The organism is Gordonia shandongensis DSM 45094, from assembly GCF_000423025.1.
Lineage (GTDB): Bacteria > Actinomycetota > Actinomycetes > Mycobacteriales > Mycobacteriaceae > Gordonia > Gordonia shandongensis.
Genome location: NZ_AUHE01000001.1, coordinates 510,259 through 553,378, shown reverse-complemented (window position 1 = coordinate 553,378; position 43,120 = coordinate 510,259). Strand labels below are relative to the sequence as shown.

35 protein-coding genes are annotated in these 43,120 nt (G+C 69.8%); 16 read left to right on the top strand and 19 right to left on the bottom strand.

The genetic code is table 11. The features are described from left to right. Positions 1 to 152: 152 nt before the first annotated feature. Positions 153 to 317, bottom strand: coding sequence for a hypothetical protein (locus tag G528_RS18370; protein ID WP_156890328.1), 165 nt, complete (start codon positions 315 to 317; stop codon positions 153 to 155). A gap of 332 nt (positions 318 to 649) precedes the next feature. Next, positions 650 to 2,017 (bottom strand): MFS transporter, encoded by a 1,368-nt coding sequence (locus tag G528_RS0102755; protein ID WP_026917633.1) that lies wholly within the window; start codon positions 2,015 to 2,017, stop codon positions 650 to 652. A gap of 66 nt (positions 2,018 to 2,083) precedes the next feature. Between G528_RS0102755 and G528_RS0102750 the strand changes: the two genes are divergently transcribed. Next, on the top strand, positions 2,084 to 2,665 hold the full coding sequence (locus G528_RS0102750; RefSeq protein WP_026917632.1) for a TetR/AcrR family transcriptional regulator: 582 nt from the start codon (positions 2,084 to 2,086) through the stop codon (positions 2,663 to 2,665). 25 nt (positions 2,666 to 2,690) lie between these two features. Here the strand turns inward: G528_RS0102750 and G528_RS16205 are convergent, their stop codons facing one another. Further along, a complete protein-coding gene (locus G528_RS16205; RefSeq protein WP_051198200.1) occupies positions 2,691 to 3,863 on the bottom strand; it encodes a porin PorA family protein in 1,173 nt (390 codons plus the stop codon). Positions 3,864 to 4,127: 264 nt separating this feature from the next. On the opposite strand from G528_RS16205, the gene G528_RS0102740 reads away from it, so the two are divergent. After that, positions 4,128 to 5,399 (top strand): acyltransferase family protein, encoded by a 1,272-nt coding sequence (locus tag G528_RS0102740; RefSeq protein WP_026917631.1) that lies wholly within the window; start codon positions 4,128 to 4,130, stop codon positions 5,397 to 5,399. On the opposite strand, the gene G528_RS0102735 is transcribed toward G528_RS0102740, so the two are convergent. Together G528_RS0102735 and G528_RS0102730 are read right to left on the bottom strand one after the other, a co-directional pair. After that, positions 5,315 to 9,547: an alpha-(1->3)-arabinofuranosyltransferase domain-containing protein gene (locus tag G528_RS0102735; protein WP_026917630.1), complete on the bottom strand. Its 4,233-nt coding sequence runs from the start codon at positions 9,545 to 9,547 to the stop codon at positions 5,315 to 5,317. The two genes, G528_RS0102740 and G528_RS0102735, sit on opposite strands and share 85 nt — an antisense overlap. Continuing rightward, on the bottom strand, positions 9,544 to 9,741 hold the full coding sequence (locus tag G528_RS0102730) for a DUF2613 family protein (RefSeq protein WP_026917635.1): 198 nt from the start codon (positions 9,739 to 9,741) through the stop codon (positions 9,544 to 9,546). The genes G528_RS0102735 and G528_RS0102730 overlap by 4 nt, the downstream gene beginning before the upstream one ends. A gap of 113 nt (positions 9,742 to 9,854) precedes the next feature. Between G528_RS0102730 and G528_RS0102720 the strand changes: the two genes are divergently transcribed. After that, on the top strand, positions 9,855 to 11,051 hold the full coding sequence (locus tag G528_RS0102720; protein WP_084637986.1) for a glycoside hydrolase family 3 N-terminal domain-containing protein: 1,197 nt from the start codon (positions 9,855 to 9,857) through the stop codon (positions 11,049 to 11,051). 30 nt (positions 11,052 to 11,081) lie between these two features. Beyond that, a complete protein-coding gene (locus tag G528_RS0102715; protein WP_026917628.1) occupies positions 11,082 to 11,702 on the top strand; it encodes a TetR/AcrR family transcriptional regulator in 621 nt (206 codons plus the stop codon). 27 nt (positions 11,703 to 11,729) lie between these two features. Here the strand turns inward: G528_RS0102715 and G528_RS0102710 are convergent, their stop codons facing one another. The 3 genes from G528_RS0102710 to G528_RS0102700 all read right to left on the bottom strand — a co-directional run bounded on the left by G528_RS0102710 (position 11,730) and on the right by G528_RS0102700 (position 15,576). Further along, the gene (locus G528_RS0102710) at positions 11,730 to 13,160 is read right to left on the bottom strand and encodes a lipase family protein (RefSeq protein WP_245569648.1); all 1,431 of its coding nucleotides are present in this window, start codon (positions 13,158 to 13,160) and stop codon (positions 11,730 to 11,732) included. Between the two features lie 149 nt (positions 13,161 to 13,309). Continuing rightward, positions 13,310 to 14,194, bottom strand: a complete 885-nt coding sequence (locus G528_RS0102705; protein WP_026917626.1) for a MaoC/PaaZ C-terminal domain-containing protein — start codon at positions 14,192 to 14,194, stop codon at positions 13,310 to 13,312. Between the two features lie 14 nt (positions 14,195 to 14,208). Next, entirely contained in the window at positions 14,209 to 15,576 is a 1,368-nt protein-coding gene (locus G528_RS0102700; RefSeq protein WP_211220592.1) for a 3-oxoacyl-ACP reductase, read from the bottom strand. A 160-nt stretch (positions 15,577 to 15,736) separates the two neighbouring features. On the opposite strand from G528_RS0102700, the gene G528_RS0102695 reads away from it, so the two are divergent. The 4 genes from G528_RS0102695 (at position 15,737) to G528_RS0102680 (ending at position 20,502) form a co-directional block, all read left to right on the top strand. Continuing rightward, the gene (locus G528_RS0102695; RefSeq protein ID WP_035718546.1) at positions 15,737 to 17,068 is read left to right on the top strand and encodes an acetyl-CoA C-acetyltransferase; all 1,332 of its coding nucleotides are present in this window, start codon (positions 15,737 to 15,739) and stop codon (positions 17,066 to 17,068) included. A gap of 262 nt (positions 17,069 to 17,330) precedes the next feature. Beyond that, a complete protein-coding gene (locus G528_RS0102690; protein WP_035718545.1) occupies positions 17,331 to 19,013 on the top strand; it encodes a VanW family protein in 1,683 nt (560 codons plus the stop codon). 90 nt (positions 19,014 to 19,103) lie between these two features. Next, entirely contained in the window at positions 19,104 to 19,880 is a 777-nt protein-coding gene (locus G528_RS0102685; RefSeq protein WP_026917622.1) for an SDR family NAD(P)-dependent oxidoreductase, read from the top strand. 106 nt (positions 19,881 to 19,986) lie between these two features. Beyond that, a complete protein-coding gene (locus G528_RS0102680) occupies positions 19,987 to 20,502 on the top strand; it encodes a glycine cleavage system transcriptional repressor (protein ID WP_026917621.1) in 516 nt (171 codons plus the stop codon). Positions 20,503 to 20,541: 39 nt separating this feature from the next. Here the strand turns inward: G528_RS0102680 and G528_RS0102675 are convergent, their stop codons facing one another. Beyond that, positions 20,542 to 23,610 carry an MMPL family transporter gene (locus G528_RS0102675; protein ID WP_026917620.1) on the bottom strand — a complete coding sequence of 1,023 codons (3,069 nt, stop codon included), beginning with the start codon at positions 23,608 to 23,610 and terminating at the stop codon, positions 20,542 to 20,544. A 454-nt stretch (positions 23,611 to 24,064) separates the two neighbouring features. Here G528_RS0102675 and G528_RS0102670 point away from each other — a divergent pair, with 454 nt between their 5' ends. Continuing rightward, positions 24,065 to 24,376, top strand: coding sequence for an ArsR/SmtB family transcription factor (locus G528_RS0102670; protein WP_245569647.1), 312 nt, complete (start codon positions 24,065 to 24,067; stop codon positions 24,374 to 24,376). A gap of 102 nt (positions 24,377 to 24,478) precedes the next feature. Here G528_RS0102670 and G528_RS0102665 read toward each other — a convergent pair whose 3' ends face one another. From G528_RS0102665 to G528_RS0102650, 4 genes are all read right to left on the bottom strand, one after another. Then, complete coding sequence (locus G528_RS0102665; RefSeq protein WP_026917618.1) at positions 24,479 to 26,305, bottom strand: acyl-CoA dehydrogenase; 1,827 nt, start codon at positions 26,303 to 26,305, stop codon at positions 24,479 to 24,481. 186 nt (positions 26,306 to 26,491) lie between these two features. Next, entirely contained in the window at positions 26,492 to 27,259 is a 768-nt protein-coding gene (locus tag G528_RS0102660; RefSeq protein ID WP_026917617.1) for a deoxyribonuclease IV, read from the bottom strand. Positions 27,260 to 27,285: 26 nt separating this feature from the next. Continuing rightward, on the bottom strand, positions 27,286 to 27,504 hold the full coding sequence (locus G528_RS0102655; RefSeq protein ID WP_026917616.1) for a hypothetical protein: 219 nt from the start codon (positions 27,502 to 27,504) through the stop codon (positions 27,286 to 27,288). 121 nt (positions 27,505 to 27,625) lie between these two features. Next, a complete protein-coding gene (locus tag G528_RS0102650; RefSeq protein ID WP_026917615.1) occupies positions 27,626 to 28,474 on the bottom strand; it encodes an acyl-CoA thioesterase domain-containing protein in 849 nt (282 codons plus the stop codon). Positions 28,475 to 28,497: 23 nt separating this feature from the next. Here G528_RS0102650 and G528_RS0102645 point away from each other — a divergent pair, with 23 nt between their 5' ends. Then, positions 28,498 to 29,058, top strand: coding sequence for a DUF308 domain-containing protein (locus G528_RS0102645; protein WP_026917614.1), 561 nt, complete (start codon positions 28,498 to 28,500; stop codon positions 29,056 to 29,058). Positions 29,059 to 29,116: 58 nt separating this feature from the next. On the opposite strand, the gene G528_RS0102640 is transcribed toward G528_RS0102645, so the two are convergent. Together G528_RS0102640 and G528_RS0102635 are read right to left on the bottom strand one after the other, a co-directional pair. Next, positions 29,117 to 29,692, bottom strand: a complete 576-nt coding sequence (locus tag G528_RS0102640; protein WP_026917613.1) for a hypothetical protein — start codon at positions 29,690 to 29,692, stop codon at positions 29,117 to 29,119. 84 nt (positions 29,693 to 29,776) lie between these two features. Next, on the bottom strand, positions 29,777 to 30,235 hold the full coding sequence (locus G528_RS0102635) for a hypothetical protein (protein WP_026917612.1): 459 nt from the start codon (positions 30,233 to 30,235) through the stop codon (positions 29,777 to 29,779). A gap of 158 nt (positions 30,236 to 30,393) precedes the next feature. Between G528_RS0102635 and G528_RS0102630 the strand changes: the two genes are divergently transcribed. From G528_RS0102630 to G528_RS0102610, 5 genes are all read left to right on the top strand, one after another. After that, positions 30,394 to 31,323 carry a cation diffusion facilitator family transporter gene (locus tag G528_RS0102630; RefSeq protein ID WP_026917611.1) on the top strand — a complete coding sequence of 310 codons (930 nt, stop codon included), beginning with the start codon at positions 30,394 to 30,396 and terminating at the stop codon, positions 31,321 to 31,323. Positions 31,324 to 31,350: 27 nt separating this feature from the next. After that, positions 31,351 to 31,899, top strand: coding sequence for a TetR/AcrR family transcriptional regulator (locus tag G528_RS0102625; RefSeq protein ID WP_026917610.1), 549 nt, complete (start codon positions 31,351 to 31,353; stop codon positions 31,897 to 31,899). Between the two features lie 27 nt (positions 31,900 to 31,926). Next, the gene (gene pta, locus G528_RS16200; protein ID WP_051198198.1) at positions 31,927 to 34,089 is read left to right on the top strand and encodes a phosphate acetyltransferase; all 2,163 of its coding nucleotides are present in this window, start codon (positions 31,927 to 31,929) and stop codon (positions 34,087 to 34,089) included. Beyond that, on the top strand, positions 34,086 to 35,300 hold the full coding sequence (locus G528_RS0102615; RefSeq protein WP_026917609.1) for an acetate kinase: 1,215 nt from the start codon (positions 34,086 to 34,088) through the stop codon (positions 35,298 to 35,300). The genes pta and G528_RS0102615 overlap by 4 nt, the downstream gene beginning before the upstream one ends. A gap of 62 nt (positions 35,301 to 35,362) precedes the next feature. Continuing rightward, positions 35,363 to 37,045 carry an AMP-binding protein gene (locus G528_RS0102610; RefSeq protein WP_026917608.1) on the top strand — a complete coding sequence of 561 codons (1,683 nt, stop codon included), beginning with the start codon at positions 35,363 to 35,365 and terminating at the stop codon, positions 37,043 to 37,045. Positions 37,046 to 37,113: 68 nt separating this feature from the next. Here the strand turns inward: G528_RS0102610 and G528_RS16195 are convergent, their stop codons facing one another. The 3 genes from G528_RS16195 to G528_RS0102595 are packed head-to-tail and all read right to left on the bottom strand — an operon-like array spanning position 37,114 to position 42,098. Further along, positions 37,114 to 39,609 carry a serine/threonine-protein kinase gene (locus tag G528_RS16195; protein ID WP_051198197.1) on the bottom strand — a complete coding sequence of 832 codons (2,496 nt, stop codon included), beginning with the start codon at positions 39,607 to 39,609 and terminating at the stop codon, positions 37,114 to 37,116. A gap of 3 nt (positions 39,610 to 39,612) precedes the next feature. Then, positions 39,613 to 40,653 carry a glutamate ABC transporter substrate-binding protein gene (locus tag G528_RS0102600; protein ID WP_051198196.1) on the bottom strand — a complete coding sequence of 347 codons (1,041 nt, stop codon included), beginning with the start codon at positions 40,651 to 40,653 and terminating at the stop codon, positions 39,613 to 39,615. Beyond that, complete coding sequence (locus G528_RS0102595; protein WP_026917606.1) at positions 40,650 to 42,098, bottom strand: hypothetical protein; 1,449 nt, start codon at positions 42,096 to 42,098, stop codon at positions 40,650 to 40,652. Before G528_RS0102595 ends, G528_RS0102600 begins: the two co-directional genes overlap by 4 nt. Positions 42,099 to 42,225: 127 nt before the next feature. Between G528_RS0102595 and G528_RS0102590 the strand changes: the two genes are divergently transcribed. Then, positions 42,226 to 42,687, top strand: a complete 462-nt coding sequence (locus G528_RS0102590; protein ID WP_026917605.1) for an NUDIX hydrolase — start codon at positions 42,226 to 42,228, stop codon at positions 42,685 to 42,687. 25 nt (positions 42,688 to 42,712) lie between these two features. Here the strand turns inward: G528_RS0102590 and G528_RS0102585 are convergent, their stop codons facing one another. Then, positions 42,713 to 43,087: a hypothetical protein gene (locus G528_RS0102585; RefSeq protein ID WP_026917604.1), complete on the bottom strand. Its 375-nt coding sequence runs from the start codon at positions 43,085 to 43,087 to the stop codon at positions 42,713 to 42,715. Positions 43,088 to 43,120 lie beyond the last annotated feature (33 nt).

Sequence of the window (43,120 nt, the reverse complement as noted above, 5' to 3'; positions counted from 1 at the left end):
CGGCGATGATCGTCGTCACGACCCTCACCCCCTAGCGTGTTCCTGCAGCTCATCGCTGCTATTGAAGCTGTGACACGACACTAACAAGACCCTCCGACAAAACGACGTCCCCGCGGTCTCGGTGCCACGTCCGGCGCCGAATCGCGGCGTCGTCATGGGGACGGGACCAGATCGAGCAGCTTGTCGCGGATTCGCGTGACGACGACGGGGGCGCCCTCACCCGGCATGCGCTTCTCAGCGATGATCCTCCGCGCGATGGACACGCGGTTGGCGTGGTTGTGATCTCCGAACGGGGCTCCGTCGAGGTTCCCGCTCACACCAGAGTCGACCTCGGTCAGCCGTGCGCGCTGCGCCGGGGCGAGGCGCCCAATAGGTGGCCGTCGAGCAATAGGTGGCGGCCGAGATCTGGCCGACCTGATCGGGATCGATCTCGAACTCCAGGACCCGCCGCACGTAGCGGCGTGCCCGAACGGGGCCACTCGTTGTCCGCAGGTGGAGTCGTAAGGAACGCTGCAGCGGCGCGTCCCTTCGCGATGGCCCCGGAAGGGCGTCGCGTTCGGACCCCGGTGTGGGGTGGTCTTGCAGTCCGGTGTCGCTGTGGCGACACGACCCGTTGATCCACTTCGTCTCACGGCGCGTGTTTGTGTAGTCACGGCGCTCTCCCCGTGTGCTCGGCGGGTCGCTGGTCGGGGATCGCGCCCGCGGCGGCAATCACGGCGAGGAGCGCCATTGACATGAAGACGAAGGCGGCTCTGTCGGTGCCTGCGAGAGCAGCGGCGGCGTTCGCGGCGGCGAGGCCGACCGCGCCGCCGAACTGTTTCGCGGTGTTCATGAGGCCCGAGGCTGCGCCGGCATTCTCGGGACGAACACCTGTGGTGACGAGTGTGGCGAGGGGTGTGTTCATCAGACCGCCTCCGATCCCGATCGTGACGGTGGGAACGAGGACGGCGACGGTGAAGCCTCCGCTGTCGACGATTGTCAGCCAGAGCAATCCAGGGACGGTGACAGCGGCTCCGGCCACGACGAGTGCCCGGGGAGTATGTCGCTTCATCACGCGCGGCGTGAACCAGAGGTTCACGATTATCATTCCGGCGGTGAGCGGGAGGAATGCCAGACCGGCCTGAATCGCCGAATAGCCGAACTGAGTCTGCATCCGGTACGTCAGGAAGTACCACAGGCTGATTTGGAAGCATGCCCCTGCCAACGCGGTCGCGATATTGCCGAGGATTATCAGTCGGTCTCGTGCGAGATCGCTCGGGACGAACTTCCGGGATGTGCGACGCTGCTGCAGGACGAGCAGGGCGAACAATGCGACCGTGCCCGAACCGACCGCCACTGAGACGCCGCTCCAGGAACCGTCGCCCGCGACGGAGACCGTGTAGATGGCACACGTGAACGCGGCTGTTGCCAGGAGTGCGCCTGTGGGGTCGATGCGCCCCGCGCCACGCCGGTAGGTGGTCCGTCGGTCGAGCAGGACTGCCGCGATGACGACACCGATGCCAATCGGAAGATTGATCAACAATGTGGCTCGCCAAGAGATCAGATCGGTAAGCAAGCCGCTGGCGATGTTGCCCAATCCGCCCCCAGCCAGGCTCACCGCAGTCCAGACCGCGATTGCTCTCGTCCGGCTCGGGCCTTCGGGATGGGTGGTCGTGAGCAAGGTGAAAGTCGCGGGCGATGCAGCAGCGGCAGCGACGCCCTGTGCGGCTCGGGCGGCGATGAGCACCCAACCGTCCGACGCGAGACCCCCGACGAGGCTTGCCAGGGTGAATCCCGCCAAGCTCCAGGCGAGCAACCTGGCGGTGCCCACGACGTCAGCCAGCCGTGCGCCGACGAGGAGCAACCCGGCGAAGCCCAGGCTGTAGGACAGCGCGATCCACGACGCGGCAGTCGTCGTGAGTCCGAGGTCGGACTGGATCGACGGTAGCGCGACGTTCACCACCGAGACATCCAGCACCACGATCAGCTGAGCCAGACAAGACGTCCACAGCCCGAGCCGTTGCAATCCAGTCGACATGTTCCACCCTTGATACGTTCGTATCAGTTGGTACGAACGTACCATTGGGTGGGGAGGGAGTCTTCGATGACAGAGTCAACGCGCAGAACCGAGATCATGGAGGCCGTCGAGCGCCTCCTGGCCCGCGGTGGGATCAACGCCGTCACCATGAGGGCTGTGGCCGCCGAAGCGGACGTGTCCCTCCGACTCGTCCAGTACTACGGCAGCACCAAAGACGAATTGATAGGTTCCACGCTCGACCGCCTTGCGGACCAGAGCGTCGAACGATGGCGGGATCGTAGTCGGCAGCCGGGATGCGAATCACAACTCGAGATCATCAAAGCCTTCTTCGACGAAGCACTGCCGACCGATTCGGCGAGCCGAGAACTTCACCGCGTCGGCGTCTGCATGGCGGGGCTGGCGATCACCGACCCCGGCCTGGCAGGACGCGCCTATCAGAGACACCTGAACGGGCTTGCGGACCACCTCTCCGGCGTCCTGCGATCCAGTGGGCTCAGTGCGACGACCGTACGGTGCTTGGCTCTGGAAGTGATGGCACTGGCACACGGGGTCGGAACGCTGATCATGGTGGGACAACTCGCCGAGGACGACGCCCGGACGCTCATCAGGAACTACCTGGAACGGCTCGGGCCGCAGCTGTCCCCGTGATCGCGGGGACGTCCTCGGGGACGTCTCACGAACGCTCGGCAACGGTCGGATCGTCCGGCGCAGCGGGCGCACCGGTGTCGGTGCGGCGTCGCGTCGTCACGACGGCGGCAGCGACGCCGCCGACGACGGCCACGCCGCCGATCGTCCCCAGCGTGATCGGCAGGATCGTAGAGGTGAGCCGGACCGGCCGCGCCCGTGACCGGGCGGCGTCGGCGCCGTCGATCCGCGACGCGCGGTCGCCGATGAGGGTGGTCGACAGGTTGGTGAGTCGGAAGTCTTCGAGATCGGAACTCCCGCCTGCCGACTCGGCGGTGAAACGGTACTCCTCGACGATGCGGGTGCGTTCGTCGACGAGCACGCCGGTCTCGGTGTCGACGAACAGATCGTGGACCGCCCGGTGATGCAGGGTCGCCGTGAGCGGCCGACGCGGGTCGACGCCGGGCAGGTCGCCGAACCACGACGCCGGTCGGGTGAGCACGGTCCGCGAGTCGTCCTGCACCGTCGAGAGGTCGGTGTCGGCGACGGTCGCCCGCAGCTGCGCCACGGTTCTACCGTCGATCCGCGTGCGACCGCGGTCGACGAGGGGAACGCTCGAGCGCGTGGTGACGTCGAAATAGGAGCCCGGCGACTCGAACCCGAACGGCAGGGCGTAGGTGCGGCCCGACCGGCGGGCGACGTCGACGGCGGCCCCGTCGTCCCGATACTGGATGCTCGACGCGCCGGTCGGTGCGGCGTCGGTGCGCGTGAGGGTGACGCGGTCGATCGTCGCGGCCAGGGTTTGGCGCGCACACACGTCGCGGGCGGGCCGCGACGATCCGTCGACGAGGTAGTGGTCGACGCCGAGAGCGGTGCCCGCCTGCACGGTCACGACGTCGGCGTCGGCCGGGTGGACGGCGACGAGACGCCGTCGCTGCTGCACGTCCGCTGCGAGAACGCGGGCCCGCGGGGTGTCGATGGAACAGCGGTCGAGGACGCGCGTCCCGGCCGTGCCGTCGGCGACCTGTGTCCGGGCCGTGCCGTCGGCGACCTGTGTCCGGTCGATGCTCAGCGGCAGCTTCTCGAGCCGCGAGGCGACGAGCGGACCCATCGCCACCGACGCACCGATCAGCAGGGCGCCGAGGAAGATCACTGTGGGCGGCACCAGATCGGTCCCGCTCCAACGCGGTCGGCGGCTGCCGGGTGAGACGGGCTGGGGCATGGCCCCGACTGTATGCGTCCGTCGGTGTGTCCGGCCCGTGTGCCCGCCGCGATGCTTCCGCACCGGCGACCGCCGCGAACGCGTCTACCCTGATCGGTGACACGGCGGCCGAAGCACGGCCGGGGAGATTGAGAGCCGGGGAGATCGAGGAGCGGACACATGAGAGGCGGGGAGGTGAGAGACAGGGAGGTGAGAGACAGGGAGACGAGCGCGGGCGTCACCGCCCGGCCGGGCCGACGCCGCTTCCACCCGCAGTTGGAGGGCATGCGGGCGGTGGCGTCCCTCGGCGTGCTCACCACGCACGTCGCGTTCCAGACCGGCTCGACGGCCGCGGAGTCGGGACCGTGGCCGGTCCTCGGCCCGGTCCTCGGGAGGCTCGATCTGGCAGTCGCCCTGTTCTTCGCCCTCAGCGGGTTCCTGCTGTGGCGGCCATACGTCGCCGCCGCCCGCGTCTCTGACGCTCCGAATAGCGCAGTCTCTGACGCCCCGAATGGCGCGGTCTCTGACGCCCCGAGCCCCGATGTGGTGCGGTACGCCCGCCACCGCGTGGTGCGGATCTGGCCGGCGTACGCGCTGGTGGTGGTCGTGGTCCTCGCCCTGCTCCCGCAGGCGCGGGGCGCCTCGCTGGAGGTGTGGATCGCCAATCTGACGCTCACCCAGGTGTACGCGCCGTTGACGCTGGCGCAGGGACTCACGCAGATGTGGAGTCTGTCGGTGGAGGTGGCGTTCTACGCGTTGCTGCCGGTGATCGGCGCGGCGCTGCTGTGGGCGCGCGGCCGCCGGGCGGTGTTGCGCATTCCGATTCTGCTGGCCGCCGCGGTGCTGAGTCTCGGATGGACGGGGGTCGTCGGGCTCCTCGATCGGCCGGAGGCCCACAGCTGGGTGTTCGGGTACCTGTCGTGGTTCGTCGTGGGCCTGGTGCTCGCCGAGGTCGCCCACCTGCGCGCCGCCGGAGGGCTCACCGAGTCGTCGACGGTGATCCGTCTGGGCACCCACCGTCCGCTGATGGCGGCGGTGTTCGTCGTGGCCTACGGCGCCGCGTGCACCCCGATCGCGGGCCCCGTCGGGCTCGGTGAGATGACGCACGGCACGTACATCGTGAAGATGACGCTCGGTGCCGTGGCCGCCGCCGCGCTGCTGGCTCCGCTCGTCCTGTCCGACGGCCGGTTCGGCTTCCTTGAGTCGTCGGTGATGACCGCGCTCGGCCGCTGGTCGTATGGGATCTTCATCTGGCACGTGGCAGTGCTCGCGACGGTGTTCGGGCTGTTCGGGATCCCGATGTTCAGCGGCTCGTTCGTCGTGGTGTGGATGCTGACGGTCGCGGCGACGGTCGCGGTGTCGGCCGCGAGTTATGCGTTCGTCGAGGAACCGTTGCGCGCGGCCCTGTCCCGGTGGGAGCAGCGTCGCCGAGCTCGTCGGGGCTCCCGAGAGTCTCCGGGATCCCGGGGTTCTCAGGGGTCGCGCGAGTCTCGGGGGTCGCGGCCGCCGAACGCCGACGCCACCGCTGCGGCGACGGCGATCAGCGCGAACGACTGACCCCACGCGCTGTAACCGGCGTATGCGGTCCCCGAGTGCCAGGGGCCGGACGCCAGCACGAGCGTCGCCCCGAGCATCGCCGAGAAGGCGGTCCACACCCGTGCCGGGGGCGGCAGCCGGTGCACCAGCAGACCGGTCGCCCCGGCGATCGCCGCACCCCACGGGCCGGTGAGGAGGAACGCGGCCGACAGTCCCGCGGCGGCAGCGGCGACCGTGCCGGCCGCGGCCCGTCCCCGCCGCGATGCCCGCGGCCCGGTCTCGGGTGCGCTTCCGGCGCGCCGGCGCAGCGGGAACCACGCGGCCGCGAACAGCAGCGCCACCAGGGCCAGGCCGACGCCGAGCACCCAGCGGTACGGGGTGTCGAGATCGAAGGTCAGGGCGATGGTCCCGGCGACCCCGGCCGGGATGATCCACCCCTGCTGCCAGCCGTCGACCACGATCGGCGACAGCTCGGCGTCGCCGATCCGGGCGTGCCATCCCGGATTGGTGCTCTCGGGCACCGACAGCACGCGGCTCCGGTCGGCGGCGTCGACCCTCACGGCGCGGTCGACGGCATCCCAGCGGTCGACGTGCACGGGCGCGGTCGGCGCGCTCGCCGGCGGCCCGTCGGGTCCGGTCAGCGTGACCGCTTCGACGGTGAAGGCCCCACCGGGGTTCACCGAGACCTCCTGCTCCCCCGCCGCGAGGTGCAGCGGCGGCCCCGGGCAGGCCGTCGCGGTGATCGGCTCACCGCGCCGCAGGGCGCCGACCGTGGTGTCCACGCGCAGCCGGTGCACGGTCCCGGACGCGGTGACGCCGAGGCCGTACGGGCCGAGGGGGTCGGCGTCGCAGCGGATCGTCACGGGCCGGTCTCCAGATTCGGTGTCTCCGGATTCGGTTTCGCTGCGCGGCAGGAGCGTGACTTCGCTGATCCCGACCGGAGCCTCGGAGGCGAAGCCGAGATCGTTCACGTCGATGAGGTCCGACGAGCGTTCGACCGTCAACACCACCGAGTCCCCCGTCCGCGGAGGCAGGCGCACGGTGCCGTCGGCGCCGACGCGCGCGGTGGTCGAGCCCACCCGGCGATCCCCGTCGCGAACCTCCACCGTGACGCGCGTGGGGCGCGCCGGATAGTCGGTGGGGACGCGCAGCCGAACGCCGTCGACACGCCGCGGCGCGGGCAGCGTCAGGGTGAGCGACGGCTTGGTCTGCTTCGCCTTCTTGCCGCGGGTCCGTGTCGGTTCCGGCGCGGTCCACGTGGTGCCCGCGTCGCCGTCGACGGCGGCGGAGGCGTTGCCGCGCGGATCGGTGACCCACGACGGCCCGGTCGCCGCGACGGTGCCGTGCCGCGCCAGCAGGGCGGCGAGTTCGCCGCCGGGCCGGGGACGGAGGGTGACGACGGGTGTCACGTCGGTGGCGTCGGGAACCGACAGGGTCCGCCCGTACACGCCCGCCTCCTCGGGAGCCGCCCCGAGCGTCGGCGCGCAGCGGACCCGGCCGGACTCGTCGGCCACGCAGTCCGGCCGACCGCCGAGGCCGTCGGTGAGCACCCAGTCGGAGACCCGATCGGCGGCGTCGAGGGTCGGCAGGACGGTCCGCTGCCGGATGGACAGCGGGGTGCCGGTGGCGGCGTCGGTCAGCGAGAGCTCAGCGATGGCGAACTGGTTGCCGCCGGAACCGTCGGCGGTGTCGATGGCGCGGACCTGCACCGAACGGGTGGGGCCGGGAGGGGCGAGGACCCGGACGGGGACGCCCGGCTTCACTCCCTGCGCCACGGTGCTGCCGCTGTCGGTGGTGATGAGCAAACTGCTGACGTCGGGGCCGAGCGCTTTGGCGGTCGTCACGGTCACCGCCAGCCCCGACCGGGGTTCGGTGAACTCCACGCCCAACCACCGACCGACCGCGGAGTCGAGTCCGCTGCTGGCCCACGCGGTGCCGCCGTCGCCGTCGAATGCGGCGGCAGGCGAACTCGCGGGCACCACGCGGCCCGGTTGCGTGGCGTCGGACGCCGAACCGGAACTGGTCACCCGGACGGCGCCGGGCCGGTTGTCGAGCAGCCATTGCCCTCGGACGCGGGGCTGACCGTCGACGGGGTAGTCGGCGACGGCGCTCTTGGTCCGGCGCGGATCGCCGGGCGTCCGGAGGGCCGACGCGTGGTCGTCGACCCGCCCGAAGTCGACCTCCCTGTCGACCGGGGTGTCGGTGACGGTCAGCGGAGCCGGCGGGAGGCCTGCGCGGCGGGCGTCGGCGGCGAGCACCGTCGGCCCCGTCGGCGGCAGGCCGGCGCGGCCCCGGGCGTCCTGGACGGCGGCCAGCGATTCGGGACCGCCCGCGATGCGGCGCATCGCGGTGAGATCGGTCAGTCGCGGTCCCGCGCGGCCGTCGCCGACTCGGTAGATCGTGATCGCCCGCATCGGCGGCCGCAGACCGTTGTCGAGGACGAAGCCGTCGACCGCCGACGGTGCCACGCGGGGACCGAATTGTGCGGCCTCGGTGATGTCGGGAGAGTTCCGGAGCGCTTGGGCCACGAGCAGCGGCCGTGCGGACCGCGAGTCGACGGGGTCGAGGTCGGCGCGCAGCACGAGATAGCCGACGCCCTGCGCGGTCAGCGTGGCCGCGAGCCCGGGCGAACCGTGTCCGGACACCAGCCGGTGCTGGACCGAGTCCATCGCGCGGATGGCGCCTGGCGGAGTCAGGGGGATCGCGTCGCGGACGGCCCACGGTGTCTGCGCCAGCGGCTGTAGCGGTTCGTCGCGGGTGAGCCCCCACAGTTGGTCGGCGAACGGTGCGCCGGGCACCACCAGCGCCCGCGACGGTGTGGCCTCGCCGCTCTCGGCGTCGGCCAGCCAGTCGGCCGCCTCGTGCCAGTAGTCGGGGACGCCGCGGTAGCTGGCGGTCGGGGCGATCCCGCCGGTCCACAGCAGGGAGCCGGAGCCGACGGCGGCGACCATGACGACGAGGGCCGCGGCGAGGCCGCGTTCGGCGCCGCGGCGACTGCCGACGGGTACGCGGACCCGCGCCAGGAGGTGGGCGACCCCGAGGACCAGGGGAAGCCGCAGGAGCGGGTCGAACTTGTGGATGTTGCGCAGGGCGGCGCCGGGGCCGTCGAGGACGTCGAGAACGGTGTCGCGGATCGGGGAGCCGAGGGCGCCCGGGTAGCCGAGGCAGATGATCAGCAGTCCGACGACGAGGATCGTCAGCAGCCGGCGGCGCTCGGGCATGGCGCGCATCGCCAGCCCGGCCAGTCCCGCCGCGGCGAGGACGCCGGTGGCCAGGACCGCTGCCGGTTCGGAGACCAGGACGGCGCCGGCGGCACGTTCCGCGGACACGAACGGTGTCCACGAGTCGGTGCCGCGGAGGACTTCGGTGAGACCGGTCCACTCGGTCGTCACGCGGGCGGATTCGATGTAGTCGAGGAACGGCGGCGACAGCCGCGAGAGCATCAGGAGCGGCACGAACCACCAGAGGCAGGCCGCGGCCAGACCGAGGAGCCACCAGCCGCCGAAGACCGCGCCGCGGCGGCGGGACTCGCGGTCGCGGCGCACCGTCGCCGCCGCCCACCAGAGTGCGGCCACCCCGACGGCGGCGGCCGTCGCCACGGCGTTGACCGCCCCCATCAGGGCGACGGCGCACGCCGACCGCGCGGCCTCGCGCCACAGCGGTCGGGACGACCCGCGGTCCAGGGCCCGGACCACAGGGATCAGCGCCCACGGCGCCAGCATCATCGGCAGCGTCTCCGACGAGATGGTGCCGAGCGTGGTGATGACGCGCGGGGAGACCGCGAACACCCCGGCGGCGACGAGCCGTGAGAAGTACGAGCCGACGCCGAGGGCTTCGGCGAGCCGCACCGCACCGATGAACCCGACGGTGAGCAGGATCGCCCACCACAGGCGCTGGGTGATCCACGGTGGCAGGTGCAGCAGCTCGCCGACGGCGAAGAATGCGCCGTGCGGGAAGAAGTAGCCGTAGGCCTGGTTCTGGATCTGCCCCATCGGGGCTTCCGGCGACCAGAGGTGTGCCGCGCGGGCGAGGAAGCCGAGGGGGTCGGCCGTGAGGTCGAGTTTGGTGTCCGGGGAGATCCGACCCGGGTTCTGCAGGAAGCTCAGCAGGAGGGCGACGACGCCGACGACGGCCCCGTCACGTCGGGTGAGGAGTCGGTCGCGGGTCAGTTGTTGGTGTCTCCGTCGCCGCGGGACCCGTAGTCGACCGACCCCTGCACGAACCCGTTCTCGGCGTTGAAGCTGTTCACGTCGGTGGAGGGCTTGGTCTCGGAGGCGAGCTGTCCGCCCAGGACGACGGCGCCGACGCCGACGAGCACGCCGGCGATGCCGGCGACGGCTCCCAGGACGAGGCGTTGACGCATGGGCACCAAAGTACCATCCCGCGGTGGTCGGCCGGCCGCTGTGAAACCCCGGTCGGGGCCCGGTGACGAGCGGCGGGGCGGAGGCCGATGCGCGGGCATGACAGACTCGACCCATGCGTCAGAACACCAGCCAGGCCGCCCGTCGCGCGTTCGTCGCGCTCGTCGCCACGGTGGGGGTGCTCGCCGCAACGGCGTGTTCGGACGCCCCGTCGGACACGGCGTCGTCGTCCCCGTCGAAGGTCTCGAGCAGTGCTCCGGCCGACGGGTCGACGCCGAGCACCACCGCGGCCGCCACGTGCGGGGCGCGCGAGCTCTCGACGATGCCGCTGCGGCAGAAGCTGGCGCAGCTGCTGGTGGTGGGTGTCAACGACGGCGCCGACGCCCGGCGGGTGGTGACCAGGGAGCACGTCGGCGGCGTGTTCATCGGGAGCTGGACCGACCTGGGCATGCTCCGTGACGGGACGGTGGCGAAGCTGTCGGCGCAGCAGAAGTTTCCGCTCATGGTGACCGTCGATCAGGAGGGCGGTCGGGTGAACCGGCTGAAGTCCGTCGGCGTCGATCTGCCGTCGGCGCGCGAGATGGCGAAGACGAAGACGCCGGCGCAGGTGCGGGCGATCGCGAAGCGGGCGGGTGAGAGGATGGCCGAACTCGGCATCACGGTCGATTTCGCGCCGTCCGCCGATGTGAGCGACGAGTCGGACGACGAGGTGATCGGCGACCGCTCTTTCTCGAACGATCCGGCGGTCGTCACCCGGTACGCGGGTGCCTTCGCCCGCGGTCTGATGGATGCCGGGATCATGCCGGTCTACAAGCACTTCCCCGGGCACGGCCACGGTTCGGGCGACACGCACACCGGTGCGGTGACGTCGCCGCCGCTGCGGGAGATGCAGGACGTCGACCTCGCGCCCTTCCGCGACCTGCTGGCCGAGCCGGGTACGGCGGGCGTTCTCATGGGGCATCTGATCGTTCCGGGTCTCACCGGCGCCGACACGCCGGCGAGTATGAGCCGCGCCGCGATCGGCATGCTCCGCAACGGCAAGAAGTACAACGCGCCCGGCTTCGACGGCGTGGTCTTCACCGACGATCTGTCGGGCATGCAGGCGATCACCGACGAGTACACGATCGAGCAGGCCGTTCTGAAGGCGATCACGGCGGGGGTCGACGCCGCGCTGTGGTTGAGCACCGACAAGGTGTCGTCGGTGCTGGACACGCTGGTCAAGGCGGTCAAGGAGGGGAAGCTGTCCACCGAGCGCATCAACCGGTCGGTGGTTCGGGTGCTGACGGCCAAGGGTGTCGTGACGTGCTCCTGAGCCTCCTTACCGGGTGGTAAGTTAGTCGGCATGGCCAACGGTACGAAGCGCCTGCCGCGCGCTGTCCGCGAACAGCAGATGCTCGATGCGGCGATCTCGGCGTTCGCGGCCAACGGATTCTCGGACACGTCGATGGACGCGATCGCGGCCGAGGCGCAGATCTCCAAACCGATGCTGTACCTCTACTACGGCTCCAAGGACGAGCTCTTCAGCGCCTGCATCGCGCGGGAGTCGGGCCGCTTCATGGAGGCGATGTCGGCCGGTTTCGACCCGTCGCTGCGGCAGAAGGATCAGGCCCGCACGTTGGTCCGCGAATTCCTGCGGTTCGTCCACGAGAACTCCGAGTCGTGGCGCGTGCTGTACCGGGTGGCGGTGGGGACGGCGTCGTTCGCGCACATCGTCTCCGAGAGCCGCGCGGGAATCACCGGCATGATCACCGACCTCATCCGTCGCGGCACCACGATCGAAGGTGCCCGCGACGTCGATTTCGAGCTGACGGCGGTGGCCCTCGTCGGTGCGGGCGAGGCGGTGGCCGATCGGATCTCCGAAGGCGACATCGACCTGGAGACCGCCACCGACCTGCTGCTGGGCATCACCTGGCGCGGTCTGCGGGGCGTCGGCGTCTCCGAGGTGCACATCGGAGACGAGTGATGCGGCCGCGGGTCGGCCGCGCACCCGTCACCGGGGACATCCGTTCGCGGCCGGGATGCCGCGCAGTCGGGCGTCGAGCCAGGTCAGCGCCTCGGGGTAGCCGGTCACGGCGGCGATGACGTGTTCGCCGAACACCTCCCGATAGGTGGCGTTCGCACCGAGTCGGCACTGTTCGCGGAACAGATTGCGGGCGCCGGCGGCGGGGATCCAGAACTCCTGGGCGCCGTTGTAGATGTAGAGCGGGACGTCGGAGCGTTTCGTGGCCAGCTTGGTGACCCGGTAGATGCGTTCGGCGACCGGTGAATGGAACGGGTCGGCGTCGTTCGCCATCAACTGCATCGGCCAGAACGTGGCGCCCGCCAGCACCAGCGGCAGCATGCAGGCGTTCTTCAACGGCGAGGTCGCGAACCACTGCGCGAAATGGTTCGCCTTCGTCAGGACGTCGGGCTGCTCGCGGGCGATCCCGAAGGTCGCGGCGTGGAACAGCCCGGTCGCGAGGTTGGCGTTCATGCTGCCCACGAGCATCCGGAAATCGGCGGGCACACCGCCGAGGGCCGCACCGACCATCCGATCCACCAGGTCGGGAGCATAGGAACCCAGCAGTTTCGCGGCGCCGTTGGTGGCGATGGCGCCGCCGGAGTAGCCGGTCATCGCGACGCGGCTCTCGCCGAACCGCGCCGCGTCGAGGTGACCCGCCGCGCGGATCGAGTCGAGGATGACGTGCCCCGCCACGGTGGGCTCCGCATAGGCCATGCGCGGCCCCTGATGGTCGGGGACGATCACGGTGTAGCCGCGGGCCAGGGCGAGCTGTGTGGTCGGCGGCACCAGGTCCCCGGAGTTCGTGGAGACCCCGAAACCGTGCGCCAGGGTGTAGCCGGGGGTGCAACTCGCGCCGAGGGAGTCGATCGCCAGGTTGTTCACCAGGATCGGTCGCGGTCCGCGAGCGGGTGCGGGAGTTTTCGGCTCCAGGACGGTCGCGGTCCCGAACATCGGCTGACCGAGAGCGTCGGTGCTGCGGAATTTGACCAGCCGGGCGCGGGTGATCGGGGCGGTGACCAACGGGGCGGCCGTCGCGGTCACATCGCGGACCGCCAGCAGGTCGCCGGGGCGGTGGTCGTCGAGCGTCGGCGACCATCGGTCGAACATCGGGTCACCGGTGGGGTCGGGGAGGACGGCGTTGCGCAGGGCGAGGGTGGCGGCGTCGAAACCGGGTGCCTGGGCGCGCCGCGGAATCGTGCGCGGCTTCGGGTACGGCGGCGCCGGGATCGCGCGGTCGATGGCCTCGGGGATCTGCGACGGCACGGCCATCATGTTCGGCGGGTCCGATCGCGGCGGGCTCGCGTGCGCGACCGCGGGGTCGGCGAGTCCGGCCACGACGAGTGCGGCGACGGTGAGTGCGGTGACTGTGCGTGCGGTGACTGCGGTGACGGCCGAGCCGGCGATCTTCCCCCGAACCATGGATCGACCGTAGTCCGGCAGAGCGGGCGGGCACCGGCGAATCCGGCGACTCGCTCGGATCGGTCGACGTCGCGGGCCGCGTCCACCCCGCGACGCTCGAGGCGCCGGTCACCCGTCGGGGTGGCCGGCGCCTCGAGGCGGTCGGTGGGTCAGCCGCGCGGCCGCGTGGTCGCGGTGATGTGCGGGTATCCCTTGCGGCGGTGGCGGACGGCCAGGTCGTAGCCGTCAGCGGTCCGCGTGGTGTAGAAGTTCAGCTTCGCCGGCAGCAGCACCGGTTTCCCGAAGCGCACCGAGTAGACGACGGCGTCGGGCAGCTGGGCCTCCACGTTGTCCAGGAGTGCGGCCGCACCCCACATGCCGTGGGCGATCGCCCGGCTGAACCCGAAGGCCTTCGCCGTGAGATCGGCCATGTGGATCGGGTTCCGGTCGCCGGATGCGTTCGCATACTGCCGGATCAGCCCGAGATCGACGCCGACCACGCGGTCGGGCGGCGGCGGTGCGACGTTCTTCGGGGCGGGACCGCGCTCCTCATCGGAGAGGCTGGTCCGCTGCTGTTTGAGGAACGTCGCGGTCTGCACGGCCACCAGCTCGCGGCCGACGCGGAACTCCGAGACCATGTCGACGAGCATGCCCTTGCGGTGCTCCCGCAGGTTCTCGGCGTGCGTCGAGATCGACAGCGGCTCGTCGACCGCGATGCGGCGGAGCCGTTCGATCCGGTTCTCGACGTGTACGGAGCCGACGGCGCCGAACGGGAAGTCCGGCAGCACCATGACGCTCATCGCGAGCGGAAACTGCAGCACGAACAGGTAGGTCAGCGGCAGCTCGGACCCGAACTGCAGTCCGGTGGCCCGGCAGTACTCGCGCATCTCGTCGCGGTCGACCCGCAGGTCCTCGATCGTGAAGACCGTGTCGGGCAGCGGGGCGTCGGGTGCGACGCGGGCGGGTTTGCCGACCACCGGGAGCATGGCGCTCACGGCCTTCGGGTAGAGCCGTCCGGCGCCGGGCAACGAGGTGAGGGTGATGGTCTTGGTCATCGGTCGCCTCGGACTCACGCACCCAGCAGGCTCTGGCCGCAGACGCGCACCACGTTGCCGGTCACCGCGTTCGACGCCGGGTTGGCGAAGTACGCGACGGTCTCGGCGACGTCGACGGTCTGCCCGCCCTGCTGGAGCGAGTTCATGCGGCGGCCCACCTCGCGGGTCGCGAGCGGGATGGCGGCGGTCATCGCGGTCTCGATGAAGCCCGGTGCGACGGCGTTGATGGTGATGCCCGACTTCGCCAGGACCGGCGCGTAGGTGTCGACCAGGCCGATGACGCCGGCCTTGGAGGTGCCGTAGTTGGTCTGGCCGCGGTTGCCCGCGATGCCGGCGATGGACGAGACGTCGACGACGGCGCCGCCCTTGCGGAGCGCCTTGCGCTCGACGAGCTCGTTGACGAGCGTCTGCGGGGCGATGAGGTTCACGGCGATCACCGAGTTCCAGCGGCCGGAGTCCATGTTCGCGAGGAGCTTGTCGCGGGTGATGCCGGCGTTGTTCACGATGATGTCGAGACCGCCGTGGCGCTCGAGGACGTGCTCGGCGATGGTGGCGCCGGCGTCTTCTGCGGTCACGTCGAGGGGCAGGGCGGTGCCGCCGACCTTGTTGGCGGTCTCGCTGAGCGCCTCGCCGGCGGCGGGGATGTCGGCGGCGATGACGTGGGCGCCGTCGCGGGCCAGGACCTCGGCGATGGTGGCGCCGATGCCGCGGGCGGCGCCGGTCACCAGGGCGACCTTGCCGTTGAGCGGCTTGTCCCAGTCCTCGACGGCGGCGGCGTTCGCGTCGCCGACGCGGATCACCTGGGCGTCGACGTACGCGGACTTGCCCGACAGCAGGAAGCGGAGGGTCGACTCGAGGCCGGAGACCCCGGTCTTGGCCTTCGGGGAGACGTAGACGAGCTGGGCGGTGGCACCGTTGCGCAGCTCCTTGCCGAGCGAACGGGTGAAGCCCTCCAGGGCGCGCTGGGCGACGTGCTCGTCGAGGTCGGCGGTGAGTTCCGGGGTGGTGCCGAGCACCACGAAGCGGGCGGAGTTGCCCACCGAGCGCATGATCGGCGTGAAGAACTCGAAGAGCTGCTCGAGCTCGGCGGCCGAGGTGATCCCGGTGGCGTCGAAGACCGCTGCGCCGAGCTTGTCGGCCGAGCGGCCGCCGGCGTTGTTCTCGACCAGGGTGTAGTCGTCGCCTGCGGTGAGGATCTCGCGGACGGGCTCCACGAGGCGGCCGCTGCCGCCGAGGAGGACCGGGCCGCCGAGGGCGGCGGCGGTCGGCGAGTGGCGGCGCAGGGTCGGCGGCTGCGGGAGGCCGACGCGCGCTGCGATGAACGCGCCGGGGCCGGAGTTGACGATGGACGAATACAGGTCGGTGTTGCCTGCCACGACGATCTCCTTCGATGTCTGCGTGCGAATCAAGTCCTGCCGGAGACCATAAGCGGATGACCACCGGCTCAATAGTCGCCTGCGCTGTGACATGTGCCGCAACGCCAGGAGTCGACAATGAACTTACTCGGGAGTAAGAATACTCTCAAGGTCGACGCCGTCGACGATGAGAACCCATGAGGAGAAGACAGTGGCCTCGTACACGCCCCGCAAGCCGGAAACCCGCGAGCAGCGCCCCGTCGCCATCCTGGGCGGCAACCGCATTCCGTTCGCGCGTCAGGATCGCGCCTACGCGACCGCGAGCAACCAGGACATGTTCACCGCGGCCCTCCAAGGGCTGGTGAGTCGTTTCAACCTGCAGGGCGAGCGTCTCGGCATGGTGGCCGGCGGCGCCGTGCTCAAGCACTCGCGCGACTTCAACCTCATCCGCGAATCGGTGCTCGGCTCGTCGCTGTCGCCGTACACCTCGGCGATGGACGTCCAGCAGGCGTGCGGCACCGGACTGCAGGCCATCCAGATCGTGGCCGACGGCATCGCCGCCGGCCGCTACGACGTCGCCGTCGGCGGCGGTGTCGACACCACCTCCGACGCGCCGATCGGCGTCTCCGAGGACATGCGTCGCCAGATGCTCGAGGTCAACCGCGCCAAGAGCACCGCCGACCGCATCAAGGCCGCACTCGGCCTGGCCACCAAGCTGGGCATCGAGATCCCGCAGAACGGTGAGCCGCGCACCGGCCTGTCGATGGGCGAGCACGCCGCGATCACCGCCAAGGAGTTCGGCATCAGCCGCGCCGACCAGGACGAGCTGGCCGCGGCCAGCCACCAGAAGATGGGTGCGGCGTACGACCGCGGCTTCTTCGACGACCTCGTCACCCCGTTCCAGGGTCTGACCCGCGACGAGAACCTGCGCCCCAACTCGTCGGTGGAGAAGCTGGCGACCCTCAAGCCGGTGTTCGGCACCAGCCTCGGTGACGCCACCATGACGGCGGGCAACTCCACGCCGCTCAGCGACGGTGCGTCGACCGTGCTGCTCGCGACCGACGAGTGGGCCGCCGAGAAGAAGCTGCCCGTGCTCGCCTACCTGCGCGACACCGAGACCGCCGCCGTCGACTACGTCAACGGTCCGGACGGTCTCCTGATGGCCCCGACCTACGCGGTTCCGCGCCTGCTGGCCCGCAACGGGCTGACGCTGGCCGACTTCGACTTCTACGAGATCCACGAGGCCTTCGCCTCCGTGGTCCTCGCGACGCTGCAGGCGTGGGAGTCCGAGGAGTACTGCACCCAGCGTCTGGGCCTCGACAAGGCCCTCGGGTCGATCGACCGCAGCAAGCTCAACGTCAACGGCTCGTCGCTGGCGGCCGGGCACCCGTTCGCCGCGACCGGCGGCCGCATCATCGCGCAGGCCGCCAAGCAGATCAACGAGAACGGCGGCGGTCGCGCCCTGGTCTCGATCTGCGCCGCCGGCGGACAGGGCGTCACGGCCATCGTCGAGGGCTGACCTGCGGACGAGGGTCGCCGGCGGAGCGGGACCCGACCCGCCGGTGGCCTGCCGGGGAACGGGTGACGGCCTGCCGGGGAAAAGATTTTCTCCGAAGGTGTAACGCTCCCGCGACGGCGACCTATATACGAGATAGCTCCGGCTGAACCGCCAGACCCCCGACCCGGCGGTTCAGCCGGAGTCCTTTCATGTGGACTCTCCGGGGAGGTTCCCGGATCGGGACCCGGCGAGGGGCCGGCCGATGAACTAGGATCGTGTGACTGTGACCAACGCCCGCCTCCCCGTCGGACACTGGATCGTCCGCGGACTCATCGGCGCGGTGCTGCTCGTCGCTCTGGCGTTCGGGGTCGATGCGATCCTCACCCACGGACACACTGCGCGCGGCGCCCACATCGCCGAGTTCGATCTGGGAAACCTCGACGAGGACCACGCGCGCGCCGAGCTGTCGACGCTGGCGGTCGCCTCGCACGGACCGGTGCGCCTGCGGACGGACTCGGGGACCGCGCAGGTCGATCCCGGCGCGCTCGGCGCCGACTTCGACGTCGAGGCCACCCTCGACCGGCTCCTCGACCAGCCGACGAACCCCTGGGAGCGCTTCCTCGGGATGATCGGCGTGCACCACCAGGTGGCGCCCGTCGTGCACCTCGACGACGAGAAGTTCAACGACGCGCTCGACGAGCAGCGCGACTCCCTGGAGAAGGCCGCGGTGGAGGGCGGCGTGCACTTCGACGGTCTGACGCCGGTGGGCGACTTCCCGTCCAAGGGGCTGCAGGTGAAGCGGGCGGCCGCGAAACAGGCCGTCGCCGACAACTGGCTCAGCGGCAGCGTCATCGACCTCGAGATGGAGCCCTTCTCGCCGACGGTCAGCGCGCAGACCGTGCAGGACACGCTCGACGGCCCGGCCCAGAACGTGACGGCGTCGTCGGTCCGGTTGAGTTCCCGGCGCGATCCGATCGTGGTGACGCCGCGCGAACTGGGCAACCTGGTGCGCTTCGTGCCCGACGGTCGCGGCGGGTTGATGCCGCAGGTGAAGCCCAAGGATGCCGATCGGACGCTCGCGAAGCGGACCGACCCCACGGAGTCGAAGCCGGTGAACGCGACGTTCCGCCTGTCGGGCGGGTCGCCGCGGGTGGTGCCCTCGCGTGACGGCGCGGCCGTGGACTGGCGCAAGACGGCACAGGAGATCGCGCGGAGCGCCGCGTCGCGCGACGACCGGTCCGCCGAGGTGGACTATCGCGTGCTGCGGCCGTCCCTCGACACCGCGGGCGCCCGCAAGCTCGGCGTCAAGGAGGTCGTCTCGGAGTTCACCACCGACGGGTTCAGCGGCGCCTCGGGCGAGAACATCCGGCTGGTCGCCCAAGACGTCGACGGCGCGCTCGTGCGCCCCGGGAAGACCTTCTCCCTCAACGGCTACACCGGTCCGCGCGGAACCGCCCAGGGCTACGTGGACTCGGTGATCATCGACCACGGCCGTCCGTCGAAGGCGGTCGGCGGCGGGATCTCGCAGTTCGCGACCACGCTGTACAACGCCGCGTATTTCGCCGGCCTCGAGGACGTCGCCCACACCGAGCACGCCTACTACATCTCCCGGTATCCGGAGGCCCGCGAGGCGACGGTGTTCGAGGGCCTCATCGACCTGCAGTTCAAGAACAACACCCCGTACGGCGTGTACATCGAGACGCAGTGGAGTCCGTCGAGCATCACGGTGCGCATGTGGAGCACCAAGACCGTCGACGTGGAGTCGGTGACCGGTCAGCGCACCAATCCGACGTCGCCGACCGAGGTCTCGGTGCCCGCGTCGGACAGCTGCATCCCCAGCAGCGGGCAACCCGGATTCACCGCGTCGGACACCCGGATCATCCGGGACGCCAAGACCGGGCGCGAGACCTACCGGCACACCCGGACGGTGAAGTACGACCCGGAGCCCATCGTCCGCTGCCGGTGACGCACGCGGCGCGTCCGTGTGCGGCACGTCACAGGAACAGGTTCCAGCCCGACCGTCGTCGGGGCCGCGGTGATCGCTAAGCTCGCGGACATGGATATCAATGGAGCAAGTGCAATCGTCACCGGTGGCGCATCGGGCATCGGTGCCGCCACCGCCCGCCGTCTCGCCGCGCAGGGCGCCAAGGTCGTCATCGCCGACCTCAAGGCCGAGGACGGCGAGGCCCTGGCCAAGGAGATCGGCGGCGCCTTCGTGACCGTCGACGTCACCGACACCGCGCAGATCGAGGCCGCGATCACCAAGGCGGTCGAGCTCGGCCCGCTGAAGGCCGTCGTCAACTCGGCGGGCATCGGCTGGGCGCAGCGCACCATCGGCCGCGACGGTGAGTTCGCCTCGGCGCACAACCTGGACCTCTACAAGAAGGTCATCGCGATCAACCTGATCGGCACCTTCGACACCGTGCGTCTGGCCGCGACCGCCATGAGCCGCAACGAGCCGAACGAGAACGGCGAGCGCGGCGCGATCGTCAACCTGGCCTCGGTGGCCGCGTTCGACGGTCAGATCGGTCAGGCCGCGTACTCGTCGTCGAAGGGCGGCGTGGTCGGCATGACCCTCCCGGTCGCCCGCGACCTGTCAGCGGTCGGCATCCGCGTGAACTGCATCGCGCCGGGACTCATCGACACCCCGATCTACGGCACCGGCCCGGAGTCGGAGGCGTTCAAGGCCAAGCTCGGCGAGAGCGTCCTGTTCCCGAAGCGTCTCGGTGTGCCCGACGAGCTGGCGTCGATGGTCGAGGAGCTCCTCACCAACTCGTACATGAACGCCGAGGTCGTTCGCGTCGACGGCGGCATCCGGATGCCACCGAAGTAACACCGGATCGCCACGCGCACCGCGACGCGGGCCGGCTCCCATCGGGGAGCCGGCCCGCGTTCGTCGTTCACGGGGCAGGCGCGGCGCGGCCGGTTACGCTCGGGGCATGCGGAATCTGGTGCTCTCGGTGATCGGCGACGACCGTCCCGGACTGGTCTCGGCGCTGGCGGATGCGGTCGCCGCCGGCGGCGGGAACTGGGAACGCGGGCAGTTGGCCCAGCTGGCCGGGAAGTTCGCCGGCATCGTCGTGGTGACGGTGCCCGACGATCGGGCCGACGCGCTCGTCGCGGCCGTCACCGCCCTCGACGGGCTGTTGGAGGTCTCGGTGCATCCCGGGCAGACGGCGGGGGTCGATCCGGCGGCGGCCACGGAACTGTCGATCGGCGTCCTCGGGAACGATCGTCCGGGCATCGTCCACGAACTGTCGGCGGCCCTGAGCCGCAGCGGGGTGTCGATCGAGAGGCTCGCGAGCGACACCCGGGAGGCGCCGATGGCCGGCGGCATGCTGTTCGAGGCGCGGATGGAGGTCCTGGTCCCCGCGGGCGTCGATCTCGCGACGGTCCGCGCCGACCTCGAGCGGATCGCCGAGGAACTGCTCGTCGACCTCGATCTGGCCGACTGACCCCACCCCCGACGGCAGTCACCCCGTCGCCGACGGCTGTCACCCCGTCTCCGACGGCAGTTTCACAGTCGGCGGTTTGGCCGGCCACCAGAACCGGTCGCCGAGGATCGCGACCGACGCCGGCACGAGGACCGTGCGGACCACCGTGATGTCGAGCAGCAGACCGATGCCGATCGTGGACCCGATCTGCAGCAGGTTCAGCGTGGACCCGCTCATCAGCGCGAACATGGTGATCGCGAAGACGACCCCGGCCGTGGTGATGACGCTGCCCGTGCTGCCGAACGCGCGGATGACCCCGCGGACCAGCCCGTCGCGGGACTCCTCCTTGATCCGGGCGGCGAACAGCATGCTGTAGTCGGCGCCGACGGCCACCAGGGCCATGAACGACACCGGCAGCACACTCCAGTCGAGGTCGACGCCGACGCCGAACTTCCAGATCAGTGTCGAGAGCCCCGCGGCGGCGCAGAACGAGAGGACGACCGTCGCGACCAGGATGAGCGGTGCGACCAGGCTGCGGAGCAGGACGATGAGGATCGCCGCGACCATCACCAGCGCCACGACCCCGAAGACCGCGAAGTCGCGTTTCACCTGTTCGCGAGCCTGCGCGGAGAGTGTCGAGAGGCCGGTGGTGGCGACCTCGGCGTCACTCAGGGTGGTGCCGCGGGCGGCGGCCTCCGCGGCGGGCGCGAGCTGCTCGACGGTGTCGAGGGCCTCGCCGGAGTACGGGTCGATCCGCCACACCGCCAGCATGCGAGCCGTGCGACCGTCCGGCGACATCAGCAGGGAGCGCCCGGCCTTCATCCGCGGATCGTTCATCGCCTCGGGAGGCAGGTAGAACCCGCGTCCGGCGCCGGTGGTCGTGTGCTCGGACATGCTCGTCAGATACGACGCGGCCCGCTCCACGCCGGCGTTGAGTTCGGTGGTCAGCGCCTTCATCTGCTCGGTGCCGTCCTTGACCTGGGCGAGACCGTCGGTGAGCTGACCCAGCCCGGACTGCAGTTCGCGAACACCGTCGGTGAGTCGCCGCAGATCGGCGCGGACCTCCTCGGGGGAGCGCCCGTCGAGGTCGTCGACGAGCTTCTGCACGGACGCCAGCCCGGTGTGCAGGCGGCCGATGAGTGCGGTGGCCCGAGCGAGTGCGGGGTCGGCGCGGGTGGCGTCGTCGGCGGCGGCGACGGCCGATCCGATCCGGCCGTCGGTGAGCCGGTCGAGCTGCCGGTACAGGACGCGGGCCTGCATGCAGACGGGGTCGGCGCGGCATGAGGCCGACGGGGTCGCCGCCCGCAGCGGCGCGAACGTGTCGGTGATGGATCGCATCGACGAGCGCAGTCGATCGTTGGAGCCGGTCAGGCTTCGCAGTGACGTCGACAGTCCCCGCATGGAGTTCTGCAGGTGGTCGAGCGCCTGCGGGACGTCCTGGCGGCCGTCGGTGAGGGTGTCGACGATTCCCTGCAGCGACTCGTAGCCGTCGAGCACGCCGTCGGCCATGGCGACCACCTGGTCGGTGCCGTCGACGAGTTCGGGGAGGCGGTCGGTGGCCTCGGCCGCGCCGTCGTGCAGTTGCGCCGCGCCGCCGGCGAGGCGCCGCAGATCGGGCAGTGCGGCGTCGATGCGTCGGTGTCCGTCGGTGAGGGCGTCGCCGATGATCGCCGTCTGATAGCCGGTCGCCGATTCGGCGATCGGCTTTCCGTCGGGTCGGGTCAGCGAGCGGACGTATGCGATCCCGTCGACGCGGGAGATGCCGTCGGCCATGAGTTCGAGCGCCGCCATGTCGGCGGTGTTCCGCATGTCGTGGTCGGCGCGGATGATCACGTATTCGGGGGCGGCCTCGTTGACGCCCCAGTGCTCCATCGCCCGCTCGTAGCCGATCTTGCTGTCGGTGTCGCGGAGTTGGGCGGTGTTCTCGTCGTAGCTCATCCGGAAGGTGAACAGGACGGCCGACAGTGCGATCAGGACGGCGATCGACGCGGCGGTGGCCGGGACCGCGTACCGGATCATCCGGGCACCGGTTCGTCGCCAGCGGGCCTCGTCGAGTCGACGCGGAGCGAGGAGCCCGCGGCGGCCGAGGATCGACATGAGGGCGGCGGGCAGGGTGAGGGAGACGGCCAGGCCGACGCCGACCGCGATCGCGATGGGCGGTCCGGCGGTGGTGAAGATGCCGGTCTTGGTCAGCACCATCGACACGCCGGCGGCGGCGATGGTGAGGGCCGAGGCGATGAGGATGCCGCCGACGGTGCCGACCGACGAGCCGATGGCGTCGCGGTTGCTCTCGCCGCGCCGTCTGGCCTCGTGGTACCCGGATATCAGGAAGATCGCGTAGTCGGTGGTCGCGCCGAGGACCATCGCGGTGGCGAGCGCGATGGTGAAGTTCGAGACCGAGAGGGTCTGGGTGTCGCCGAGGAACGAGAGGACCGGTCGGGCGACGGCCAGGGAGACGCCGACGGTCATCAGCGGGACGGCGGCCGCGGCGATCGACCGGTAGACCGCGAGCAACAGGGCGGTGATGAGGGCGATCGAGACGAGGGTGATCACCAGCAGCGAGGAGTCGATCGAGCTGAACAGGTCGGCCAGTGTCGGGGAGGGGCCGGTGAAGTTCACGTCGAGGCCCGCGGGCGGGTCGGCGTCGTCGATGAGCGCGCGGATGGCGTCGGTGGACGCTTTGGCGCGGGTGGAGCCGACGTCGCCCTGGGCCACCACGATGAGGTTGATCGCCTTCCCGTCCGGGCTGGCGCCGACGGCCCGGATGGCGGGGTCGCCGTAGGTGTCCATGATGAAGGCCACCGAGTCGGTGTCCTCGTGGAGTTTGGTGACCAGACGCCCGTAGTAGGCGCGGTCGGCGTCGTCGATCGGGGTGTCGGATGACAGGATGATGCTGCCGACGGCCGCCGATTCGGGGACCTCGAAGTCGTGGGCCATGTCGCGCAGGGCGTCGTTGCCGGGCAGGTCGGTCGGCAGAAACGGCGCCGAGTGGGTGGCGACGGTCGTCTCGAGTTGGGGGATCGCGAGGTTGAGTCCGCCGGCGAGCAGGATCCAGAAGGCGATCACCAGCCAGGCGAATCGGCCGGACCATCGGCCGATCGCGGACAAGCTGCGGCGTGGACCGTGCATCGGGGGACCTCCCTGTTCGTTGAGAGCACCGTATGTGTAACTAACGGTTACAACAAAACGGACGTGATGGGTGTCACATGGGGTCGGATCGTGTGATTGTCGACGAGAATCCGTTCGCGGAGGTCATTCCGACCCGCACGAAGTTGGAAAACTGATCGCAGAGAAACGAAATCTGATCGCTCGTCTTGCGCTTAACGGCGAGGTGGCGGACTGTTTATCTGACACTGCTGATTGTCGTCATTACTGAACAGTAAGAAATATGCTGTCGATGCGACGACTCGAATCGAATGTCGGGGGAGGTTCGGTGACGGAAACACTCGGAGCGGGGACCCTGGGAGCGGGGACCCTGGGAGCGGGGACGCTGGGAACAGGAATGCTCGGAGCAGGTGCATCCGGAGCAGGTGCATCCGGAACAGGTGCATCCGGAACAGGGGCACGGGGATCGCGTCCGATCGTGACGGTTCCGGAGCGCGACGGTCTCGCCGATCTCCACACGCTGCTGGTCGCGCTCGCCGATCCGGTGCGTCTGGAGATGGTGCGCCGCCTCTACGACGCCCGCGGTGAGGCCGCGTGCGCCGACCTGTACGACACCGTCACCAAGGCGACCGCCAGCCATCACTTCAAGACCCTGCGGGAGGCGGGGATCGTGGAGCGCAGACGGACCGGGCGCGGCCAGGGCTACGTGCTGCGGTTCGCGGCCGTGGAATCGGCCTACCCCGGGCTGCTGTTCTCGATCCTATCGGCGGCCAACAGGCGGCCTCGCTGATCATCGGGCCGACCCGACGCCGGGCGGCCCCACGTGGAGAAGAACCCCGCCGGACGTCCGGCGGGGTTCTCCTCTACTTCAGATCAGCTGGTGAGAACTGATTCAGAAGGCGGCTTCGTCGAGCTCCATGAGGTCGTTGTCGACGTTGTTCTCGACGACCTGACGCACCGAGGTGAGCAGCGGCAGCATGTTCTTGGCGAAGAACACGCCCGAGGCCACCTTGCCCTCGTAGAACGCCTTGTCGTCGGCCGACGCACCCGCGTCGAGGGCGGCCTGTGCGACGACGGCCTGGCGCAGCAGCAGCCAGCCGATCATCAGGTCGCCGACGGCCATGAGGAAGCGGACCGACGCGGTGCCGACCAGGTACAGCTGCTTCGGGTCCTCCTGGGCTCCCATCAGCCAGCCGGTGAGCTTGGCCGCCATCGCCTGGACGTCGTCGAGGGCGGTCTTCAGCAGCGCGCGCTCCGAGTCGAATCCCTGACCGTTCTCGATGAAGTCCTGGATCTGACCGGCGACGTGCGCGAGGGCCTGACCCTTGTCGCGGATGATCTTGCGGAAGAAGAAGTCCTGCGCCTGGATCGCCGTGGTGCCCTCGTAGAGCGAGTCGATCTTGGAGTCGCGGATGTACTGCTCGATCGGGTAGTCCTGCAGGAAGCCGGAGCCGCCCAGGGTCTGCAGCGACTCGGTGAGCTTCTCGTACGCGCGCTCCGAGCCGACGCCCTTGACGATCGGCAGCAGCAGGTCGTTGACCTTGTGGGCCATCTCGGCGTCGGCGCCCGAGACGATCTCGGCGGCCACGGGATCCTGGTGCGACGCGGTGTAGAGGTACACCGCGCGCAGACCCTCGGCGTACGCCTTCTGGGTGAGCAGGGCGCGACGGACGTCCGGGTGGTGGGTGATGCTGACGCGCGGCGCGGTCTTGTCGGTCATCTGCGTCAGGTCGGCGCCCTGCACGCGCTCCTTGGCGTACTCGAGGGCGTTGAGGTAGCCCGTCGACAGGGTCGAGATGGCCTTGGTGCCGACCATCATGCGGGCATGCTCGATGACGTCGAACATCTGGGCGATGCCCTTGTGGACCTCGCCGACCAGCCAGCCCTTGGCGGGGGTGCCGTGCTGACCGAAGGTCACCTCGCAGGTGGCCGACGCCTTGATGCCCATCTTGTGCTCGAGCCCGGTGACGAAGACGCCGTTGCGGTCGCCGAGCTCGCCGGTCTCGGGATCGAAGTGGAACTTGGGGACGAAGAACAGCGACAGGCCCTTGGTGCCCGGTCCCGCGCCCTCGGGGCGCGCCAGCACGAGGTGGAAGATGTTCTCGGTCATGTCCTGGTCGGCCGACGTGATGAACCGCTTCACGCCGTCGATGTGCCAGGAGCCGTCCTCCTGCTGCACGGCCTTGGTGGTGCCGGCGCCCACGTCGGAGCCGGCGTCCGGCTCGGTGAGGACCATGGTGGCGCCCCAGGCGCGCTCGGAGCAAATCGCGGCCCACTTCTTCTGCTCGTCGGTGCCGTTGTCGTAGAAGATGTTGGCGAAGCCCGAACCGGCGGCGTACATGAAGACCGGCGGGTTGGCGCCGAGAACCATCTCGCCGAGCGCCCAGTACAGCGACCGCGGGGCGGGCAGACCGCCGAGCTCCTCATCGACGCCGACCTTGTCCCAGCCGGCCTCGATGAAGGCGTTGTACGACGCCTTGAAGCCCTCGGGGATGGTCACGGAGTGCTCTGACGGGTCGAACACCGGAGGGTTGCGGTCGGCGTCGGTGAACGATTCGGCGATCGGTCCCTCGGCCAGGGTCTTCACCTCGCGGAGCATGTCGACGGCGGTCTCGCGGTCGAGGTCCCCGAACTCGCCGGAGGCGAGCACCTTGTCGAGGTCGTACATCTCGAAGAGGTTGAAGTGCAGATCGCGCAGGTTGGACTTGTAATGGCCCATTGGTCTTCCTCACTTGATTCGTTGAACGTCGTTGTCCGGCGCGGGGCTCGGATGGGCTGAGCGCAGCCGGCAAGTTACTTGCCGGTAACCCTTGACAGGGTACCGGCCGGGTCCGCCCCGAACAACACGAGTTCGTGTGGCTCCGCTAACAAATGCAAGCGCCTCGGTGCGGGCGCCACGGAAGCGTCAGCGGGACCGCAGGAACTCCAGATCGGCGCGGATGCCGTCGGCCGGCGTCTCCAGGACGCCCGGCGCGTCGGCGGTCCTCATCAGTTCGGCGAGCACCTCCGGATCGATTCGTCCCGACTCCAGGTTCGCGTGCCGGTCACGTCCCGAATCGAACTCGTCACGCGAGTTGTTCAGATGGACGAGATCGATGCGGCCGGTGATCCCGCGGATCCGTTCCACGAGACCCATCAGATCCTCGCCGCCCGCCCACGCGTGACAGGTGTCGAGGCAGAAACCGGCCTGGGGGAAGTCGCCGACCGCGTCCCACAACCGTTCGATCGACTCGAGGGTCCGCGCCATCGCATGCGACCCGCCCGCGGTGTTCTCGATGAGGATCGGGACGCCGAAACCACCCTTGTCGGCCTGCCTCTCGAAGAGCTTGCGCCAGTTGGCGAAGCCCTCGGCGGCGTCCTCGCCGTCCTTGAGATGGCCCCCGTGGACCACCAGGCCGATGGCCCCGAGATCGGCGGCGGCCGCCGCCTGCTGCTCCACGGCCTTGCGTGACGGCATCCGGAGCCGGTTGTTCAGGCTCGCGACGTTGATCTGGTAGCTGGAGTGCACCACGACGTCGATCGGCGACTCCCGGATCTCGGCGGCGTGCGGGTGCGGCTGCGGCTTCTTCCAACTCTGCGGATCGGCGACGAACATCTGAAACAGATCGATGCCGAGATCCTCGGCGGTGGCGACGGGGTTCTCGTCCTGACGAAGGTGGGCTCCGATGCGCATGGCTCTCACGATAGGTGAGCTGCTCGTCAGGTGAACTCGAAGACGGGTTCGGTCTCGATGCTGATCGGCACGCCCGCCGCGATCAGCAGTCGACACGGGGCCTCACTGTCGCCGTAGAGCGTGAGCCACTCGTGCCCGCTGCTTCCGCTCGCGTAGACCTTCTCCAACGCGCGTTCGAGACGGGCCTCGGTCTCCCTGTTGATGATGAAACGGCGGTCGCCGTACCGCAGGTATCGGTTCGACATGGCTGCCTCCGGACGAAGGGTGTGATATCGGACACTACCGTCGTTTCGTCGCCGGTACAGCCGAACGACCCGGGCGACCGGGGGCCGACGTCCTCGGGCGGTGGGGCCCGCCGCCCGAGGGTCAGTTGAGTTCCGGCGGCGACTGGCTCATCGACGGCGGAAAAGCGGTGGTGAAGTCGATCATCGCGGCGGTGTTGTCGATGGCCGTCACCAGGCCGATGCCGAACTGTCCGTGCTCGTCGTACAGGTTGGCCGTCCCCACCGACAGACCGGAGCTCTCGATGTGCGAGTCGGCCTCCAAGCCGATGCGCTCCCCCTCGGGGAGGCGGGCGAGCGCCACCGTGAGGTCGCCGTTGATGAACCCGATGCCGCCTTCACCCCAGTTGGTCGCCAGGCTCGTCGACTCGCCGGCGATCACCGCCCGCTGAAACGGCGTGAGCGGTTCGTCGGGGACCACCGAGAACGGGCGCGACCACAGGCTCAGACGCTCGTCGTTCTGGAATGCGGCCATCTCCGACGCCCACGGGCGCTCGGGGGTCCGGAACCACGGCCGGTAGCCCTCGCCGGGCTCCGACGGGGGCGTGAACGACGACGGCGGCCGCTGCCACCTGCCGCCCGGCGGGTTGGTGCCCTGCTTGAGGAAGACCACGGTGCCCCGGGCCACCAGGACCTCATCGGCCGAGGAGTCGGGGTGCTGCAGAACCGAGACCTCCACCACCCGGATCCGCCGACCGTCGCGCAGCACCCGGACGTCGGTGGTCGTGGGCAGTCGGCGGGCGCTCTTGAACAACTCCAGGGTGAACCGGGCGGGCTGGAACCCGTCCCGTCGTCCCGCCGATTCGGCCGCATGCGCGGCCGCCGCGCACACCGCCGGACCGTTGAGCGCGTCGGGACCCCACAGGCTCATCGCGAGCCTTCCCGGGATCAGCCGACCCTCGTCGTCCGCGGTGAAGAAACTCTTTCGTCCCATGCCAAGCAAGCTACGCTGCGAGCATGACCACTCACGCAACACCGTCTGTTCTGCCGGACGATGCGATCGGCGCCGTGCGGACCGCGGCCATCGCCACGTCCGTCGTCGGCATCGCGCTGGGTATCGCGGTGCTGGTGGCGCCCGGACTGTCGCTGTTCCTGGTGGGAGTCCTGTTCGGCGCGGCGCTGATCGTGACCGGACTCTTCCGCCTGTTCATCGCGTTCGCCGTGACCGCGGCCTCGTACTGGGTCCGGATGGGCCTGGCTCTGCTGGGGGTGGTGGTCCTCGCGGTCGGCGTGGTCGGCGTCCTCAATCCGGCCCGGTCGTTGGAGTTCCTCGGGATCATGATCGGCGTCGGCTGGATCCTGTCCGGCATGCACGACATCGTCGGCTGGCGGGCGCCGAGCACCCTCCTGCTGCCGCGGTGGACGGTGCTCGTCGGCGGTGCGCTGTCGGTGGCCGCCGGCATCGCGATGATCGTGCTCCCGGCCGTCTTCTCGCTGAGCGTGATCCTCTGGGTGCTGGCCGTCCTGCTGATCGCCGTCAGCGTCGCCACCCTGTGCAATCTGCCGACGAAGCGGTAGCGCGTCCCGCCTGAAGCGGTAGCGCGTCCCGTCTGACGCCACGCGGTGCCGCGTCCCGTCAGGCGGTCGGGGCGAGCAGTCCGTCGAGGGTGATCTCGGGGTCGATGCCGTCGTCGTCCGACGAGAGCCGCTCGGTCCAGGAGCTGATCGTCGCGAGCAGTTCGTCGGGGTGCCGCAGGGTGACACCGTCGACGATCCCCTTCCAGATCATGGAGGCGGGCCGGACGGCGGGCAGTGCCGCGGCGGCGCCGATCAGTCGTCGGGCGCCGACGGGGTCGGCCTCCCACATGGCGTCCGCGGTGGTCAGGTACAGGCCGATCGCCGCGCGCAGATCCCGCAGATGCATCATCGCCCACGCCCAGTGTTTGGCGACGTCGACGGTGACCTCCTGGCCGCGCCCCAGGGTTCGGACGTACTTGCTGTGCAGTTCGCTGCACAGCAGATCCGAGTCGACCCACATCTCGAGCTTCGACATGCAACGGACGCTGTTGTGCAGGGCTGCGAGGTATTTCACCGAGTACGGTCCCTCGCGGCGAGCACGGATCTCGCGGAGGACGGAGAACCCGGCGAGCGCACTGCTGAACTCGCCGGCGTCGTAGTCGGCGCGGGCTTGGCGGTTCAACTCGTCGAGCATGTGACCAGCGTCTCTCGGGGAGACGATTTCCGCAGCGTATTGGTCGTTCTCTCAGGATCGTCCCGGCCTCGCGGGGACGGGAGGTCAGGACCGGTGGAGCAGTTCCCGCCGGCTCACGACGCCGCCCGCAGCGAGGACGGCCGCGCCGAATGCCGACAGGTGGGCGCCGGTGGTGAGCGTCAGTCCGGCGGGGACGGCGATCAGGGTGAAGGCGATGCCGACGAGGGCGAGCGCCGACACCCATCCGTGGGCCCGCGCCCACCGCCGGTCCACCCGTCCCGCGAGCCGCGCCGCGGCCAACACGAGTGCGGCCGCGGCCGCCAGGAAGATCATCCAGTCGAGACGGTTGGTGTGCAGCGAATAGGCCGGACTGCTGCTGGAGCCGAAACCCGTCACGGTGACCGGTGCCGCGCCGTCGGTGCGGTACCAGGGCAGGGCGTAGCCGCCGATCGCGATGATCGCGCCGGCCAGGGACAGCACCGCGCACAGCGGGAAGGAGGCGTGTGGCACGGCCGTGCCGGAGTGGGGATGCTGGTCGATCACGGCACCTCCTCGGCCCGTCTCGGTTGTGGTGACTGCGGTCGTGGCGGCTCGTTTTCGGCGGTGGCGGCGACGACGGTTCTGACCGTAGGTCACCGCGCGAGACGGGTACGGCCGTCGAATGACGCGGCCCGCGGCCGGTCGGTGGGATGATCGGGGTCGTGACCGACACGGATGATCAGCGCGGCGGCCGCGCCGAGGCACCGCGCGACCTCAGCAGATGGGCGCTGCTGAGCATTGCGACGGCCCTGGTGACGATCGCGCTCAAAACCCTCGCCTGGCAGATCACCGGGTCGGTCGGTCTGCTGTCGGACGCCGCCGAATCGGTGGTGAACCTGGTGGCCGCGGTCGTGGCGTTCTTCGCCCTGCGGATCGCGGCGCGGCCCGCCGACGACGACCACAACTTCGGTCACGCCAAGAGCGAATACTTCTCGGCGGTGGTCGAGGGCGTCATGATCGTCGTCGCCGCCGTGGTGATCATGGCGACGGCGGTGGACCGGCTGATCAACCCCCGCGAGCTGGAGTCCGTCGGCATCGGCCTGGTGGTGTCGGTGATCGCGTCGGTGCTCAACGCGGTCGTCGCCTGGCAGCTGTTGCGCGTGGGTCGCCGCCACCGGTCGGCGACCCTGGAGGCCGACGGCCAGCACCTGCTCACCGATGTGTGGACCACCGGCGGCGTGGTGGTGGGCGTCGGGCTCGTCGCGGTCACCGGGTGGACGGTGCTCGACCCCGTCATCGCGATCATCGTGGCCGTCAACATCCTGTTCGTCGGCTACCGGCTCGTGAAGGAGTCGACGCTCGGTCTGATGGACACCGCGGTGCCCGACGCCGAGCGTGCCGCGATCGACGCGGTGCTCGACGGCTTCCGCACCGACGGCGTCGACTTCCACGACGTGCGCACCCGCGAGGCCGGGCATCTGCGGTTCGTGCAGCTGCACATGCTGGTTCCCGGCCGCTGGACGGTGCAGCGGGCCCACGACCTGCTCGAAGAGGTGGAGACGGAGCTGCACTCGGCCGTCGAGGATCTGCGTCCCACGATTCATCTGGAGCCGATCGAGGATCCGCGGAGTTACGAACCCTGGCGCCGCTGACGGGGCCGATTCGCTACCGTTTACGGCATGGATCGTGACCGGTTGGTGGACGTTGGGGTGGCGCTCGTATCCCGTTTCGGGGCCAAGGCCCTGAGCCTGACCTCGGTGGCGCGGCAGGCCGGCGTCGCCCGCGCCACGGCATATCGCATGTTCGGGGGACGTGATGCGCTCGTCGAGGCGATCGTCAACCGCGAACTCGACCTGCTGCGCGCCAAACTCAACGAGTGGGGCGCCGACGAATCCGATCCGCACGAGCGGGTCCGGGTCCGCGCCCTCAACACGCTCGCCCACATCCGCGGCCACGAGGCGTTGCAGTATGTGCTGCGCAACGAACCGGAGGAGGTCGTTCGGGCCCTCATCACGACCACCGATGCGGGCAGCCGGTCGTTCATCGAGATGATCGTCGATGCGACGCTGCCCGACGCCGACGCCGACGAGGTGGCGGCGCTGTACCCGAATCCGCGGGCGGGGAGCGAGTTCATGGTTCGGGTGATCTACTCGTGCATGCTCGTCCCGGAGAGCTCGATGAGCGACGAGGAGATCGCCGATCTGGTGGTGCGTGCCGTCGTTCGCTGACGGAGTCGACCGGCTAGTGTCGGACGCATGACAGGCACGGGCGCCCGCAGCATCTACGTCGCGTCGGCGGAAGGCGACACCGGAAAGTCCACGATCGCCCTCGGGGTCTTGGCTCTGTTGGCGGCCACCGGCGGCCGCGTGGGCGTGTTCCGTCCGATCTCCCGGGCCGCGGCCGGGGAACGCGATTACATCCTGGACCTCCTGCACCAGTACACGTCGGTCGACGTCGCCTACGAGGACTGCATCGGCGTCACCTACGACGATGTGCACGCCGACCCGGGGGCGGCCGTCGCCGAGATCGTCGCCCGGTATCACGCGGTCGCGGCGCACTGCGACAACGTGCTGGTGATCGGCTCGGACTACACGGATGTCGCGTCGCCGTCGGAACTGAGTTTCAACGCGCGGATCGCTGCCAATCTGTCGGCGCCGATCATCCTCGTGGTCAAGGCCTTCGAGCGGGAGCCGAGTGATGTCCGGGCGATCGCCGACCTGCTGATGGCCGACATCTCGTCGGAGCACGCCAGCACCCTGGCGATCATCGCCAACCGGTGCGACCCGGATCGTCGTCGGGAGGTCGCCGACGCGCTCGCCGAGACCGGTGTGGCGTCGTGGGCGCTGCCCGAGGAGCCGCTGCTCGTGGCGCCGACGATCGCCGAGCTCGCCGATGCGCTCGACGCCACCCTATTCAGCGGCGACGAGGACCTCCTCGACCGCGAGGCGCTCGACGTCATGGTGGGCGGGATGACGGTGGAGCACATTCTGGAACGTCTCGAGGAGTCGATGGTGGTCATCGCGCCCGCCGACCGTTCGGACGTCCTGTTGGCGCTGGTGAACGCCAATGCCGCCGACGGTTTCCCGCGGCTGGCCGGGATCATCATGAACGGTGGACTGCGGCCGCACCCGATGATCGACGCGCTGGTCAAGGGGCTGCGGCCGACGCTGCCGATTCTGTCGTGCGAGCACGGGACGTACGAGACGGCGCGGACTGCCGCACACACGCGGGGTGCGATGGCTGCGGGGTCGGTGCGGAAGATCGACGCCGCCCTGAGCCTCATGGAGCGTCATGTGGTGTCGACGGATCTGCTGGCGCAGCTCGACCTGCACACGCCGGAGGTGGTGACGCCGCAGATGTTCGAGTATCAGCTGTTGGCGCAGGCCAAGTCCGATCCGCAGCACATCGTGCTGCCGGAGGGGACCGACGACCGGATTCTGCGCGCCACCGATCGGCTGCTGCACCGGGGTGTCGCGACGTTGACGCTGCTGGGCGATGAGGATGCGGTCCGCCGCCGGGGCAACGAGCTCGGCATCGACCTGTCGGAGGTGGCGGTGATCGATCCGTCGACGTCGCCGTTGGCCGACGAGTTCGCCGCCGAGTACGCCGAGCTGCGCCAACATCGGGGCATGACGTTGGAGCGGGCCGCGGAGATCGTGCGCGACGAGTCGTATTTCGGGACGATGATGCTGCACACCGGTCTGGTCGACGGGATGGTGTCGGGTGCGGTGCACACCACTGCGCAGACGATTCGTCCTGCATTCGAGATCATCAAGACGGTGCCGGGCGTCTCGACGGTGTCGAGCGTCTTCTTCATGTGCCTGTCCGACAAGGTCCTCACCTACGGTGACTGCGCTGTGGTGCCGGACCCCACCGCCGAGGAATTGGCCGACATCGCGATCTCGTCGGCGCAGACGGCGGCGGCGTTCGGGATCGATCAGCGCGTCGCGATGCTCTCGTATTCGACGGGCGGGTCGGGGTCGGGGGCCGACGTCGACAAGGTGCGCGCCGCGACCGATCTGGTGCGGCAGCGGGCTCCGGAGCTGTTGGTGGAGGGGCCGATCCAGTACGACGCGGCCATCGAGCCGTCGGTCGCGGCGTCGAAGATGCCGGACTCGGAGGTCGCGGGTCGGGCGACGGTGCTGATCTTCCCGGACCTGAACACCGGCAACAACACGTACAAGGCGGTGCAGCGGAGCGCGGGCGCCATCGCGATCGGCCCGGTGCTGCAGGGCCTCAACAAGCCGATGAACGATCTGTCGCGCGGGGCGCTGGTGTCGGACATCGTGAACACGGTCGCGATCACCGCGATCCAGGCCCAGAACATCAAGGCCCAGAGCATCGAGGCCCAGAGCATCGAGGCCCAGAGCATCGAGGCCCAGAACGACGAAGTTCGGCAGGAGGGGAGCGGCGCATGAGCGGATCGCCGATCGACGGGACGGTCCTGGTGGTGAACGCCGGGTCGTCGTCGTTGAAGTACCAGGTCCTCGACCCGGTCACCGAGGAGGTGATCGCCGACGGGTTGGCCGAACGGATCGGCGAGTCGACGTCGCGGGTGAAGCACTGGTATCGCGGCAGCGAGGCGGTGTCCGACGAACCGTTGGCCGATCACGAGGCGGCGATCGCGACGGTCTTGGAGCTGTTCAAGGCCGACGGCGTCGACGTCGCGGACTCCGGACTGTCGGCGGTCGGTCATCGTGTGGTGCACGGCGGCCGGACGTTCTTCGAGCCGACGCTCATCGACGAGCGGGTCTCCTCGGAGATCGAGCGGATCAGTTCGTTGGCGCCGTTGCACAATCCGGCGAACCTGGTGGGCATCGAGGCGGTGACGGCGTTGCTGCCGGACGTTCCCGCGGTCGCGGTGTTCGATACGGCGTTCTTTCATGATCTTCCGGATGCGGCCGCCACGTATGCGATGGATGCGGGTGTGGCCGAGCGGTATGCGATCCGCCGCTACGGGTTCCACGGGACGAGTCACGAGTACGTCTCGCGCCGGGCGGCGCAGGTGTTGGGCCGCGACTGGGGTGAGCTCAACCAGATCGTCCTGCATCTCGGGAACGGTGCGTCGATGTCGGCGATCGCCGGCGGTCGGCCGCTCGACACGACGATGGGGATGACGCCGTTGGAGGGGCTCGTGATGGGGACTCGCACCGGTGACGTCGACGCCGGCATCGTCTTCCAGTTGGCGCGGGTGGCGGGGATGTCGATCGACGACATCGACACGCTGTTCAACAAGCAGTCCGGACTCAAGGGGATGTGCGGGGAGAACGACTTCCGTGCCCTCCTGGAACGGGTCGAGGCGGGCGACGAGGCGGCCGCCCTGGCGTATCGGGTGTATCTGCACCGGCTGCGCCGCTACATCGGCGCGTACATGGTGCAGCTCGGCCGCGTCGACACCGTGGTGTTCACCGCGGGTGTCGGCGAGAACGCCGCGCCCGTCCGACAGGATTCGCTCGCCGACCTGGAGATGTTCGGCATCGAGGTCGATCCGGAGCGCAACGCCGTCCGCGGCGACGAGCCCCGGGTGATCTCCACCGACGCCTCGACGGTCACGGTGCTGGTGGTGCCGACGAACGAGGAGCTCGCGATCGCCCGATCGGCTGTGGAGGTCGCGCGGGCGGCCCGCTGATCGTGCCCGGACCCCTCTTCGGAGGGTGGACTCGGCTTAGTGTGATGTGCACCATAGCGGGTATGACGAGTAACACGGATCTCTATCGCGCCAGCCGGGATCAGATGATCGACCTGATCGGCGACCACGACCATGACCGCGCCGTCGCCGAGTTCCGCTGGCCCGAGCTGAGCGGAGCGTTCAACTGGGCGATCGACTGGTTCGACGTCGTCGCCCGCGGCAACGACCGCATCGCCCTGTGGATCACCGAGGAGGACGGCTCCGAGACGAAGGTGTCGTTCGATGAGATGGCGACGCGGTCCGACCGGGTCGCCACCTGGCTCCGCGGCCTGGGCGTTCAGAAGGGCGACCGCGTCATCCTCATGCTCGGCAACCAGGTGGAGTTGTGGGAGGTGATGCTCGGGATCATGAAGCTCGGTGCCGTCGTCATGCCGACCACCGCCGCCCTCGGTCCCGCGGACCTGACCGACCGGGTCGAGCGGGGCGACGCGCGCTGCGTCATCACGAACGTCGGCGACGCCGCGAAGTTCGACGACATCGCCGGCGACTACCTGCGCATCGTGGTCGGTGGCGACGTCGCAGGCTGGACGTCGTACACGGACCACGAGACGGTGGAGTCGGCCGGACCGTTCGCCACCAACACCGACGTCGACGACACGATGCTCGTGTACTTCACGTCGGGGACCACGAGTCGGCCCAAACTGGTGGAGCATTCGCAGATCAGCTACGCCGTCGGGCACTTCACGACCGTCGCGTGGATCGGCGTCCGGCCGGGTGACGTCCACCTGGCGATCAGCTCGCCGGGGTGGGCGAAGCACGCATGGAGTTGCTTCTTCGCGCCGTGGATCGCCGAGGCGACGATCTTCGTCTACAACTATTCGCGGTTCGACGCGACCGCCCTCATGGCGCAGCTCGATCGCGCCGGCGTCAACACGTTCTGCGCCCCGCCGACCGTGTGGCGGATGCTGATCCAGGCCGACCTCGGTCGACGACCGTCGGGTCTGCGGGAACTGCTCGGCGCCGGCGAGCCGTTGAATCCGGACGTGATCCGCCGCGTGGAGGACGGGTGGGGACTGACCATCCGCGACGGCTTCGGGCAGACGGAGACGACGCTGCAGGTCGGCAACACCCCGGGCATGCCGGTGCGAGCCGGTTCGATGGGGCGACCGCTGCCGGGCGTCCCCGTGGTCCTCGTCGATCCCGTCACCGGGGAGCCGGCCGACGAGGGCGAGATCTGCCTCGACCTCGCGCAGCGGCCGATGAACCTGATGACCGGATATCTGGGCGACCCGGAACGCAACGAGCAGGTGATGGCCGGCGGCTACTACCACACCGGTGACGTCGCCTCACGTGACGCGGACGGCTACATCACCTATGTGGGCCGCACCGATGACGTCTTCAAATCGTCCGACTACAAGGTGTCGCCGTTCGAACTGGAGAGTGTCCTCATCGAGCATCCGGCCGTCGTGGAGGCCGCGGTCGTCCCGCAGCCCGACGAGACGCGCCTCGCGGTGCCGAAGGCGTACGTGACCCTGGCGCAGGGGTGGGAGCCGAACGCGGACACGGCACGCTCGATCATGGAGTACGGTCGCGACCACCTCGCCCCCTACCTCAAGGTGCGGCGCGTGGAGTTCTTCGAACTGCCGAAGACGATCTCCGGGAAGATCCGTCGCGTGGAACTCCAGCAACGCGAAGCCGCCGCCACCGACATCCCCACGGAATACCGCTACGAGGATCTCCTCTGACCCGAGCAGGGGCTGCCGGCCAGCGAACAGCTCCCCGTCAGGACGGTTGTCAGAACTCAGGACGGTTGTCAGAACAGGGTTGCGGGCCGGATCAGGTTGGCGAGGTCGACGAGCAGGAAGCGGTGGGCCCGGTTGTCGCGGGTGGCCTTCGCCAGATCGCGCAGCGAGCGTTCGGTGCCCGCCCGCAGGCCCTGCTCGGTGAAGGGGAAACCGAGGAAGTCGTCGGAGCTGTGGTCCTCGTCGAGGTGGGCGTCGATCCAGCCGAGCGCGGTACCCAGGATGATCAGCTGCAGGCGGCCGCGGCGCGGGTCGTCCCAACTGATCTCGCCGAACCGGTCGGCGGCCTCCATCAGCTCGGTGCGGGCGACCTCGTTGGACGGCCGACCGTGGACGAGGGTGAGGATCGCCGAGATCTGCGCCGTCCCGTAGTGGCGACTCGTCGTCGGCACCTCGTCGAGCGACTCGATCGCCTCGTCGTGGCGGCCGTCGGCGAGCAGCATCCGGGCCAGCCCGAAGGCCGCCGACACGATGCTGTGGTCGGTGAGCCACAGATCGTGATAGTTCTGCCGGGCGATGTCGTACCACCGCTCGATCTGGGCGAGCTGCTCGTTGGACGCGAGCTCCTCGGCCGAGAGCCAGTAACCGATCAGTTCGGCGGTGCCGGCGACGGCGAGTTTGGGGGCCACCTCGCCGGGCATCGCCTCGAGGACCTCGTGGAATCGTTCGAACGCCAACTCCGGTTCGGCGTTGAGCAGCGAACAGATCCCCAGATACCACTGGAGGCGCCACGAGTCGCCGTGGTGCACCGCGACCTCCCGCAGCAGTTGGAGCGCGGTGTCCAGATTCCCCAACTCCAGGTGGGCGCGCGCCTCCGCGAGATCGAGCTCCAGCGACGGGTGCAGCGGATCGTGTCCCTCGAGGGAGTCGGGCATGGCCGCCACCAACGCCTTGAACCCGTCGGCGCGCGCGGCGCGGATCGTGTCGAGCGTCTGCCGCGGATACGAGAGGGCCGCCGACGTGAGGACGCCCGCCGCCGGGTCGGACGGATCGACCAACGGCACCGGCAGGGCGTGTGCGATGTCGGCCGGATCGTGGATGGCGGCGTCCTTCGGGTCGAAGAACCCGTCGACCGGCGCCAACAGCAGTTCGGTGCCGAACGTCGACCGCTGCGGCGTGAACACCGTCGACATCGACGGCCGCGGCACCCCCGTGTGCAGGGCGACCGTCTCCCGCAGCACGTTGAGGACCTGCGTGGTCATCTCCTCGGCCGACGAGAAACGTTCCTTCGGGTCCTCCGAGGTGGCGCGCTGCAACAGGAAGTAGAACGACGGGTTCTCGACGAACAGCGGTGTCGCGTCCGGGTCGGGCAGCCCGTCGACGTACCGCCCCGACTCCATCGGCATGTCGACCGTGAGCACCGCGAGGGTGCGGCCGACACTGTAGATGTCGGTGGCGACCTGCGGTCCGGTCTCGGAGATCTCGGGGGCCTGGAACCCCGGGGTGCCGTACAGGCGCCCGTGGGCGTTGATGGGGGCGACGGCACCCAGGTCGATCAGCTTCACATCGTCACTGGTGATCATGATGTTGTCGGGCTTCACATCGTTGTAGACCAACCCCACCGAATGCAGATAGCCGACGGCCGACAGCACCTCGAGGATGTACGCCATCGCCTGCTCGATCGGCAGCAGCTTGGTGGTCCCGTCGTCGTCGGTGGTGAGCTGTTTGAGCGTGTGACCGCCCACGTACTCCATGACGATGTAGCCGACGGGACGGTCGTCGTCGGTGACCCACTCGACGAAGTTGAAGATCTTCACGATGCCGGGATCGTTCACTGACGCCAGGAACTGGCGTTCGGAGATCGCGACGGCCTGCGCCTGGGAGTCCGACGAGTTCAACAGCCCCTTGAGGACGACCGGCCGGTCGGAGACGTTGTGGTCGACGGCAAGATAGATCCACCCCATGCCGCCGTGGGCGATCGCGCCGGCGATCTCGTACTGGTCGGCGACCATCGTGCCGCGTTTGAGCCCGGGGACGAACGAGTACCGCGACCCGCAGTTGGGGCAGTCGCCGGTCAGCGGGCCCTCCCCGGGGCCCGACGACCGGCCCACCGGTTCGCCGCAGTTCCAGCAGCGGCGTTTGCTCTCGACGATCACCGGGTCGGCCAGGACGGCGTCCGCCGGGTCGATGTCGGTGATCTCCGGCAGCGCCACCAGCTCGCTGCCGAGCCGGCGGTCGTGGATCTGCGCGGCCTTCCGGATCTTCCGGCGCGATGCGGCGATGTCGTCGAGGATCTTGCGGACCTGCGTCGACTGCGTGGCGACCGGCACGTTCTCGGTGGTCGCGGTGTCGCCGAGGACCTGCTGCTCCACCGGGGAGCGGTCGGTGTCGGCGACGTCCTGCCCCTCGGTCCACACCGGGACGAACGTCGACGCCTCCGTCTGCACCGGCTCGTGCGCGTCTGGCCGGGGTGCGTCGGTCGCCTGGGTCTGCGCGGGCTCGGTCCCGACCCCGCTGTGCTCGTCGGTTCCGCTGGGCTCGGCTCGGCTGTGCTCGTCGTCGTTCATCGGTCAGTCTCGGTATCTCGTCGGGGGAGGGGAGCCCGGACCGAGCAGCGAGAGCCACTCGTTGTAGGAGCGCTGCCAACTGCCGTCCGCTTCACGTTCCGCCAACACCGCGTTCACGAAACGCACGAAGTCCTCTTTGCCCTTCGCGATGCCGACCGCGTAGTTCTCGGTGCCGAGGCTGTCGCCCACCATCGTCACCCACGGATCCTGGGCGGCGATACCGGCGAGGATCGGATCGTCGGAGGTGATGACGTCCACCTGCCCCTGCTGCATCATCACCAGGCAATCGGCCCAACTGTCGGTGGTGACGTACTGCGCCGAGGGGACCACCCGTTGGACGCGGGCGATGGACGTCGAGGCGCGCGTGGCGCACACCGACCGGCCGACGAGATCGGAGGTCTTCGTGATCCCCGAATTCCGGTACACGAGCATCCGCTGGGAGGCGGCGTAATACGGGACGGAGAAGTCGATGCGACGGTAGCGGCTGCAGGTGATGGACATCGACTTCACCACCAGGTCGACGTCCCCGCGGACGATCGCGTCGACGCGGTCGTCGGTCGACAGCATCCGGTAGTCGATGCGATTCGGGTCGCCGAAGACGGCCTCGGAGATCCAGTGCGCCACGTCGATGTCGAAACCCTTCACGTCGCCGGTGATCGGGTCGCGGAAGCTCAACGGATTGCTGCCGAGGTCGGTGCCCACCACGAGCCGGCCGCGCTGCGCGATGCGCTCCATCGTCGACCCGCGCGGCATCCGGTCGGGCTCGGGGAGCTCGGTGGGCCGCAGTCCCGACAGCGCATCGCAGTCGTCGGTCGACACCTCGGCCTGCGGCGGCACGCCGAAGGTCACATCCGGCGGGAGCGGATCGCGGGCGACGGCCGACGGCGGGTCGGACGCGTGATCGACGGTCGCCTCGCACCCGGTCAGCACCAGCAGCACGGCCGCTCCGGCGAGCGCCGTGACGATCACCGGCCGAGCGCGCCCGACACGGGAACGGCGGGCACCCCGATGCGGGGGACGGGACGGTCGGGAGTGGAAGCTCATCGGTACTCCCGGATGCGCGGAATGAGACCGGCGACGATCGCCAGTGCGGCGATCCCGCAGAACACGCCGATCCCGGTGCCCGTGAAGCCCATGAGCCGCTGCGCGTTGCCGATGTTGTCGCGGAACGTGGTCCGCGCCTCCGAGATCGCCTTGACCAGACCGTCGTTGACCTCGTTGTAACCGGTCGCCGTGCTGATCGCGCCGTTGCCGACGGTGAGCGAGCGGGCCGCGGTGAAGTCGCCCCCGGCCAGTCGGCGTCCGACCTCCTGGTGGGCGGCCCGCCAGCGGGTCAGCGCCGACGTCACATCGTCGAGGGGGCCCGTCAGGGCCGGGTCGTCGGCATGGTTCGGCGACCGGGAGAGCGCGTCGGCGTCGTTGTGGATGCGGTCGACGGCGCGCTCGAAGTCGGTGTCGAGCTGCCCCGGATCCGAGCGCCGCACCAGCGACAGCGTCTCGGCAGACCGCGCCTGCTGGGTCAGGATCCGCATGGTGGTGAGGGTGTGCAGGGGTTCGGCGCCCGAACTCTTCGCGGTGTTCGCGGCGGCGACCGACATGAGTCCCGACACCAGCAGCCACACCGTGCCCAGGCCGAGCGCCACGAGCGCGCCGAGCAGACCGACGTTGAAGTGGCGGCGAGTGCGCCGTGCCAGGTAGCGGCCCGTGCCCGCGACCATCGCGATGATGATCACCAGGGCGACATACACGCCCCACGGCGGGACGGTCAGCGTGCGCTGCGGATCGGAGATCGCCGCCGCCCGATCCTCGTAGAGGCGCTGCGCGGCCGGAAGGATGGTGCCGAGCATCAGCGCCGACGCCTCGCTCAGATAGGCCGAGCCGACCGGGTTTCCGAGCCGGTTGTTGATCCGGGCCGTCTCGATCAGCCCCGTGTAGACGGGGATCCCGGTGGCCAGGGTGTCGAGGTCCTCGCGCGCCCGCTTGTCCCGCTCCGTCGGGGCGGTGCCGCCGTCGAGTCCGTCGGTGGCGGCGATGAGGGCGGTGCCGGCCGTCGCGATGGAGTCGGTGTACTCCGAGCGCAGTTCGGGAGATTCGCGGCCGCCGGAGATGAACGCCGAGTTCGCGGCGGCGTCCGCCACCGACAGGGAGCTGTAGAGCACCTCGGCGGCCTCGGCCTGCGGTTCGGCACGACTGACGATGTCCTCGAGGGTCGCACTGCGGTCGGTCAGCGACGCCGACGAGTACCAGCCGGTGAGCGCGCACGCGAAGACCATCGCCAGCAGCAGCATCACCAGCTTCCCCGGAGTGGTGGTGGCGTAGAAGCGGAGAGTCAGCAGCGGCGACGAGACGCGTTCCCGCGTCATCGCCGCGATCTCCCTGCGGTCGGCGATCACCTGTCGCAGTGTCGGATTCGCGAGGTCTTTCTCGGGCAGCACGGCACGGCCTGCATGAGTGAGCGCGGAGCGCACTCGAGTTACCTGGCCGGTCACGAACTGTCCCTTCGGCGATCTGTCTACAACCCTAGTCGTGACACCCGCCACCGACCGTCGGACCCGGTACGGTGAGTCTCGAATCGGTCACGGGGTGTGATCGGCGGTCGGCGCGGGAGGATCACGGGTGCGCGGAGACGGAGACGGCTGGGTCTTCGACGGCGAGGGACGGCGGTTCTGGGGTCGCCACGGTGCGGCCGGACTGCTGCTGTCGGCGCCCGTCGACGACGGCGTGGCCGTGCTCCTGCAGCATCGGGCGATCTGGTCGCACCAGGGCGGAACCTGGGGACTGCCGGGCGGGGCGCGCGATTCGCACGAGTCGGTGGAGGAGGCCGCGGTCCGCGAAGCCGGCGAGGAGGCCGGCATCGTGGCCGGAGACCTGTCGGTGGTCGAGTCGATCGTCACCCACGACGCCGGTAACGGGTGGACGTACACGACCGTCATCGCCCGCGCCGCGCATCCGGTCGCGACGGTCCGGAACGGGGAGTCGGCCGAACTGCGCTGGGTGCCCGCCGATGCGGTGGCCGACCTGCCGTTGCATCCGGGGCTGGCGGCGTCGTGGCCGGGACTGCGCACCCGGTTGGGGTGACCCGACCGGGCTGCGGGGCGTGTGCTCAGCCGGCGACGGGCGCGAGCTGGTTGGCGCCGGCGATGAGCGCGTGAACGGCGGACTCGTCACCGCGCCGGGCACGGCCGTACGACCAGCAGCGTCGCGAATCCCGTTCGCACAGAAGATATGTCGTGACCTGGCCGTCGTCGTCCTGCTGTGACAGCGAGACGATCTCGACGCCGGCACCCATGCCGTAGAGCATCTCGCTCATCGCCCCGATGGGGCCGCTGGCCGTCGCCGACAGATCGAAGTCGCGCGGACCCGCCGAGAAGCGGGCCCGGCAGACCACGGTGTCGCCCGGAGCCGCCTCGATCGAGAGATCGCGCAGGGCGAGCATCCCGTGCGGGGCGAAGGTGTCGTCGAAACGCTGCGTGGACATGGTGGCCGCCTCCCGTGGGAACCAGTGCGGCAG

Excerpts from the sequence above, each read along its gene's own strand:
- G528_RS0102600 (WP_051198196.1), bottom strand. The coding sequence starts at position 40,653 with ATGAGCTTCCACTCCCGACCGTCCCGTCCCCCGCATCGGGGTGCCCGC.
- G528_RS0102685 (WP_026917622.1), top strand. The coding sequence starts at position 19,104 with ATGGATATCAATGGAGCAAGTGCAATCGTCACCGGTGGCGCATCGGGC.
- G528_RS0102645 (WP_026917614.1), top strand. The coding sequence starts at position 28,498 with ATGACCACTCACGCAACACCGTCTGTTCTGCCGGACGATGCGATCGGC.
- G528_RS16195 (WP_051198197.1), bottom strand. The coding sequence starts at position 39,609 with ATGAACGACGACGAGCACAGCCGAGCCGAGCCCAGCGGAACCGACGAG.
- G528_RS0102665 (WP_026917618.1), bottom strand. The coding sequence starts at position 26,305 with ATGGGCCATTACAAGTCCAACCTGCGCGATCTGCACTTCAACCTCTTC.
- G528_RS0102615 (WP_026917609.1), top strand. The coding sequence starts at position 34,086 with ATGAGCGGATCGCCGATCGACGGGACGGTCCTGGTGGTGAACGCCGGG.
- G528_RS0102750 (WP_026917632.1), top strand. The coding sequence starts at position 2,084 with ATGACAGAGTCAACGCGCAGAACCGAGATCATGGAGGCCGTCGAGCGC.
- G528_RS0102675 (WP_026917620.1), bottom strand. The coding sequence starts at position 23,610 with ATGCACGGTCCACGCCGCAGCTTGTCCGCGATCGGCCGATGGTCCGGC.
- G528_RS0102710 (WP_245569648.1), bottom strand. The coding sequence starts at position 13,160 with ATGGTTCGGGGGAAGATCGCCGGCTCGGCCGTCACCGCAGTCACCGCA.
- G528_RS0102640 (WP_026917613.1), bottom strand. The coding sequence starts at position 29,692 with ATGCTCGACGAGTTGAACCGCCAAGCCCGCGCCGACTACGACGCCGGC.
- G528_RS16205 (WP_051198200.1), bottom strand. The coding sequence starts at position 3,863 with ATGCCCCAGCCCGTCTCACCCGGCAGCCGCCGACCGCGTTGGAGCGGG.
- G528_RS0102695 (WP_035718546.1), top strand. The coding sequence starts at position 15,737 with ATGAGAACCCATGAGGAGAAGACAGTGGCCTCGTACACGCCCCGCAAG.
- G528_RS0102660 (WP_026917617.1), bottom strand. The coding sequence starts at position 27,259 with ATGCGCATCGGAGCCCACCTTCGTCAGGACGAGAACCCCGTCGCCACC.
- G528_RS0102585 (WP_026917604.1), bottom strand. The coding sequence starts at position 43,087 with ATGTCCACGCAGCGTTTCGACGACACCTTCGCCCCGCACGGGATGCTC.
- G528_RS0102610 (WP_026917608.1), top strand. The coding sequence starts at position 35,363 with ATGACGAGTAACACGGATCTCTATCGCGCCAGCCGGGATCAGATGATC.
- G528_RS0102755 (WP_026917633.1), bottom strand. The coding sequence starts at position 2,017 with ATGTCGACTGGATTGCAACGGCTCGGGCTGTGGACGTCTTGTCTGGCT.
- G528_RS0102650 (WP_026917615.1), bottom strand. The coding sequence starts at position 28,474 with ATGGGACGAAAGAGTTTCTTCACCGCGGACGACGAGGGTCGGCTGATC.
- G528_RS0102705 (WP_026917626.1), bottom strand. The coding sequence starts at position 14,194 with ATGACCAAGACCATCACCCTCACCTCGTTGCCCGGCGCCGGACGGCTC.
- G528_RS0102740 (WP_026917631.1), top strand. The coding sequence starts at position 4,128 with ATGCGGGCGGTGGCGTCCCTCGGCGTGCTCACCACGCACGTCGCGTTC.
- G528_RS0102625 (WP_026917610.1), top strand. The coding sequence starts at position 31,351 with ATGGATCGTGACCGGTTGGTGGACGTTGGGGTGGCGCTCGTATCCCGT.
- G528_RS0102715 (WP_026917628.1), top strand. The coding sequence starts at position 11,082 with ATGGCCAACGGTACGAAGCGCCTGCCGCGCGCTGTCCGCGAACAGCAG.
- G528_RS0102730 (WP_026917635.1), bottom strand. The coding sequence starts at position 9,741 with ATGCGTCAACGCCTCGTCCTGGGAGCCGTCGCCGGCATCGCCGGCGTG.
- pta (WP_051198198.1), top strand. The coding sequence starts at position 31,927 with ATGACAGGCACGGGCGCCCGCAGCATCTACGTCGCGTCGGCGGAAGGC.
- G528_RS0102680 (WP_026917621.1), top strand. The coding sequence starts at position 19,987 with ATGCGGAATCTGGTGCTCTCGGTGATCGGCGACGACCGTCCCGGACTG.
- G528_RS0102720 (WP_084637986.1), top strand. The coding sequence starts at position 9,855 with ATGCGTCAGAACACCAGCCAGGCCGCCCGTCGCGCGTTCGTCGCGCTC.
- G528_RS0102655 (WP_026917616.1), bottom strand. The coding sequence starts at position 27,504 with ATGTCGAACCGATACCTGCGGTACGGCGACCGCCGTTTCATCATCAAC.